Genomic DNA, 55,423 nt, shown 5'->3' with positions numbered 1-55,423 from the left:
AGACGGGACGCGAGGCCAGCGCTTACGAAACAATAGTCGAGATGCATGCGTTTTTCGGGGTTTTCGGGATGGATCCAGCTATAGCTTTCAGGCGTCAGGCGGCCGAGATGGGCGAGCGCATCGACCGGGTTCTCAAGCCGCAGGGAACGGCCGTAGAAGGCGTCGCGCGTGCCGGTCATCGTGCAGTATTCCGGCGTCTCCGGCTCCATGTTGAAATCGCCCATGACGACGAAATCCTCCGGATGCGGCGGCTCGGCCATGCCGAAACCGGCCGCCCCGGTGATCGCACCGCCTTCGAGCGGATAACCGAGCAGCCGATCCTTCAGGTAGCGGATCTGGGCGATGCGCTCGGCCGGCAGCACGTGATCGAGATGCACGGAATAGACCCGCAGCGGACCGGCAGGCGTCACGATCAGCGCTTCGGTCGCCCCGCGCTGCAGGTTCATCGGGCTGATCGTGCGGGTGCGCGGCAAGGGGATGAGCCTCGTCGCAAGGATTGGCCAGCGCGACAGGATCATGTTGCCGAACTGGAAGCGGCGGCTGACGGCGCGTCCATCCTCGATCGCCGAACCGATGTCGATGTCGCAGGGCGCATGGAAGGCGGAGAAATGGCCGGGAAACAGCTTTTCGAAGCGGGTGACGAGATCGACATGGCCGTTGCGGTGAAAGCCACGCGTCACTTCCTGAAGCGCAATGATGTCGGCGTCCCCAATCGAAGCGGCGATACGTTCGGGATCAAAGCGGCCGTCGAGGCCGATGCCGTATTGGATGTTGTAGCTGACGAACCGCACGATATTCTTTGACCTCCGAATAAACCGCCTATATCGATGGCGGCAAATTACAGCGCCGTGCATCCTTTAGGACCTGCAAAGGTCGCTGTAACACTTTCTAAGACCACGCACTTACACCGAACCAGATGGCAGCCCAATGAAATTTCTCGACGAAACGAAAGTCTATATCCGCTCCGGCGACGGTGGCGCAGGCGCCGTCTCGTTCCGGCGCGAGAAGTTCATCGAGTTCGGCGGACCGGACGGCGGCGACGGCGGCCGTGGCGGCGATGTCTGGGTGGAGGCCGTCAACGGCCTCAACACCCTCATCGACTTCCGCTACCAGCAGCACTTCAAGGCCAAGACCGGCCAGCACGGCATGGGCCGCAACCGCACAGGTGCCGGCGGCGACGACGTGACGTTGAAGGTGCCGGTCGGCACGCAGATCTTCGAGGAAGACAACGAGACGCTGATCGTCGACATGGTGGCCGAAGGCCAGCGCTACCGGCTGGCGGCCGGCGGCAATGGCGGCTTCGGCAACGCCCATTTCCGGTCTTCGACCAACCAGGCGCCGAACTGGGCCAATCCCGGCCTCGAAGGTGACGAGAAGACCCTGTGGCTGCGGCTGAAGCTGATCGCCGATGCCGGTCTCGTCGGGCTGCCGAACGCCGGCAAGTCGACCTTCCTTGCCGCCTGCACCCGCGCGCGGCCGAAGATCGCCAACTATCCGTTCACGACGCTGCATCCCAATCTCGGCGTCGCCACCATCGACGGCAACGAGTTCATCATCGCCGACATTCCGGGCCTGATCGAAGGCGCGCATGAGGGTGTGGGCATCGGCGACCGTTTCCTCGGTCATGTCGAGCGCACCCGCGTGCTGCTCCATCTCGTCTCCGCCCAGGAAGAAGATGTCGCCAAGGCCTATAAGACCGTCAGGCACGAGCTCGAAGCCTATGGCGGCGGCCTCGAAGACAAGCCGCAGATCGTCGCACTGTCGCAGATCGACGTGCTCGACGAGGACGAGCTGAAGGTAAAAGCCAAGGCGCTGGCGAAGGCCTGTGGAGAGCAGCCCCTGCTGCTGTCCGCCGCGGTCGGCAAGGGCATGACCGAAGCGCTGCGGGCATTGCGCAGCGTCATCGTCGCCGCCAAGGCTGGTGAAGGCTTCGGCGAGGAGAACCTCTGAGATGACCAAGACCCGCAAGCCGCTTTTGAAGTATCGCCGGGTCGTCATCAAGATCGGGTCGGCATTGCTGGTCGACCGCGCCACCGGGCTGAAGAAGGCCTGGCTCGACGCCATGTGCGCTGACATCGCCGGCCTCAAGGCCAAGGGCGTCGAAGTGCTGGTCGTCTCCTCGGGCGCAATCGCGCTCGGTCGCACCGTGCTCAACCTGCCGGCAGGTGCCCTGAAGCTGGAGGAGAGTCAGGCCGCCGCCGCCGTCGGCCAGATCGCGCTGGCGCGTGCCTGGTCGGAGAGCCTTTCGACCGACGCCATCGTCGCCGGTCAGGTGCTTTTGACGCTGGGCGACACGGAAGAACGCCGCCGGTATTTGAACGCCCGCGCCACCATCAACCAGTTGCTGAAGCTCGGCGCCGTGCCGATCATCAACGAGAACGATACGGTCGCCACCACCGAAATCCGCTATGGCGACAACGATCGCCTCGCCGCCCGCGTCGCCACCATGGTCGGCGCCGATTTGCTGGTGCTGCTCTCCGATATCGACGGGCTCTACACGGCCCCGCCGCATCTCGACCCCAACGCCCGGTTCCTCGAAACGATCGCCGAGATCACGCCCGAAATCGAGGCGATGGCCGGTGGTGCGGCATCCGAGCTTTCGCGCGGCGGCATGCGCACCAAGATCGATGCCGGCAAGATCGCCACGACCGCCGGCTGCGCCATGATCATCGCATCGGGCAAGCCCGATCATCCGCTTGCGGCGATCGAAGACGGTGCCCGCTCGTCCTGGTTCGCACCATCAGGGTCGCCGGTAACGGCGCGCAAGACCTGGATTGCCGGGCAATTGCTGCCGGCCGGAACGCTCCGCGTCGATGCCGGCGCCGAAGAGGCGTTGCGCTCGGGCAAGAGCCTGCTGCCGGCCGGCGTCCGTGACGTGACGGGCAGCTTCAGCCGCGGCGACACGATCGCCATTCTCGGCACTTCCGGCCGCGAGATCGCCCGTGGTCTTGCCGGCTACGATGCCGACGAGGCCCGCCAGATCGCCGGCAAGAAATCGGCCGAGATCGCCGCGATCCTCGGCTATGCCGGCCGCGCCGCCATGGTGCACCGCGACGATATGGTGATGACCGGAAAACGCGCTGAGGCCGAGGGTAGCCGGAAGGATGAAGTCCATGCTTGACGAGGTGAAGAACAGGCAAGACGTCGAAAGCGTCATGCTGGAGATCGGCCGCAACGCCAAGGCCGCCAGCCGACCGCTCGCCATCGCCAGCGCCGAACGCAAGCACGCCGCACTGATCGCCATGGCCGACGCGGTCGTCGCCCGCACGGACGCAATCCTGGCCGCCAATGCGATCGACCTTGAAAACGCCCGCGAAAGCGGCGTTGCCGCCTCTTTCATCGATCGCCTGACGCTGAGCGAAAGCCGCATCCGCGACATGGCGAGCGGCATTCGTGCGATTGCCGAGTTCAAGGATCCGGTCGGTGACGTCATTGCCGAATGGGATCGCCCGAACGGACTGCATATCGAGCGCGTGCGCACGCCGCTCGGCGTCATCGGCGTCATCTATGAAAGCCGGCCCAACGTGACGGCTGACGCCGGCGCGCTCTGCCTCAAGGCCGGCAATGCCGTGATCTTGCGCGGCGGGTCCGACAGCTTCCATTCTTCGGGCGCGATCCACGCGTGTCTGGTCGAGGGGCTGAAGGCCGCCGGTCTGCCCGAACATGCGATCCAGATGGTCCCGGTCGCCGACCGCGCCGCCGTCGGCGCCATGCTTTCGGGTCTTGGCGGCACGATCGACGTCATCGTTCCCCGCGGCGGCAAGAGCCTGGTGGCTCGCGTGCAGAACGAGGCGCGCGTGCCGGTCTTTGCCCATCTCGAAGGGCTCTGCCACATCTATGTCGACGCCTCGGCCGATCTCGCCATGGCGGAAAAAATCGTCGTCAACGCCAAGATGCGCCGCACCGGTATCTGCGGTGCTGCCGAAACGCTGCTGATCGACCGCAACGACGCCGACCGATTGGCCAAGCCGCTGCTGAACGCGCTGCTGGCAGCCGGCTGCGAAGTGCGCGTCTCCGACGAACTCGCAGGCACCGTCGACGGGTTGAAGGCCGCCAAAGACGAGGACTGGGCGACGGAATATCTCGACGCGATCATCTCGGTGAAGCTGGTCGATGGCATTTCGGGCGCCATCGACCACATCGCCACCTGGTCGTCGGCACATACGGAAGCGGTAATTGCCGAGGACCCGGAGGTCGTCGAGCGCTTCTTCTCGGAAATCGATTCCGCGATCCTCTTGCACAACGCCTCGACCCAGTTTGCCGATGGCGGCGAATTTGGCATGGGCGGCGAGATCGGCATCGCCACGGGCAAGATGCATGCGCGCGGCCCAGTCGGCGTCGAACAGTTGACCTCCTTCAAGTATCGGGTGCGTGGTGCTGGACAGGTCAGGCCCTGAGGTGACGGCGGGCAAGGTCAACGCCCGCTACCTGCGCATGCCCCATGTCGAAGACGGCATGGTGGTCGGCCTTTTCGGCGGATCCTTCAATCCGCCGCATGAAGGCCATGTGCTTGTTGCCGACACCGCGATCCAACGGCTCGGGCTCGACCAGCTCTGGTGGATGGTCACGCCCGGCAATCCGCTGAAAGACCACAATAATCTGGCGCCGCTTGCCGACCGAATCGCCATGAGCGAGGAGATCGCGCGTAACCCGCGCATCAAGGTGACCGCTTTCGAAAAGGCGCTTGGGCAGAGCTATACCGCCCGCACGCTCGAGATCGTGCAGGCGCGCAACCGCGACATTCGCTTCGTCTGGATCATGGGCGCCGACAACCTGAAAAGTTTCCACCGCTGGCAGAATTGGCAGAAGATCGCCCGCACCTTCCCGATCGCTGTCATTGATCGGCCGGGCTCGACGCTCGCCTATCTCTCCTCGCGCATGGCGAAAACCTTCGACTATGCCCGCATCGACGAGGACGATGCGCGGCGCCTCCCCTTCGACCGCGCGCCCGCCTGGACCTTCATCCATGGACCGCGCTCATCGATGAGCTCGACGGCGCTGCGCGCCGCCGGTGGAGTATGATTTCCTGGGATTCAGTTCTGCTGTCTTGAAACAGCTACGGTTTGATGCCTACATTCATGGACGGTTCGATCTTTGTTCGAATCGAAAGTGCCTGTTCTGTTCATGTGGAAAGGAAAGACCCTGACAACAGCACACGCCAAGGGATATGCGGTTACCGCATTCCCGCGCAGCACGGGATCTAGCGACGAAGCCGCTGTCCGTGCGCTTCAACTGGTCCTCGAGAGCCTAGAGGACTCGAAGGCAGAAGACATCGTCAGCATCAACATTGCCGGTAAGTCGGCGCTGGGAGACTTCATGGTCGTTGTCTCCGGGCGATCGAGCAGGCATGTGATGGCCATAGCCGATCACCTGACGACCGACCTGAAAGACGGGGGCTTTGGCAATGCCCGTGTCGAAGGTCTGGAAGGTGGTGACTGGGTGCTGATCGACACCGGTGATGTGATCGTTCACATCTTCCGGCCGGAAATCCGGGAGTTCTACAACATCGAGAAGATGTGGGCGGCTCCCGAGATCGAGGACGGCACCTTGCATTGAGACCGACCGGGTCGCCGCGCAGCTGAATGCCGGACGAGCCGAGTTGCGGTCATGCATGAATGTGAAGGGCTGGCGCCGCCTTGGGTGGCGTTGTCAGCCGGATGCTTGTTGCGACTGATCGTAACTTTCAGGCCCGTCAACCGGACAAGGCGCGCAGCGGCGCTGCAAGGCTCCAGGAACGCGGCATAAGATTCTCCTTGAATCGACCCGATTTCAGGAACTATGCAGTGCGCGTTGCAGCACTACAGCGCCGCGCGTCTTATCGGACGCGCAAAGGACGCTGTAGCACTTTGAATCGCTTCATGTTTCCTTTAATCGGCTGCGATTAAAGGAAACATGCAGTAGCGAGGACGGACAAGGTCATGCGTATTGGACTTTTCGCAGTCGGCCGCCTCAAGGCGGGGCCGGAAAAGGATCTTGCGGCCCGTTATCTCGATCGCTTCTCCAAGGCCGGTCCAGCGATCGGGCTTGAGCTTTCCCGCGTCGTCGAGGTCAACGAAAGCCGCGCTTCGAACGCCGAGACGCGCAAGCGCGAGGAAGCCGCACAGCTCGAAAAGGCGCTGGCCGAAGGCAGCCTGCTCGTGCTTCTGGACGAACGCGGCAAGGCGCTGGATTCGGAAGGCTTCGCATCGCTTCTCGGAACATTCCGCGACAGCGGCAAGCGTGACCTGATGGTCGCGATCGGTGGCGCCGATGGCCTCGATCCGAGCCTCCACGCCCGCGCCGATGCGGTGCTCAACCTTGGGAAGATGACCTGGCCGCACCAGCTCGTGCGCATCCTGATCGCCGAACAGCTCTACCGCGCCGTCACTATTCTCTCCGGTCACCCCTATCATCGGGTCTGAAGCGACTGGACTGCTTTTCGGGAAGCCCCTCCCGGTACACGCGGCGATAACGAGAATATGCTTGGTCGCGCGCGCCAAATCAGATTAGGTTTTTTCCTCATATTTTCGGATGGACGCACGCAACGGATGACGCCCCGAGGCAGGACCAGCGTTTTCGGCACGGGAAGAGACGACGCAGGACGGCTTGCCCGTAAAGCGGCGGCCTTTGCGCTTGCGCTTGCAATCGGCCTGCCGGCGAACGCCCAGGAGGCCACGCCGCCCGCCGCCGCCACGGCAGGTCAGGAACAGGGGCCACCCGACCCCGCCGCCGACCTCACGCTTCGCCGCAACAGTACGCGCAGCGAACTGGATGCGCTCTCCAAGACGATCACGCTTTCCCAGGAGCGCGCCAATGCGCTGACGGAAACCATTGCCGAGATCGACAAGACCAACGAGGCGCTGCGCGCCGCGATCGTCGAGTCCGCGAAGAAGCGCCAGGATCTCGAGCAGCAGATCGTCGACGGCGAGAAGAAGCTGAGCGACCTCAGAACCAAGGAAGATACGGTCCGCCGCTCGCTGCGCTCCCGCCGCGGTGTGCTTGCCGAGGTGCTCGCCGCCCTGCAGCGGATGGGGCGGAACCCGCCACCGGCGATCCTGGTGACGCCCGAGGATGCGCTCGGCTCCGTGCGCAGCGCCATCCTGCTTGGCGCCGTCGTGCCCGGCCTGCGCAAGGAAACCGAGAACCTGGTGGCCGACCTCAAGGCGCTCGCCGATATCCGCGCCGGCATCGACCGGCAGCGCGAAGATCTGACGGCGGCAATGACCGCCAATGTCGAAGAAGAGCGTCGCATGTCGATGCTGGTCGCCGAGAAGGAGAAGCTGCGTCAGTCGAGCGCCACCGAGCTTGCCGCCGAGCAGCGCAAGGCGCAGGAACTGGCCTCGCAGGCGACCAATCTACAGGGCCTGATCGGCTCGCTCGAGGATCAGATCTCCTCCGTTCGCGAGGCCGCCGAAGCGGCGCGCGCCCAGGAGGAGGAACGCCGGCGCATGAGCGAGGCCGAGCGCGAAGCGGCACGGGAATTGGCCCGCAACGCGGTGCCTGACAAAAACCGCATTGCGCCCGCATATGTGTTTTCGGAGCTGAGGAACAAGCTTGCCTATCCGGCTGCGGGATCGCTGTTGCGCAAATTCGGCGATGCAGACGGCACGGGGCATTCCCTGCAAGGGATCATGTTGGAAACCAATCCCGGCGCGCTGGTGACCGCGCCGTCAGATGGCTGGATCGTCTATGCAGGCAATTTCCGCAGTTATGGACAGATGATCATTCTCAACCCGGGCGACGGCTATCACGTCGTGCTTTCGGGGATGGAGAAGGTGAGCGTGCAGACTGGGCAGTTCGTCGTGGCCGGAGAACCGCTGGCGACGATGGGCGCAAAAAGAGTGGCGAGCGCTGCGGCCTTGGCGCTGGAAACGGACCGGCCGACGCTTTACATTGAATTCCGAAAAGACGGAAAACCGGTTGATTCCCGACCATGGTGGACCGCAGCAGAGGTTGGAAAGGCGCGAAATGATACGTAGGGCTTCACTTGTTCTGGTCGGGGCGCTGATGGGCGCGACCGCGATGGGCGTGGTTTATTCGGCTGTCGTTCCGGCCGTCGCTGCCAACACCTCGACCTACCGCGAACTGGCAATCTTCGGCGATGTGTTCGAACGCGTGCGGGCGCAATACGTGACGCCGCCGCAGGACGACAAGCTGATCGAGAACGCCATCAACGGCATGCTTTCCTCGCTCGACCCGCATTCGAGCTACATGAACTCGGCTGACGCCGAGGACATGCGCACCCAGACCCGCGGTGAATTCGGCGGCCTCGGCATCGAAGTGACGATGGAAGACGACCTCGTCAAGGTCACGAGCCCGATCGACGACACGCCCGCAGCGCGCGCCGGCGTGCTTGCCGGCGACTTCATTTCCAAGATCGACGGTGCGGACGTTCGCGGCCTGAAGCTCGAGGACGCGGTCGAAAAGATGCGCGGCGCCATCGGCACTCCGATCAAGCTGACGATCCTGCGCAAGGGCGCGGACAAGCCGATCGAACTGACGATCGTCCGCGACGTCATCGCCGTTCGCGCGGTCAAGTTCCGCACCGAAGGCGACGTCGGCTACCTGCGCGTTATCTCGTTTACCGAGAAGACCTACGATGACCTGAAGAAGGGCATCGAGAAGATCAAGGCGGAAGTGCCGGCCGACAAGCTGAAGGGCTACGTGCTCGACCTGCGCCTCAACCCGGGCGGTCTGCTCGACCAGGCGATCAACGTCTCCGACGCCTTCCTGGAGCGCGGCGAAGTCGTTTCGACCCGCGGCCGCAACCCGGACGAGACCCGCCGCTTCAACGCCACGCCGGGCGACCTGACCGATGGCAAGCCGGTGATCGTGCTGGTCAATGGCGGCTCGGCTTCCGCTTCGGAAATCGTCGCCGGCGCCCTGCAGGACCTGAAGCGCGCAACGGTGCTCGGCACCCGCTCCTTCGGCAAGGGTTCGGTCCAGACGATCATCCCGCTCGGCGAAGCCGGTGCACTGCGTCTGACGACCGCGCTCTACTACACGCCGTCGGGCAAATCGATCCAGGGCACGGGCATCACGCCCGACATCAAGGTCGAACAGCCGCTTCCGCCGGAACTGCTCGGCAAGGTCGAGGCTCAGGGCGAGTCCGATCTGCGCGGCCACATCCAGGGCCAGAGCGAGACCGACGAAGGCTCCGGCTCGGTCGCCTATGTTCCGCCGGAAACCAAGGACGACCTGCAGCTGAACTACGCGCTCGACCTTCTGCGCGGCAAGAAGACGGACCCGTCCTTCCCGGCGAGCCCCGAACAGGCGCAGCTGAAGAAGTAAGCCTGACAGACACGAAACAAAGCGCCGCATGTTCACCCGAACATGCGGCGCTTTGCGTTTGGCCCATGGCTGGGCCGGCCGATGCACTGGTCAAGCCTTCGCCACTAAATTATAGGGTTAGCAAGCGCTGCCGCGGCCACTGATTCTTCGAAGGCATACGGCGTGCGACGGGAGAGGATCGGCACGCGTCCTGGCGCCGGCCTCGCTCCAGCGGCAACATCCCACAGCTCGACCGAGGCTCCGTTTTGGGAACTGATCTCAATGCACCGCTCGGCCAGAACCGGCGGGCCAAGCCAGCGTCGAAGCGCAATCCCCGACGGCTGCTCGGGTTTTCTCTTGCCGGCCTTTGCATCGCCGCGGTGATTGGCCTTTCCGCCTGGAACACGCTTTCGCCGGACGGTTTGCGGCGTGATCCCGCGTCGCCGGTCGCAACCGCCGAGAAGGCGAAGAGCGCGGGCGACAAGGCATCCAACCCGGAAAGCGGGCGGACGGGCGTCGGCTCCGGAACGATGACGCCGGGAACGGCCTATTCCGGCGCCGATGTCGAGCACACGCTCACCGATGACGGCTCCACCGTCACGACGTTCTCGCCACGCAGCCGCGACGGCAAGGGCCCCGCACTGATCAATGTCGGTCCGATCCGCGGCCAGGATCCGCGCATGGCGGCGATGCCCAATGACGACCTGCTGGAAGAAAGCCCCGCCGGGCGGCTGCCGATCATCGGCCCCGACGGTCTGCGTCCGCTCGATCAATATGCACGCCCCTGGTCGGGTGCGCGCGGCACGCGCATCGCACTTGTCGTCGGCGGTCTCGGCCTCAGCCAGACGGGAACCCAGAAGGCGATCCGCGACCTGCCGGGCGAGGTGACACTCGGCTTTGCCACGGCCGGAAACAGCCTGCAGCGCTGGATGCAGGAAGCGCGCCGGAGCGGCCACGAGATCCTGCTGCAATTGCCGATGGAGCCGTTCGACTATCCGGCCAACGATCCCGGCCCCAATGCGCTGCGCGTCGGCCTCAGCGAAAAGAAGAACCTCGCGGAACTGCACCGCAACCTCGCCGAGATCACCAACTATACCGGCGTCATGAATTATCTTGGCGGCCGCTTCCTGTCCGATGCCGATGCGCTGGAGCCGGTCATGCGCGATCTCGGCAAGCGCGGCCTGCTGTTCCTCGACGACGGGACTTCGGCGCAATCGCTTTCCGGCAAGGTTGCCGGCGCCTTCGACGTGCCGCACGGCTTTGCCGACTTGACGCTCGACAGCGAACTCAGCCGCGGCGCGATCCTGCGCAAGCTCGACGAACTCGAGCGCATCGCGCGCCGTAACGGGACGGCCATCGGCGTCGCTTCCGCCTTCGACGAAAGCGTCGGCGCGATTGCCTCCTGGGTCAGCGAGGCGCAGGCCCGCGGCATCGAGATCGTCGGCGTTTCCGCGCTCGTCAAGGATCCGCAACAGAACTAGCTTAAAGCCGTCCCGATGGGACCAATCGACGTTTGCAAAGAAGAGGCAGCCGATGAGCAAGGACAAGAAACTGAAGGCGGACGACCTTCCCTATCGCCCCTGTGTCGGCGTGATGGTGCTGAACCGGTCGGGCCTTGTCTGGGCCGGCCATCGCATCGCCGTCGGCAATTCCGAATATGACGGCTCGCCGCAGCAATGGCAGATGCCGCAGGGTGGCATCGACAAGAACGAAGATCCGCTGAAGGCGGCCTATCGCGAGCTTTACGAAGAGACCGGCATGAGCACCGTCTCGCTGCTTGCGGAAGCGCCCGGTTGGATCAACTACGATCTGCCCGAACACCTGATCGGCATCGGCCTCAAGGGCAAGTATCGCGGCCAGACGCAGCGCTGGTATGCCTTCCGCTTCGAAGGCGAGGAAAACGAGATCGCCATCAACCCGCCACCGGGCGGGCACGAACCGGAATTCGACGCCTGGGAATGGAAGCCGATGCGCGACCTGCCGGAGCTAATCGTGCCGTTCAAGCGCAAGGTCTACGAGGAAGTGGTCGCGGCTTTTACGCATCTGGCGCCGTGAACCGGCGCTGCCCGCGCCTGAAACGACAAAGGCCGGCGAGATCGCCGGCCTTTGTATTACTAGGCTTTCACCAGGCTCAGTCGGCTTCGGCCTCGTTGGCAGGCGACGCATTGAGCTGGCCGTATTTCTCTTCGCCGATCTTGTCGAGCAGCTCGAGCTGGGTTTCGAGGAAGTCGATATGGCCTTCCTCGTCAGCGAGCAGCTCTTCGAAGAGCTTCATGGAGACATAGTCTCCGGCGGCATGACAGATGTCGCGGGATTTCTTGTAGGCGGTGCGGGCGTCGTATTCGCCTGCGAGGTCCGCCTTCAGCACTTCCTTGACGTTCTGGCCGATGCGCAGCGGCGCAACCGTCTGCAGGTTGGGATGGCCTTCGAGGAAGATGATGCGCGCGACGAGTTTGTCGGCATGCTGCATCTCCTCGATGGATTCGGCCCGCTCCTTCTTGGCGAGAAGCGTATAGCCCCAGTCTTCGAGGAGGCGGTAATGCAGCCAATACTGGTTGACGGCACCGAGTTCGAGATAGAGCGCTTCGTTAAGCTGCTCGATGACTTTTTTGTCGCCTTTCAAGATCCGCCCTCCGGTTGTCGTCGTGGAATTGTCTGAGGCGGGTCATGAAATCAAATATCTCTGCGTCCGTCGAGTCGCGGTGCGCGTGATATTGCTCGGTGGTGCGGATGATGATGTCGACGACATTGGGGAAACAGCCGCAGCAACGGCCACGTTTTTCCATCGCGTGGTAGACTTTCGCCGGCACGATCAGCTGCCAACAGTCCTCGTCGAGGAGACCAATGATCGTGTCCTCGATCTCTTTTTCCGTGATGAAATTGCAGCTGCAAACCAGCATGTCGTCTCGCCTGTCGTACGCAACGCCCTGTATCAGCGCATAAAGCAAAACAGGACATTTAGTGTCAACTAAAAACTCCGCGAGCGGAAGTTGCGGGTGGATTAGAACGACTCTAAACTTGACAAAAAACTTCGCCTTTTCAGAATTTTAGAGATTCCTGAGCGACTGATCTTGCAAACCCTGAATGGGTCACGAGGCGCGCAGCCTGCGACATTTTTACACACCTTCTATCACGACCGCGGGAATCCTACCCGTGACCTGCGCCGGAAGCATTCCATGGAATCCTTCCGGCGACCCGGCAGCGCTTTACCAGACAGCCCCACTCACTTGAGAGGCGGCAAAGCCTAACCGGAGCCTTTCAATGGAAATTGCGCCCCTTCGGCATCACGTCGGCCACCTCGGCTGTTGCCCGATCCGGATCGCTGGAACTGCTGCCGGAGTGGCGGGGCATCGGCAGGCGCTGGTCGCCTTGTGCCCGCTTCATGCGCGCGTCACCGGTCGGTCTCAGCGCCTCGTCGGCACGCTCGCTTGCGCCGAACCGCCGCGCTTCCTTGCGCAGCAGCCCGAGCATCGGCGTGATGTCCTCGATGTGTTCGGCGACCACATGGATGACGCTGCTTTCGCGCTGCAGCCGGCCGCGAATCTTGACCAGACGCGCACCCATGACCACCGGCCGATAGGTCGCAAACACCTTCGGCCAGACGATCGCATTGGCAACACCGGTCTCGTCCTCGATCGTCATGAAGATGACGCCCTTGGCCGAACCCGGGCGCTGGCGAACGAGCACCAGCCCGGCAACGGTCACCCGCCGCCCGACCGGGGCGGTCGCAAGCATGCGGCTCTGGACGATCCCCTGCGCGGCAAGCGTATCTCTGAGGAAGGAAACCGGATGCGCCTTCAGCGAGAAGGAGAGATAGCGATAGTCGTTGATCACCTGCTCACCCGCCAGCATCTCCGGCAGGATCATGGCCGGTTCCGGCCGCAACTCCTCTCTCGCAGCCCCCTCGAAGAGCGGCAGCCGCTCGGCAGCGCTTTTTTCATCGAGCGCCTTCACCGCCCAGAGCGCCTTGCGACGATCGAGCCCGATCGAGCGGAAGGCATCCGCGTCGGCAAGCCTTTCGAGCGCGGAGCGGGAGAGGCCGGAGCGCAGCCAGAGATCGCGCACCGTTGCGTAACCGGCGCCCCGGTTGGCGACGAGCTTATCCTCGATCTCCTCCTGCTTCAGCCCTTTGATCGAGCCGAAGCCGAGACGCATCGCCTTCTTCGTCCTGATCACATCCTGCATCTCGCGATGGCGCGGCTCGATGGCTCTCTTGTCGAAGCCCCCCTCTTCAAGGTCCGCATCCCAGACCGAGTGGTTGATGTCGACGGGCAGCACCCGGACCCCATGCTCGCGCGCATCGCGCACCAGTTGCCCCGGCGCGTAAAAGCCCATCGGCTGGGAGTTCAGGAGCGCCGCGCAGAAGACATCGGGATAATAGGTCTTGAGCCAGGAGGAGACATAAACGAGCAGCGCGAAGGACGCGGCATGGCTCTCGGGAAAACCATATTCGCCGAAGCCTTCGATCTGCTTGAAGCAGCGCTCGGCAAAATCGCGCGGATAGTTGTTGCTGACCATGCCCTCGATCATCTTTTCATGGAAGGTATGAATGGTGCCGGTGCGTTTGAAGGTCGCCATCGCCCGCCGCAACTGATCGGCCTCGCTGGGCGAGAAACCGGCAGCAGTGATGGCAATCTGCATCGCCTGCTCCTGGAACAGCGGCACGCCAAGCGTCCGCTTCAAAACGACCTCTAATTCAGGGCTCGGATACTCGATGGGAATCCTGCGATCCCGCTGCTCCCGGCGTTTCAGATAGGGATGCACCATGTTTCCCTGGATCGGTCCGGGCCGGACGATCGCCACCTCGATGACGAGGTCATAGAAGATACGCGGTTTCAGCCGCGGCAACATGCTCATCTGCGCCCGGCTTTCGATCTGGAAGACACCGATCGTATCGGCGCGGCAGATCATGTCGTAGACGGCGTCCTGATGATCCTTGAAGAGCTGATGCAGGTTCTTCTGCTCATTGTAATGCCGATCGAGCAGGCCAAATGCCCGGGCAATGCAGGTCAGCATGCCGAGCGCCAGAACATCGATCTTCAGGATCTTCAGCGTGTCGAGGTCGTCCTTGTCCCACTCGATCATGAAGCGGTCGGGCATCGCCGTGTTCATGATCGGCACCACCTCGTCGAGCCGGTCGCGGGTCATGACAAAGCCGCCGACATGCTGGGAGAGATGGCGCGGGAAACTCATCAGCTCGGTGGCGTAGTCGAGCACCTTCACCGTCGTCGGGTCTTTCGTATCGAGACCGGCAGCCTGCGCCTCGCGCTCCGAGAGATCCGCGACGGACCAGCCCCAGACAGAACCGGCGAGCGCCGATTGCACATCCTCGGAAAAGCCGAAGGCCTTGGCGGTCTCGCGACCGGCCGAGCGCGCCCGGTAGCTGATGACCGCGGCCGTCAGCCCGGCATGTTCCTTGCCGTAGGTGCGGTAGATATGCTGGATCACCTCTTCCCGCTTCTCGTGCTCGAAATCGACGTCGATGTCCGGAGGCTCGTCGCGCTCGGTCGAGAGGAAGCGATCGAAGAGCAGGGTGGTCTCACACGGGTCGACCTCGGTGATGCCCAGGCAGTAGCAGACGGTGGAATTCGCCGCCGACCCGCGGCCCTGACACAGGATATGAACGCTGCGCGCAAACTGCATGATGTTGCGCACCGTCAGGAAGTAGGGCTCGTAACGCTTGCTGGCGATCAGTTCGAGCTCGTACTCGATCTGCGTCGACACCTTCTTGGGGATCTCACCGGGATACCGCTCGCGTGCGCCTTCCATGGTCAACCGCCGCAGGGTCTGCGTCGGCGTCTCGCCCGGAATGCTCTCATCCGGATATTGATATTCGAGGTCCGACAGCGAAAACTTCAGCCGTCCGAAGAAGTGTCCGGTATTGGCGATCGCTTCCGGATAGTCGCGAAAAATGCGCGCCATTTCGGCGGGCGTCTTCAGATGCCGCTCGGCATTGGCGTGCAGCCGATAGCCTGCCGAGGCGATCGTCACATGCTCGCGGATGGCGGTGACGACATCGGCAAGCGGCCGTCGATCGGCGGCATGGAACAGCGGACTGTTGGTGGCGACGAGCTTGACGGACGCATGGCGGGCAATGTTCGCGAGCCCGGCAAAGGCAAGCTGGTCGAAGCCGTCATAACGCGGCACCAGCGCCAGATAGAGCCGGTCGCCCAAATGCGGTTTCAGCCGCTTGAGGAAATCGGCAAGCAGGGTTGCCTCCGGCGCACCGATGACAGGACCCGGCAGCACCGCGAGAAGCAAATCCTCGCCCCATTCGATGAGATCGGTCTCGTAGAGCGTACAGGTACCCTTCTTGGCGCGCAGGTTTCCAGCACTCAGCATCCTGCAGAGATTGCCCCAGCCGCGGCGGTTTAGGGGGTAGGCGAGCACGTCGGGCAGGTCTTCGGCAAAGGAGAGCCGCGCACCGGGCTGGAAGGCCGACTTCTCCACCTTGGCCTGCGCATGGGCGCGCACCACGCCGGCGACCGTGTTGCGATCGGCAATGCCAAGGCCGCCAATACCGAGGCGGCTCGCCGCAACGACCATCTCACCCGGATGGGAGGCACCTTCGAGGAAGGAGAAATTCGACCAGGCGCCGATCTCGAAATAGGGAGCAACGTCGCTCATGCGAAGACTCCATGCATGAACCAGCGCGGCGGGGCGCTCGCGCCATAATGACCCTCGCGAAACAGCCAGAACCGCCGGCCGCTATCGTCCTCCACCCGGAAATAGTCGCGTTCCAGCGCCGGCTCGCCATCGAGCCACCATTCGCCGGCGATCCGCTCCGGCCCTTCGGCCCGCGCGATGCGGTGCAGCGTGCGCCGCCAGCGAAAGCTTCTCGGCGGCCCCTCCGGCACCTCGGCCACCGCCTCCACCGGCTCGGGACTTGGAAAGAGCCGCTGCGGCCGGGCGGCAGCCGCAAGCAGGGTCACCGGAATGTTTTGCGCCGGTTCCTCAGCCCTGCCGATCAGCGCCAGGTCCGTGAGCGGCCGGAAGCTTGCCGCCCGCTCCGGCACATGGCTTTCCGAGAGCGCCGGCACCATGAGGCTTTCTGCGCCGAACCGCGCCATGACCCGATCGGCGAAGGCGGCAAGCGGACGCGCGCGATCCGGCGTGCCGGAGAAATCCTCCTGCATCACCTCGTATTTTTCGCTCTTCGGCACCGAAAGCCGGAGGATTTCAAAGCCGAAGCCGGCATCGAGATCGTCGTGCACCGCCTGCAGGCGCTCGCGGAAAAGACCGGCGACACGCCGCGGATCGTTGAGCGGCGAGGAGGTACCGGCGGCGATGCGGAAGACCGCACCGTCAACGCGGAAAAGCAGAAGCTCGAACAAGCGTCCGCCCTCGCCGCGCTTCTCCAGCTCCGGTTTCAGCCGCAGTGCCAGTTCTTCCGTCAGGCCCAATATATCGTCTTCACCCTGGACCGGCTCGCCGAGCCGCCGCTCTGCCGAAAGGGCTGCGACCGGCAGCCGTGGCGACAGCGGCTCGTCCTCGCGCCCGAGCGCCTGGTCGAGACGCAGAAGCAGGGTTGCGCCGAACCGGCGAGCAAGCGGCGCACGCGGCGCCTCGATCAGGTCGCCGATCTGCTTGAGTCCGACCCGGCCCAGTGTTTCGATCGTTTCCCGCGGCAGCCGGAGTGCTGCCATCGGCAACGGCGCCAGCGCCCGCGCCGCCTCGTCCTCGGCAAGGATAGCGTCGGAGCCGAAACGCGCCACCGCCCAGGAGAGCCCGGCGGACGAGGAGATCGCCGCCCGGGCCTCGACGCCCAGATGGAAAAGGCGGGCGAGCAGATCGTCGAGCAGCGCCTTTTCCCCGCCGAGAAGATGGGCGCAGCCGGTAATGTCGAGAAAGAGGCCGCTGTCGCCATCGAGCGCGACGAGCGGCGTGTAGCGACTGCACCAGTCCGCCAGCCCTGCAAGCAGAGCCCGATCGGCGGCGGGATCGGCCGGCAGCACGTCGATCTCGGGACACATGGCCCGCGCTTCGGCGACCCCCTGGCCGATATGAAACCCACGCTTTTCAGCAAAACCATCGAGCGCAACGAGACGCATCGCGCTCTTCACCTTGTCGGCGAAGACGACGGGCGGATGTTCAGGACGCCCGCGGGAAAGCCACGAGTTCCCCCAGCGCTTGCGCGCGACCCGATCGGCCGGAAGATGCGGAAAGGCGAGCGACAGAATGCGCTGGTTCTGGATCTGCCGCAGCAGCGGCTGGTAGGGGCTCGACGGGGTAAAGGCGGCGGTCATGGGGGTTCCACTCCAGGAAGAAGCCGAGCGGCGCAGGAGCCCTGCTCTTCTCGGCAATGACGTGAAAGACGGGATGGCCGATGCTGCCGCGAAGCATCGATCCATCCGGTAGCGGTCGCTCGCGCGCCGGCGCCGGCTCGACGAGGAAGCGGAAGAAGGCGCTGCTCGCCTCCTCGTGTCCGGATTGGCGCAAAAGCAGAAGGGGGACGTGGCCGGCGCGCGAGCGCACATGCAGGCGCCGGCTCTCGCTGAGTGCCAGGGCAGCCGGGTTGCCGCGAATTTCGAGGATGACAGCGCAGAAGCTCGGCACGGAAAGTGCGGCCTCGGCGATCCAGAGCGCATCCTTTATCGTGCGCGGCAGGCTGAAGACGAGGCCGCGGACATCGAGACCAAAGGCCTTCAGACCCAGGCCATAGGGCATGCCCGCCTCGTTGGAAGCCATCGACTGGCTGATCCAGAGAACGGGGGCGGACGGCTCGCCCTTTTCAAGCCGCGCCCGTTGGCAGAGCACGCCGAGTGCTGCGGCAAAACCGGCGGCAGCACCCGCATCGCGCGTCTCGGCATTGCGGATTTCCGTCATGCCTTCGAGCGGCAGGCCGCCTTCGAGAAGATCGTCCAGATCGGGAACGCCGAGCGCCAGCGCCTTGCGGCCGGGCTCGTCTTCTTCCCGCTGACGGAAGCCGCCGGGATCGGCCGCCTTGGCGGCGCGCACAACGCCCGGAAGCCGACGGTTTTCGATCCTGGCTATGGTTTCTCGGAGCGAAAGTACCGTCTCCCGCTGCACGGCTGTGTCGGCCATGACGGTCAACTCCCATCAGTATGTTCATGTTATGTTCTATTAGATTCCAGAGCTTCCTAAATGAGTCAACAGCCAATTCTAAGAATTTATTCCTGTCCCTGTGGTCAAGGAATTCAACACTCGAAAAACAAAGGCAAAATCGCTATATGGAGGGCAACAAGGAGTGCCTATGGCCCGCATTGACCAGACCGATGATTGGCGGGAACGCCACGCACCGACGCTTACCACTTTCGAGCAGCTTGCGCTGGAGGCCTATGGCCACCTGCCGCAGGAATTCCGCCAGCTGACGACCGACCTTGTCATCGAAGTTGCCGACTTCCCGAGCGACGACGTTTTCGAGGACATGGCGCTGGAAACGCCCTTCGACCTGCTCGGCCTCTTCGAAGGCAGCGGCATCAGCGAACGCTTCACCATGGAAACCGGCCAGTTTCCGAACCGCATCACCCTCTATCGCCGCCCGATCATCGACTACTGGGCGGAGAACGAGGAGACGCTCGGCGACATCATCACCCACGTTCTGATCCACGAGATCGGCCACCATTTCGGCCTCTCCGACGACGACATGGAACGGATCGAGGCGAGCGTCGAGCACGTCGGCGGCTAAGCAATTCCAGGAAAGTTGAAGCGGTTTTCCGTCCGGGATTGCGTGACTTAAAGAGCAGGGCTTACCGTTTCGCTTTGCCCCTCATCCGGCCTGCCGGCCACCTTCTCCCCGCAAGCGGGGCGAAGGAGACTCGCGGCACCCACTCGCCTCAACAATACGCCCCCGACATCCCGCCGACGGCAACTCCGTTCCGCGACATCGTGAGCTGGCACGTCCCCTCTCCCCGCCTGCGGGGAGAGGGCTAGGGTGAGGGGCAGCCGCCGACGGCAGCGCCACTACTGTTCCGACAGCTTGATATCCGGGGTGTAATCCTTGTCCTCGACCTCTTTGACCACCGCCTGGCCGCACTGCATGTGCTGCGTATCGGCATTGAAGGCATAGGTGGGCGAGCCGTGCAGGCTCCAGCCCTGGTTCAGCGCCGCCGTCACCTTGTGGCAGAAGGAAGCGTCGTCAGGGCCGGTCAGGAAGCGGTAGAGTTTCAAGATCTTGTCTTTCGTTGTTCGATGAGGTCCGCCTTGGCGGCAAGCGTTACGGCCTGGTCGAGATGCAGCCGCTCGACCATGCGTCCGTTGAGATTGATGACGCCCTTGCCGGCATTTTCCGAGAGCGCAAAAGCGGCGATGATCGCGCGGGCCTCGTCGACGGCGACCTGCTCGACGCCGAAGCGCTCGTTCGCCGGGCCGATCTGCGCCGGATGGATCAGCATCTTGCCGTCATAGCCCATGTCGCGGCCCTGCCGGCATTCTTCGTCGAAGGTGGCAGCGTCACGAAAATCGTTGAACACGGCATCGATGACATCGAGCCCGCCGCCACGCGCGGCAAGCAGGATCTGCATCAGCCAGGGGATGAGATAGGGCCGGCCCGGACGATCCGGAACGCCGGTCTCCTTGCGCAGGTCGTTGAGGCCGACGACGAAACAATCGAGCCTGCCGCTGAAGGTGCGGCCGGCCTCGGCGATAAGAGGCGCGTTGATGACCCCGCGCGGCGTCTCGATCATCGCCCAGAGGCGCAGCGTCTCCGGCGCATCGTTCTCGTCGAGCCAGTCGGCCGCCGCCTGGATATCCGCCGGGCTTTCGACCTTCGGCAACAGGATGGCGTCGGGATTGGCCACAAGCGCTGCAGCAAGATCGCCCTGGCCATAGTCCGAGCCGATCGCATTGATGCGGATGACGATCTCGCAATCCGGCCGGCTTGTCGTCAGATACTGCACCAGCGCCGCACGCGCTTCCACCTTGCGCTCGGGCGCTACCGCATCCTCGAGATCGAAGATCGCAGCATCCGTCGCAAGTTCCGCGACCTTGGCAAGCGCGCGGGCATTGTCGGCCGGCACGCAAAGCACCGAGCGGCGCAGGCGTACCGGGTGATGTTCGCTCGATTTGTTCATGCTTCAGTTGTGCCCGCCTTTGCCGCGTTCCGCAAGACGAGGCGAACCGCCGCACCCCTTTCGAGGGCCCGCCTCTTGCAAGTCCGAAGGCGAGCCCCCACATCGCCATCAGAAAGGTGACGATTATGCAAAGCATTCGCTCTGTTCTCTTTACGGCCGCAGCCCTGACCATCACGTTCGCGGCCTTTGTGCTTACCGCCTCGCTGGCGCTGGCCCTTGCCGGCATCGCCGCCGTTGTCGTGGTCGGCAGCGCCATTGCCACCCGGCTGAACTTCAGGCCAGCCCGCGCCACGGTGCGCCCGGCTGCCGCGGGCCCCGCCCAGGGCCAGCGCGAGATGCGCATCTGGAACGACGGTCGCGGCACGATCATCGACCTCTAATTCCCGGCGGTCGGAATCGATCCCCAGCGATTTTGGTACCCCGCAATCGGGCCGATCGACGATCGGCTCGAGCCCTGTCGGCGTCCTTTGAAAACTGTCATCCAGCCGGCTGCGATTTTTTTTCGACCCCATGTCGGATCGACCATTCCATGTCCGTCCTTGAGGCAGGCCAGCACGGTCCTGGCTCTAAAACAGGATGGAGAACGATATGGATACCCAGACGCAGCAGCCGGCACCGGTCCTCAACGGCCTTCTGCCCTATCTTCAGGTCGATGGCGCCGCCAAGGCGTCCGAGTTCTACCAGCGCGCCTTCGGCGGCAAGGAAGTCAACCGGCATCCGCTCGACGAGCAGGGCCGCACGATGCACATCCACCTCTATATCAACGGCAGCTCGCTGATGCTCGCCGATGCCTATCCGGAATACGGCCACCCCTTGGAAAAGCCGCAGGCCTTCACCCTGACGCTCACCGTCGACGACATCGATGCCTGGTGGGACCGTGCGGTTGCTGCCGGCGCCGAGGTGGTGATGCCGATCGAGGTGATGTTCTGGGGCGACCGCTACGGCCAGCTCCGCGATCCCTTCGGCGTTCTCTGGGCCATGAACAGCCCGGTGAAGGCAGGCTAAGTCCCTGCAGACAATCGAAATCCGGACGAAGCTCTCGCCGGGCGGGCATTTTCACCCACCCGGCGAAGCCTATTTGAACAGATTTTCCTTCATTTCGGCGCAAAACTCATCTAAACGCTAGCGCAACATTCTTCTGAAATCGAAGGCCTGAAGTTATGGAAAAATTCGTCAAGCTCACCGGTGTCGCCGCCCCCCTCCCCGTCGTCAACATCGACACGGACATGATCATTCCGAAGGATTACCTGAAGACGATCAAGCGCACCGGCCTTGGCAAGGGCCTCTTCGCCGAAGCCCGCTACAACGAAGACGGCTCGGTCAACCCGGATTTCGTGCTCAACAAGCCGGCCTACCAGAACGCCAGCATTCTCGTTGCCGGCGACAACTTCGGCTGCGGCTCCTCGCGCGAGCACGCTCCGTGGGCGCTGCTCGACTTCGGCATCCGCTGCGTGATCTCCACGTCCTTTGCCGACATCTTCTATAACAACTGTTTCAAGAACGGCATTCTGCCGATCGTCGTCAGCCAGGCTGACCTCGACAAGCTGATGGACGACGCTTCGCGCGGCTCCAACGCCATCCTCTCGATCGACCTGGAATCCCAGGAAATCACCGGCCCGGACGGCGGCTCGGTCAAGTTCGAGGTCGATGCCTTCAAGCGTCACTGCCTGCTGAACGGCCTCGACGACATCGGCCTGACGCTGGAAAAGGCAACCGCCATCGACAGCTTCGAAAAGACGGTCGGCGCCGCGCGCCCCTGGGCTTAAAACGAAGATATGGCGCGCAAGCTCATCTCCTCGGGTTCGCCCTTCGAAAAGACGGCAGGCTATTCGCGTGCCGTCGCAATGGGCGACTGGTGCTTCGTCTCCGGCACGACCGGCTATGACTACGCCACCATGACCATGCCCGAGACGGTGGAGGAGCAGGCGCGCAATTGCCTGAAGACGATCGAGGGCGCGCTGAAGGAAGCGGGCTTCTCGATGAAGGACGTTGTCCGCAATCATTACTACGTCACCGATGCCAGCTTCGCCGACCGGGTGTTCCCGATCTTCGGCGAAGTCTTTGGCGAGATCCGCCCGGCCGCAACCATGATTGTCTGCGACCTGATCCGCCCGGAAATGCTGATCGAGATCGAGGTCACTGCCCTTCGCGGCTGACCCCTTGATCACGCCTGCCCTCAAAACGATTCCGATTTAAGCCATTATGCGATAGTCCATAGGGCATGACTTCGCATGACTTCGCCTGACTTACGCTGAACCGGAAGACGCCCATGCAATTTCAAGGCACCGCCGACTATATCGCCGACAAGGACCTGATGATCGCCGTCAACGCCGCGATCCGACTGGAGCGGCCGCTGCTTGTCAAGGGCGAGCCCGGCACCGGCAAGACCGAACTTGCCCGCCAGATCGCCGCCGCCCTTGGCCTCGAACTGATCGAATGGAGCGTCAAGTCGACGACGAAGGCGCAGCAGGGCCTCTATGAATACGACGCCGTGTCGCGGCTTCGCGACAGCCAGCTCGGCGACGAGCGCGTCAACGAGGTCCGGAACTATATCCGCAAAGGCAAGCTCTGGCAGGCCTTCGAGGCCGATCGCCGCGTGGTGCTTCTGATCGACGAGATCGACAAGGCCGACATCGAGTTTCCGAACGACCTCTTGCAGGAACTCGACCGCATGGAATTCCATGTCTACGAGACCGGCGAGATGATCGGCGCCCGCCACCGCCCGATCGTCATCATCACCTCCAACAACGAGAAGGAACTGCCGGACGCGTTTCTGCGCCGCTGCTTCTTCCACTATATCCGCTTCCCCGATGCAGACACGCTCGCCCGCATCGTCGAGGTGCATTATCCCGGCATCCGCAAGACGCTGCTCTCGGCCGCCCTTGCCGCCTTCTACGACATCCGCCAGGTGCCGGGGTTGAAGAAGAAGCCGTCCACGTCCGAAGCGCTCGACTGGATCCGTCTGCTCGTCGCCGACGAGGTCGATCCGGCGGATCTGAGAGCCGACGCCAAGACCATGCTGCCGAAGCTGCACGGCGCACTTCTGAAGAACGAGCAGGACGTACACCTCTTCGAGCGCCTCGCCTTCATGGCCCGCCGCGATCAATGATGCCGGATGCCCACAAGGTCCTGATCTACGCCACCTGGCAGGACAGGCTGCTGGTCTTCGACGAGCCGGACTTTCCCGAGATCGAGTTGCAGGTGGCCGGCGGTACGATGGAGCCGGGCGAGAGCCCGAAGACATCGGCTCAGCGAGAATTCATCGAGGAAACCGGGCTGACGCCACCGGAAGCGCTCACCCATCTCGTCACGCAGGACTACCACTACCCGAAGGACGGCAGGACAATCTGTCATCGGCGGCATTATTTTCACGTCGCCTTTGCCGGCGAGCAGCGGCAGACCTGGATCCATCGGGAAATGACGCCGTTTGGTGGCGGTGACCCGATCCGCTTTCGTTTCTTCTGGCTGGGTATCGATGAGGCGAGGAACCGGCTCGGCTATGGGATGCGGGACGCACTACACCTGCTGCAAAGTAGCCCCTCACCCTAACCCTCTCCCCGCAGGCGGGGAGAGGGGACGCGGACGACGGCTGGCTCCAAGCCGAGACGTGCGGATAGCGAACCCGGCTACCAAGCCAAACGACCGGCTGAGCTTGACTTGTGGAACGATCGGGTGCGGCAAGGCCCCTTCTCCCCGCCAGCGGGGAGAAGGTCACGGCAGCGGGATGAGGGGCCGTCTCCGCCCCGCCCGAATCGTTTTTCTTGACCCCCGCGGCCCACTCGCGCTATCAAATTCTTCGTGGTGATTTGGCCGGCCGGCTTGCAGCCACGTTAAACAAGTCGCTAAAGGGCCGAGGAAAGTTGGATTTCCGAGGACCGGTCGCGATCAATCGCCGCCGGTTTTTTTGTATTGATCGAGTGGAAGCCCATGCCCATCAAGATTCCCGATACGCTGCCCGCCTTCGAAACCCTCGTGCATGAGGGCGTGCGGGTGATGACCGAGACCGTGGCGATCCGTCAGGATATCCGCCCGCTCCAGATCGGGCTCCTGAACCTCATGCCGAACAAGATCAAGACGGAGATCCAGATGGCGCGCCTGATCGGCGCCTCGCCGCTGCAGGTGGAATTGTCACTGGTGCGCATCGGCGCTCACCGGGCCAAGAACACCTCGGAAGATCACCTGCTCTCCTTCTACGAGACCTGGGAAGAAGTGCAGGGCCGCAAGTTCGACGGCTTTATCATCACCGGCGCGCCGGTCGAGACGCTCGAATACGAGGACGTCACCTATTGGGACGAGCTGAAGCGCATCCTCGACTGGACCGAGACCAACGTGCATTCGACGCTCAACGTCTGCTGGGGCGCGATGGCGGCGATCTATCACTTCCACGACGTGCCGAAGTATGCGCTGAAGGAAAAGGCCTTCGGCGTCTACCGCCACCAGAACCTCAATCGCTCCTCCGTCTACCTCAACGGCTTCTCCGACGATTTCGCGGTCCCGGTCTCGCGCTGGACCGAGGTCCGCCGCGCCGACATCGACAAGGTGCCGAGCCTCGAAATCCTGATGGAATCAAAGGAGATGGGCGTCTGCCTCGTGCACGAGAAAAAGGGCAACCGGCTCTACATGTTCAACCACGTGGAGTATGATTCGACCTCGCTGTCGGATGAATACTTCCGCGACGTGGATGCGGGCGTGCCGATCAAGATGCCGCACGACTACTTCCCGCACAACGATTCGACCCTGCCGCCGCAGAACCGCTGGCGCAGTCATGCGCATCTCTTCTTCGGCAACTGGATCAACGAGATGTACCAGACGACGCCGTATGATGTCGCGGAGATCGGCGCCGGGAAAAGCTGAGGTCAGATGTTCATTCCCTTCTTCCTCGAACTCAAGGCGGCGAAGATCCCGGTCACGCTCCGGGAATTCCTGTCCTTGATCGAGGGGATGGAGGCGGGCATCGCCACCTTCGACGTCGAGGCCTTCTACTATCTGGCGCGCACGGCGCTGGTGAAGGACGAGCGCCATATCGACCGCTTCGACCGCGTGTTCCAGCATTGCTTTTCCGGTCTTGAAGCGGTCAATCCGATGGAGGTGGGCGAAGAGGCCGTCATCCCTGGGGACTGGCTGCGCAAGCTCGCGGAAAAGCACCTGAGCGAGGAAGAAAAGCGCCTGATCGAGGCGCTCGGCGGCTTCGACAAGCTGATGGAGACCCTGCGCCAACGGCTACGCGAACAGCAAGGCCGTCACCAAGGCGGCTCGAAATGGATCGGCACCGCCGGCACCTCCCCCTTCGGGGCCTATGGCTACAATCCCGAAGGTGTGCGGATCGGCCAGGACCAGTCGCGCCACCGCCGCGCCGTCAAGGTTTGGGACCGGCGCGAGTTCAAGGATTACGACGACACGGTCGAACTCGGCACGCGCAACATCAAGGTGGCGCTGAAGCGCCTGAGGCGCTGGGTGCGCCAGGGTGCTGCCGACGAGCTTGATCTCGGTGGCACGATCCGCGCTACCGCAGAACACGGCTATCTCGACGTGGTGACAAGGCCCGAGCGTCGCAATGCTGTGAAGCTCCTGATGTTCTTCGACATCGGCGGCTCGATGGACGATCATATTCGTATCGTCGAGGAACTGTTTTCAGCGGCTCGTAGCGAGTTCCGCCACATGGAGCATTTCTACTTCCACAATTGCGTCTACGAGGGCCTGTGGAAGGACAATCGCCGCCGGCGCGTCGACATCACCCGGACGACAGAAGTGCTACGCACCTATGGCGGCGACTACCGCGCGATCTTCGTCGGCGACGCCTCGATGAGCCCCTATGAGATCAGCCACCCCGGCGGCTCGGTCGAGCACTGGAACGACGAGGCTGGCGCCCTCTGGCTCTCGCGTCTGACGGCGCATTTTCCGCGCTCGATCTGGATCAACCCCGTGCCCGAACAGCACTGGGGCTACACCCAGTCGATCGGCATGGTGAAGAGCCTGCTCGAGGGGCGGATGTTTCCTTTGACGCTCGCCGGCCTCCAGGAGGCCACCAAGCATCTGTCGCGCTGACATGACTGCGAGAGGTCGCTGTAGCACCTTGAATAGCTGGATGTTTTTGCTCTCAGGCCGGAGACGGCCCCAGCCGCATTTAGTATGATTTTCCGGTTGCCGTGCCTTTGGAAATGACGCAGTTTGCTGCGATCGCATCGCTGCATGTTTCTCTGGATCCCAACCGAGCCAAGGGCAAAACATGTAGCAATTCAAAAGTGTACGGCGACCTTTGCGCATCTGGGGAGACGCGCGGCGCTGTAGAGGGAGCAAGCGGTGAACATGCATCAGAACACGGAAATCTTCGGCCATCTGCCATCCGGCGAGCCGGTCCATCGTGTGGTGCTGTCCGGCGGCGGCCTCACCGCCCATGTGCTCACCTGGGGCTCGGTCATTCAGGATCTGCGCCTCGAGGGCCACGAGCCGCCGCTGGTGCTCGGCTTCAACGATCTCGAAAGCTACCTTGCCCATTCGCCCTATCTCGGCGCCACGCCCGGCCGTTGCGCCAATCGCATCGGCAACGGCCGCTTCACGCTCGATGGCGAGGCCTACCAGCTCGAATTGAACGAGAAGGGCGTCACGCATCTGCACGGTGGCAGCGACAATATCGGCAAGCGCAACTGGACGATCGTTCGGCACACGCCCGACAGCGTCACGCTCGCCATTACCGACCCGGATGGCCGCGCCGGCTATCCCGGCAATTGCAAGGTCACCTGCACCTACCAGCTGAAGCCTGGCGGCGTCCTGAGCGTCGTCTACGAGAGCGAAACCGACCGAGCGACGCTCGCCAATGTCTGCCAGCACAGCTATTTCAATCTCGACGGCAGCGCTGACGCCCTCGGCCACGACATCATGATCGCCGCCGACCACTATCTGCCGACCACCGAACGCCAGGTGCCGACGGGTGAGATCCTTGCCGTCGAAGGCACCGCCTTCGATCTCAGGGAGATGACGCGGCTCAGCCGCCAGACCGAAGGCGAGCGCGTCGCCTACGATCATAATTTCTGCCTTTCGAACGAACGCATGGCGAAACATTCGGTGGCGCTTGCCCGCAGCATTGATTCGGGCGTCACCATGGAAGTGCTGACGACCGAGCCCGGCGTGCAGCTCTATACCGGCGCAAAGCTGAACATCCCCGTCCCCGGCCTCGAAGGCCGCCGCTACGGCGCCTTTGCCGGCTTCTGCCTGGAAACCCAGATCTGGCCGGACGCGATCAACCATCCCGGCTTCCCGAACGCGGTGCTGCGCCCCGGCGAGATCCGCCGGCAGGAAACGGACTACGTGTTCATGAAGAGTTGAGCGCGCTCGCGCGCACGTGCTGACAATCTGCAATGAATGAAAGGCGGGGAAGCGGACGAAAGGACTGCCTCCCCAAATACCGGCGTTGTGTTCGGCAGAGCGCCCGTATTCGCACGGCACAGTGTCCGGTCGCGAAGCGCTGGGCGCCTGACGGAAAACGCCGTTCATTTCGAAAACAACTGTGAAATGAAATGGTTGGGAGAAATTGGAGCGGGTGAGGCGATTCGAACGCCCGACCCCAACCTTGGCAAGGTTGTGCTCTACCCCTGAGCTACACCCGCTCATCATCCAAGGTCCGGGGGTAGTCGGTGGACCGTGGCGTCGGCGCTGTCTTGCGGCGACGGGCGGTATATGGCCTAAGCGATTTTGGAATGCAACAGGGAAATGACGAGAAATCGAATATTTTTTGAGAGACCCTTCACAAAGCCCGGAAATGCCGCGTTTTCGGCTGGCCCCGCCGCCTGTGAGATTGCGTCCTGACAGGCTTCTCCCCTAAAGCTGAGACGAAACGAGTGCCCAAGGAATGAGAATCATGCGTGAATCACAGCCGAAAACCGCCGAAGACCTCTTCAATTTTCTCGATGGACTTGGAATCGAGCATAAGACGAAGACCCACGCGCCGGTTTTCACCGTGGCCGAATCGGTCGCGCTTCGCGACGAGATGCCCGGCGGCCACACGAAAAACCTCTTCGTGAAGGACAAGAAGGACAACTATTTCCTGCTCACCGTCGAGGAGCACGCGACGGTGGACCTGAAGACCGTGCACCAGGTGATCGGCGCGGCCAGCAAGGTGTCCTTCGGCAAGCCGGAGAAGCTGATGGAATATCTCGGCGTCATTCCAGGTGCGGTGACCGCCTTCGGCGCGATCAACGACACCGGGGGCAACGTCAAGGTCATCCTCGACGAGGCGCTGATGACGTTCGATATCGTCAACTGCCATCCGCTTTCCAACGACGCCACGACCGCGATCGCTTCGAAGGATCTTCTGCGCTTCATGGAAGCGACCGGACACGAACCGCTTGTCTTGAAAGTCACGGCCTGACATACGATCTTTGGCGCGAATGCAGTAAGCTGGCGGACGAGCCGGCGAGGAGAGAAGAATGACGGGCAGCGACAATCCCTATGCAGGGTCTTTCGGCACTCAGATGACGGCCTCGGCCTCCTTCGGCCAGCCGGCGCCGGCGGCCGCGTCGGGCGGCGACCTGATCAAGGAAACCACCACTGCCAACTTCACCAAGGACGTGCTCGAAGCCTCCAGGCAGCAGCCGGTTCTCGTCGATTTCTGGGCGCCCTGGTGCGGTCCCTGCAAGCAGCTGACCCCCGTCATCGAAAAGGTGGTCACGGAAGCCGCAGGCCGCGTCAAGCTCGTCAAGATGAACATCGACGATCATCCTTCGATCGCCGGCCAGCTCGGCATCCAGTCGATCCCGGCCGTCATCGCCTTCGTCGGCGGCCGCCCGGTCGACGGCTTCATGGGCGCGGTACCGGAAAGCCAGATCAAGCAGTTCATCGAAAAGATCGCCGGCCCCGCCGTTGACGACAGCAAGGCCGAGATCGAAGCGGTTCTCGTCGATGCCAAGGCGCTGATCGATGCGGGCGATGCCGAGAACGCCGCCGGCCTCTATGGCGCCGTGCTGCAGGCCGATCCCGAAAACGTCGTTGCGATTGCCGGCATGGTCGATTGCATGATCGCGCTCGGCCAGCTCGCCGAGGCCCGCGAGGCGCTGTCCAGCCTGCCGGAAGACCTTGCCAAGGACGCCGGCATTGCCGCCCTCGGCAAGAAGCTCGACCAGATCGAGGAAGCCCGCAAGCTCGGCGATCCGAACGAATTCGAACGGCGCCTCGCCGCAAACCCCGATGATCACGAGGCGCGCGTGCTGCTCGCCAAGATCCGCAACGTCGAGGGCGACCGGATGGCTGCGGCCGACCATCTGCTCACGATCATGAAGCGCGACCGGGCTTACGACGACGACGGCGCGCGGCGCGAGCTGCTTTCCTTCTTCGAGGTCTGGGGCCCGAAGGATCCGGCAACCATCGCTGCCCGGCGCAAGCTTTCGTCGATCCTGTTCTCCTGAGCCGACGGACATGTTTTTTTGAAAGGGGCGCGTCGGCGCCCCTTTTCGTAAGCGGATCCGATCACGATCCATCTTCACCTGTGAAGATCGACAGGCTCGTCCCTTGAGATTTTCAAGCAGCGCACCATCTTTTGATCTGGTTGACCGCGCTTCCTTGGCGGGGCAAAGCGAATACCGGCAGGGTCTATCGGAAATGCACGTCGGAAATGCACGTTATCTCGGTCCGAAGGACTTGCCGGAGATCATTCCGGTGTTTCCGCTGACCGGTGCATTGCTGCTTCCCGGCGCCCAGCTTCCCCTCAACATCTTCGAGCCGCGCTACCTCGCCATGCTCGATGACGCCCTTTCCGGCAACCGCCTGATCGGCATCGTGCAACCGTCCTTCTGTGAAGGTCGCAACGACACCGCCACCGGCCCGATGCAGGCGCTCTGCGAGGTCGGCTGCATCGGCCGCATCACCTCCTTTGCCGAGACCGGCGACGGCCGCTACATCACCTCGCTCACCGGCGTGTGCCGCTACCGGTTGTTTTCGGAAGTCGGCGCCACCCGCGGCTACCGCCGCTTCCGCATCGGCCCCTTTGCCGCCGATCTCGAAAACCGCGACGACGAGACCCTCGTCGACCGTGCGGCGCTGCTGGCCGCCTTCAAGGCCTATCTCGAAGCCAACAAACTGAAGGCCGACTGGGAAAGCGTCGAGCGGGCGAGCAACCGTACGCTGGTCAATTCCATGGCGATGATGTCGCCCTATGGCCCGGCAGAGAAACAGGCGCTGCTCGAAGCGCCCGATCTCAAGACCCGTGCCGAAACCCTGATCGCCATCACCGAGATCGTGCTCGCGCGCGACTTCGGCGATATGGACAGCATTTTGCAGTGAGCGACGGACAATGGATATCAATGCCAGCAAGGTCGACCCGAAACTGCTCGAACTGCTCGTCTGCCCGCTGACCAAGGGACGCCTCAGCTATCACGCCGAAGCCAATGAACTGATCTCGGAAAAGGCGCGCCTCGCCTATCCGATCCGCGACGGCGTGCCGATCATGCTGATCTCCGAGGCGCGCAAGATCGAGGATTGAGGCCGGCAGCGATTTCAATCGGCGCATGGCCCCTCATCCGCCTGCCGGCACCTTCTCCCCGCAGGCGGGGAGAAGGACATGTGCGGCTCTGCTCGCACGTCAGCAGCCAAGGTTGTTTTATCCGCTTGTTCCGCGATGGCCTACACCAAGCGATGGTGTGTCAGTAGCTCTCGTCCCCTCGCCCCGCCTGCGGGGAGAGGGTTAGGGTGAGGGGCGAATTTCTTGCGGGACGTAGTGGACCCTCAGATCGGTTGCCCCGACAGCAGCCGCGGATCGGTCTCGCCGGCGATGCCGGCCGCCTGGCGGATGAAGAAACTCTTCAGCGACGGCATGCGGTCGACGAGGCCGAGGCCGAAATCGCGGGCGATCCTGACCGGAGTGATGTCGTTGGAAAACAGTCGGTTGAGCACGTCCGTCGTCACACCCATGCGGAACGTGTCGAAGCGCCGCCAGCTCTGGTAGCGCTCAAGCACCGCGAGCGAGCCGATGTCGAGCCCGAGACGATCCGCCTCGACGATGGTCTCGGCCAACGCGGCCACGTCCTTGAAGCCGAGATTGAGCCCCTGCCCCGAGATCGGGTGGATGCCATGGGCCGCGTCGCCGGCAAGCGCGAAGCGCGGCTTGACGAAATCACGGGCAAGCGTCAGCCCGAGCGGGAATGCCCGCCTGCCGCCGACCACCTTCAGGTGGCCGAGCTTGTGGCCGAACCGGCGCTCCAGTTCTTCCTCAAACAGGAAATCGTCGCCCTTGACCAGGCGTTCGGCGTCCTCGGTGCGCTCGGTCCAGACGAGCGACGAACGGTTGTTCTTGAGCGGCAGGGTGGCAAACGGCCCTGCCGGCAGGAAATGCTCCTCCGCCGTGCCCTCGTGCGGCCGCTCATGCTCGACCGTGGTGACGATGCCGGATTGGCCATAATCGAACTCGACGGTCTTGATGCCTGCGGCATCGCGCAGCTTCGAGCGCACGCCGTCGCAGGCGACCAGAAGACGGGCCTGCAACTCTTCACCACCGGCAAGCGTCACGGCCACCGCATGGTCGCCGCTCTTGAAGCTCTCGACCATGGTCGACTGGCGATTGACGACGCCGAGCGCCTCGCAGGCGCGGCGCAGCGCGCCGACCATCGCCGTGTTCGGCACCATATGGGCGAAGGGACGTCCCTCGCCACCGTCGCCGTCGAAGGTCAGGAACACGGGGCGCACCGGATCGGCCGCCTTCGAATCGGTGATCACCATGCGGCGGATCGGCTCGGCCTCCGGCGCGATCTCATCCCAGACGCCGAGCACGTCGAGCATGCGCTCGGCCGCGGACGCAACGGCGGAAGCGCGCTGGTCCTTTTTCCAGGCATCTTCCGGCGCGCCGTCGATCACCATCACGTCGAGATGCGGCGCCGCCTTCTTCAAGGACACCGCAAGCGAAAGGCCGACATAGCCGCCACCGGCAATCAAGACATCGAGCATCGGCTTTCTCCGTCGCACTTGAGCATCGTTTTATGTCTATATAGATCAATGCCATCGACGTTCCTACCATCGGAGAAAGCCGAAATGTCGCGCCCCACCGAGACCGCCACCCCCATGGATGCGCTGCTGGCCATTCTCGATCTCGAAAAACTCGAGGAAAATCTGTTCCGGGGCTTGAGCCCACAGGTCGGCTGGCAGCGGGTCTTCGGCGGCCAGGTGATCGGCCAGGCGCTGGTCGCCGCCCAGCGCACCGTGGATGCGGACCGCTTCGTCCACTCGCTGCACGCCTATTTCATGCGGCCAGGCGATCCGTCGGTGCCGATCATCTACGAGGTCGATCGCATCCGCGACGGTACGAGCTTCGCCACGCGCCGGGTCGTCGCCATCCAGCATGGCAAGGCGATCTTCTCGATGTCCGCCTCCTTCCAGTACGACGAGGACGGTTTCGACCACCAGATCGACATGCCTGATCTCGCCATGCCCGAGACGCTGCCGGGCGAGCAGGAGCTGAAGGAAAAGTTCCTCGTGCATGCGCCCGAAGCGATCCGGCGCTACTGGGAACGGCCACGGCCGATCGAGATCCGCCCGGCTTCGTTTCACCACTATTTCACCCGCGACGACGGCAAACCGATCCAGGATGTCTGGGTCAAGGCGGTGGGCACCGTTCCGGACGAGCGCCATATCCAGGCGGCGATCCTTGCCTATCTCTCCGACATGACGTTGCTCGACACCTCGCTTTATGCCCACGGCACTTCGGTCTTCGACCGCAACCTGCAGGTCGCAAGCCTCGACCATGCCATGTGGTTCCACCGCCCCTGCAAGATGGACGACTGGCTGCTCTATACCCAGGACAGTCCGAGTGCACATGGTGCCCGCGGGATGACCAGAGGCAGCCTTTTTACGCGTTCCGGCGTGCTGATCGCCTCCGTCGCCCAGGAAGGGCTGATCCGGAAAAAGGCATCTGAATAGGAAATAAGCAGAAGCTTCATTCTGCCTATTTTTTAATCTTCTAAAGTGCCGATTTTTTGATGCGCCGCAGCATTCGTGCTGCGGCTTTCTTTTTTTCTATTTGTTTTCATCCACTTAAGACAGCCATTCGAATCTGGCACGCCCCTTGAATGTCATGGTTCGGTTGCACGGCGCTTGGGGCGCTCCGCAGCAAGGAGAGACGGCCTCCGCCGGAGGCGAACAAGGATGAAACCAGATGAAAATTGTGATGGCCATTATCAAGCCGTTCAAGCTCGATGAGGTTCGCGAAGCCCTCACTGCTGTCGGCATCCAGGGCCTGACCGTGACCGAAGTCAAAGGCTACGGCCGCCAGAAGGGACATACCGAAATCTACCGCGGCACCGAATATGCCGTGAGCTTCCTGCCGAAACTGAAGGTCGAGATCGCCGTCCCTTCGGAGCTCGTCGACAAGGCCGTTGAAGCGATCGCCGCAGCCGCCAAGACCGGCCAGATCGGCGACGGCAAGATCTTCGTCTACGCCATTGACCATGCCGTGCGCATCCGCACCGGCGAAACCGATTCAGAAGCGTTGTAAATCACGCCGTTCAGGGAGCACTTCTCGATGTCATCCAGCAAACTTACCACCTCTCTTGGACGCCTCGGCGCACTCGGCGCCGCCTTGCTTGCGCCGGCCATCGCCTTCGCACAGGAAGCAGCTCCGGCTGCAGCAGCCGCAGCGCCCGTCCCGGACAAGGCCGATACCGCCTTCATGTTCTTCTCGACGCTTCTCGTCTTCTTCATGCTGATCCCCGGCCTCGCACTCTTCTACGGCGGCCTCGTACGCGCCAAGAACATGCTGTCGGTGCTGATGCAGTGCACCGTGATCGGCGCGGCGATGATGATCGTCTGGGTCGTCTACGGCTACTCCTTCGCCTTCGGCGGCTCGACCAGCCCCTATTTCGGCGGCTTCGCCAAGATGTTCCTTGCCGGCGTCACCGGTGAGAGCACGGCGGCAACCTTCTCGGAAGGCGTCGTCATTCCGGAATACATCTTCATGCTGTTCCAGATGACCTTCGCGGCGCTGACGCCGGCGCTCATCGTCGGCGCGTTTGCCGAGCGCATCAAGTTCTCGGCCGCGGTGCTCTTCTCCATCCTCTGGGCCACCTTCGTCTACTTCCCGATCGCCCACATGGTCTGGGACAGCAACGGCCTGCTCTTCGGCATGGGTGCCCTCGACTTTGCCGGCGGCACCGTCGTTCACATCAATGCCGGCGTTGCGGGCCTGATCGGCGCGATCATGGTCGGCAAGCGCACCGGCTACGGCCGTGACATGATGGCACCGCACTCGATGACGCTGACGCTGGTCGGTGCTGCCATGCTCTGGTTCGGCTGGTTCGGCTTCAACGCCGGCTCCAACCTCGAAGCCTCGGGCGGCGCGGTTCTCGCAACCGTCAACACCTTCCTCGCAACCGCAGCCGCAGTCCTCTCCTGGTCGGTTGTCGAAACCATCACCCGCGGCAAGGCCTCGATGCTGGGTGCAGCCTCAGGCATGATCGCCGGCCTCGTCGCCATCACGCCGGCCGCCGGCATTGCCGGCCCGATGGGCGCGATCGTCATGGGCGTGCTCGTCTCGCCGCTTTGCTACTTCTTCGTCTCGGTCGTGAAAAACAAGTTCCACTATGACGACACCGCAGACGTCTTCGGCGTCCACGGCGTCGGCGGCTTCTTCGGTGCGCTTGCGACCGGCATCTTCGCCTCCTCGTCGCTCGGCGGCATCGGTTATGCCGACGGCGTCACCATGGGTGGCCAGTTCATGACCCAGCTGACCGCGGTTGCCATCACCATCGTCTGGTGCGGCGTCGTCTCGGTCATCCTCTACAAGCTGGTGGACTCGATCGTCGGCCTGCGCGTCTCCGTCGAAGCCGAACGCGAGGGCCTCGACCTCTCGTCGCACGGCGAAGCCGCATACCACAGCTAAGCGGATCGCGGCGCCGGCAGTCCGGCGCCGTCTACAGTCCCGTCGCGATCCGCCCCACGCGGATCGCTCTTGGCCCGGATCGGAAGCTCCGGGCCTTTTTCGTGCCGATCGATCCGGCTGCGACTGCTATTTTAGCGCCAACTACGCATGGTTAATGTCGCATTAACCGTGCACCGCTTAGGTTGATTCCATGGCGCGCAATGCGCCGTGAAGATCGAGACGGGCAGCAGGCAACATGAGCAGAAGCAATCCGGCAGCGCTTGACAGCCGTTCCAACCGGTTCGTGCTAACCACCTTCGTTTGGCGACAGATCGCGTCGCTGGCGGGCTTTGCGCTGTTCGGCGCATTGGCGCTGGCCGTCGCAGCGCTCTCAACGTGGAATGTCGCCGATCCAAGCTTCTCCTACGCCACCTCACAAGCGCCGACCAACGTGCTTGGTTACACCGGTGCTGCCTTTGCCGACATCTTCATGCAGTTCTTCGGGCTGGCCAGCGTCGTCGCCCTCCTGCCGGCCGTCGCCTGGGCCCTGGTGCTGATCGGCGGCAAACGTTTCGACAAGGTCTTCAAGCGCCTCGGTCTCTGGTTCGTCGGTTCCGTGCTTGCCGGCGCAGCACTCAGCTGCGTTCCCGCCCCCATCACCTGGCCGCTGCCCAACGGCCTCGGCGGCGTCTTCGGCGACATGATCCTGCGTTTCCCGGCGCTCTTTACCGGCGCCTTCCCGACCGGCACGCTTGCGACCATTCTTGCCTGTATCTTCGCCGTCCCCGCCGCCTGGTGCCTGGTCTATAGCGCCGGCCTGATCGGTGTCAGCGACGAGGAGGAGGAAGAGGAAATCGCCGAGCCGACGCCGAGCAAGGCGCGCACCGTGCGCGACGAACTGGACGAGGACGACAGCGAAGGCCCCTTCACCCTGCTGATGGGCTCCTTTGCCCATATGCGCTACACCATGCACGCGCGCATGCGCCGCATCTTCGGCATGAGCGGCACCCGCGCCACGCCCAAGCGCCAGTACGACGAGCCCTACGATTTCAACAACGACGAGTTCGGCACGCTGAACGAGCCCGCCCGGCCGAAGCCGATGGCCGCCGGCGACCGCATCGAGCCCTCGCTCGACCGCTCCGAGCGCCGCATCCTCACCCCGCCGCCGATCATGGCCGACGACGAGGATGACGACATGCCCTTCGACATCGACGAGCGCCGCCCCGCCGGCATTCTGCCCGACGACGAAGACTACGATCCGGCTGCCGACTGGGCGCCGAAGGCGGCACCGCCGAAGCAGGGCCTGCCCAAAGGCGGCTCGCGCGTCGTCACGCCGGGTCCTCGCCCGAAGACCGGCCAGCGGATCGAACGCGAAGCCCAGCGCTCCTTCGTCGAAGACAACGACGGCAACTTCACGCTGCCGCCGATGCATTTCCTCGCCGAGCCGAAGAACGTCAGCCGCGACGCCTCGCTCTCGCCCGATGCGCTGGAGCAGAACGCCCGCATGCTCGAAGGCGTGCTCGAAGACTTCGGCGTCAAGGGCGAGATCATCCATGTTCGCCCCGGCCCGGTCGTTACGCTTTACGAACTGGAACCGGCGCCCGGCATTAAGTCCTCCCGCGTCATCGGCCTTGCCGACGATATCGCCCGCTCGATGAGCGCGATCGCGGCCCGCGTCGCCGTCGTCCCCGGCCGCAATGCCATTGGCATCGAACTGCCGAACCAGAGGCGCGAAACCGTCTATCTGCGCGAACTCATCGGCTCGCGCGACTTCGAAACCTCCAAGGCCCGTCTTGCCATGGCGCTCGGCAAGACGATCGGCGGCGAGCCCGTCGTTGCCGATCTCGCCAAGATGCCGCATCTGCTCGTCGCCGGTACCACCGGCTCGGGCAAATCGGTCGCGATCAACACCATGATCCTGTCGCTGCTCTATCGGCTGAGCCCGGATCAGTGCCGCCTGATCATGATCGACCCGAAGATGCTCGAACTCTCCGTCTATGACGGCATCCCGCACCTGCTTTCGCCTGTCGTGACCGACCCCAAGAAGGCGGTCGTCGCACTGAAGTGGACGGTGCGCGAGATGGAAGAGCGCTACAAGAAGATGTCGAAGATCGGCGTGCGCAACATCGACGGCTTCAACAGCCGCGTCGAGCAGGCGCTTGCCAAGGGCGAACAGATCACCCGCACGGTGCAGACAGGCTTCGACCGCCAGACCGGCGAAGCCATGTACGAGACGGAAGAATTCGATCTGGCGCCGATGCCCTACATCGTCGTCATCATCGACGAAATGGCCGACCTGATGATGGTCGCCGGCAAGGACATCGAAGGCGCCGTGCAGCGACTCGCGCAGATGGCTCGCGCCGCCGGCATCCACGTCATCATGGCGACCCAGCGCCCCTCGGTCGACGTCATCACCGGCACGATCAAGGCGAACTTCCCGACGCGCATCTCGTTCCAGGTGACCTCGAAGATCGACAGCCGCACGATCCTCGGCGAACAGGGTGCCGAACAGCTGCTCGGCATGGGCGACATGCTCTACATGGCCGGTGGCGGCCGCATCCAGCGCGTCCACGGCCCCTTCGTCTCCGACACCGAGGTCGAAGAGGTTGTCGCCTATCTGAAGACGCAAGGCGTGCCGCAATATCTCGATGCCATCACCGAGGATGACGACGAGGATGGCGAGGGCGGCGGCCCCGCCGGCACCTCCAATCTCGCCGATTCCGACGATCCCTACGACCAGGCGGTCGCCGTCGTTCTGCGCGACGGCAAGGCCTCCACGTCCTACGTGCAGCGTCGCCTCGGAATCGGTTACAATCGTGCCGCATCGCTGATCGAGCGCATGGAGCAGGAAGGCATCATCGGCCCGGCGAACCACGCCGGCAAGCGCGAGATCCTCGTTCCGACCGAAGAGTAAACCAGCCGACGGCAAGGCGATTCCAGCAGATTCGCGTCAAGCGAAGGCATTGAAAGAAAAGACGCCCGGCGGACGCGGGCAGAGGCCCCACACAAACGGCCAAACCGGTAACAGTCATGTGAGAGCGCGAGCGAAAAAGCTCGAAAATGGCGCCTTGAAGGCGCCGCACTTGCGCTCCAGATGATTCGTAAATGAAGGAGACCGAGATGACAGAGACTAAGACTGGCGAGCGCAACCACCCGGTGATGTCGCGCCGCCTCTTCGTGTGCGGGCTTGCAGCACTTGGCGGCATCGGCGGCACCGGTCTCAATCTCGGCCAGGCCTTCGCGCAGGCCCCGAGCGCAGCCCAGAAGATCGCCGACCATTTTTCCTCGGTGAAGACCATGGCTGGCGAATTCGTGCAGTTCGGCCCGCGCGGCGAGCAAACCGGCGGCAAGTTCTATATCCGCCGTCCCGGCCGCATCCGCTTCAACTATGAGGCCCCCTCGCCGATGCGCGTCATCGCCGACGGCAAGTCCGTCGTCATCGGCAACATGAAGCTGAAGACCTGGGACATCTATCCGCTGTCGAAGACACCGCTGAACCTGCTGCTGAGCGAAAGGATCGACCTGACCGGCAAGATGGTGCGTGGCGTCAAGGAAGAGTCCGATCTCATCACCATCGTGCTCGGCGACCGCTCGATCTTCGGCGATTCGACCATCACCATGATGTTCGACCCGAAGACCTACGACCTGCGCCAGTGGACAATCACCGACGCGCAGAAGAAGGACACCTCGGTGATGATCTTCAACGTCCAGACCGGCATGGCGCTGGACGACAAGGTCTTCCAGATCCCCTATGACGAGGTCCGCAACAAGAAGGGCGGCTGAGCAACCTCAATCGCTGGATTTGTCGAGATGAGGCCGCCCTCCAGTGGTGCGGCCTTTTTTCATGCCTTGCCTCCCCTCCATTCCTTGTCCCGGCGCGCCGGACCTGCTTAAAGCTCGGGTCAAACATCCATCCCGAGCCGGCCTTCCCTTCACAAGCGTCCGGCCCCAGCCGATCAGGGAATGACGCATGGCCCTTTCCGTCGCCACTTGGAACATCAACTCCGTTCGCCTGCGCATGCCGCTGGTCGAGCATCTCTTGAAGACCTGGCAGCCCGATATCCTCTGCCTGCAGGAAACCAAGTGCCCGAACGACCAGTTTCCCTCCAAACCTTTGAAGGCGCTCGGCTACAATCATATCGAGATGCACGGCCAGAAGGGCTATCACGGCGTGGCGACGATCTCGCGCCTGCCGCTGCATGAGCTTAGCGACCGGCGCGACTATTGCGGCGTCGGCGACGCCCGCCACCTCTCGGTCGTCTTCGAGGCCGGCGGCAAGAAGATCCGGCTGCATAATTTCTACGTGCCGGCCGGCGGCGACGAGCCGGACCGCAGCATCAACCCGAAATTCGGCCACAAGCTCGATTTCGTCGAGGAGATGAAGCTGCTGCACGCGGAAGCCGAAGCCGGCATTTCCTCGATCCTCGTCGGTGACCTCAATATCGCGCCGCTGGAACACGACGTCTGGTCGCACAAGCAGCTCCTGAAGATCGTCAGCCATACGCCGATCGAGACCGAAGGCCTGACCACGGTCATGAACGGCGGCGGCTGGGTCGACCTGATGCGCCAGCACGCGCCATCCCCAACCAAGCTCTACACCTGGTGGAGCTACCGGGCGAAGGACTGGGAAGCTGCCGACCGTGGCCGCCGGCTCGACCATATCTGGTCGTCCGCCGACCTCGCACCGGCGCTCAAGAACGTCGATATCCTGCGCGAAGCCCGCGGCTGGGAGCGCCCCTCCGACCACGTGCCCGTCATCGCGCACTTCGACATCTAGGACATCATTTTCCGGGCGGCGGCACGCGCCTCCGGCGGCCACCGCTCCATCAAGAAAAACATGACTAAAAGAATCATATTTTTCTTGATGCGCATTTCCAAACGGACTATCCCTCTTGTCGGGCGGCGGGGACACCGCCTCCGGCAGCCACTTGGCTGCCATTTTCACTGATATTCGGGTGCTTTGCTCTGGCTTTTGCCGGAAGGTTTTCGTGCGCCCGCAAGAGGGCCAGACATGTCGAAGACCTTGCCGATCACCTTCCTGCGCGCCTCGCGCCGCACGCTCTCCGCAACCACAGTTCTGACCGTAGGCGTCGTCGCCGTGATCCTTTCGCCGACAGCGACCCATGCGCAATCGGCCGAAAGCCAGAAGACCACCCGGCTGGAAAAGATCGAAGCGACGGCCGGCAAGGCGGCTGCGACGATCGCCGAGGACAACGACACGATCGTGCCGACACGCAACGTCTCGGCGCTGAAGACCGACACGCCGCTGATCGAAACGCCCCGCTCCGTCTCGGTCGTCACGCGCAAGGAGCTTGAAGAGCGCGGCGTGCAGGACATGATCCAGGCAACGCGCTATGCCGCCGGCGTCACCACCGGCGCTTTCGGCTTCGATCCGCGCTTCGACCAGATCTATATCCGCGGTTTCGAGACGACGACGACCGGCGATTTCCGTGACGGCCTGCGCCAGCCCTACATGAATTACGGCACCTTCCCGACGGAGGTCTACGGCCTCGAGCGGATCGAGATCCTGAAAGGTCCGGTCTCGGTCATGTATGGTGCTGCCGGCGTCGGTGGTATCGTCAACCGCATCTCGAAGATGCCTGAAGAGGAGACCCACCGCGAGGTCGAGCTGCAATACGGCACGATCGGCCGCGCCCAGGCCGCCTTCGATGTCGGTGGGCCGGTAACGGCCGAGGGCGACGTCCTCTACCGCATCGTCGGGCTTCTGCGAAACGGCGAGACCAATTACGATGTTGCCGACGACCGTTACCTGCTGCAGCCCTCCTTCACCTGGAAGCCGGACGAAGGCACGTCGCTGACCGTCTACGGCCTCGGGCAGAAGGGCGAAAGCGACGCCAGCCCGCGCGTGCTCGAGCATGACGGCCGGTTGCTGCGCTACAGTGACCCGGACTACGACTACCAGAAGGTCGGCCAGGTCCAGATGGGTTACAAGTTCGAGCACGAATTCGACAACGGCCTGACCTTTCGCCAGCACGGCCGCGTCAGCGATCTGGATTTGAAGGCCCGTTACCTACAATTCGGGACAGAGGTGGCGCCCGGCGTGTTCGACCGTTCGCCCGTCGCCATCAAGGACGACCAGCGCGCCTACCAGATCGACAACCAGCTCGAAGCCGCCTTCGACACCGGTGCGGTCTCGCACACACTGCTGACCGGCCTCGATTACACCTGGATCACCTCCGACTTCGGCCTCGGCTTCGGCGCCGTCGATCCGGCCTATCGCTTCGATCTCAACAACCCGACCTTCGGCGTCGGCGGTCCGACGCCAGCCCTGACCAGCTTCAGCGGGCGGGATCTGCGTCAGACCGGCATCTATGTCCAGGATCAGCTGGAATTCGGCAACTGGCGCGCCGTCGGCGGTCTTCGCTACGACTGGATCGACCAGACCAGCACCGACAAGAACACCGGCGCTGTCGATCGCAAGGACGATGGCGAACTCACCGGACAGGCGGGCCTGCTCTACCTCTTCGACAACGGCATTGCGCCCTATGCCAGCTACAGCACCTCCTTCGTGCCGCGTACCGAGCTTTCAGCCGACGGCCGCGTGCTCGATCCGACGACCGGCGAGCAGGTCGAACTGGGCGTGAAGTACCAGCCGGAAGGCGAGGCCTATTCGCTGAGCGCGGCCTATTACCGGATCGTCGAAAGCGGCGCGCCGCAATATGTGTCCGACCCGTCCCTTCCCGTCGGCTACTACTACAAGTCGGCCGGCGAGGTGACGACCAACGGTTTCGAGGTGGAAGGGCGCCGGGAGTTCGACAACGGCCTGAGCTTCATCGCCGCCTATAACTATAACGACGCCGAAATCACCGGAAACGTCGATCCGTCGCTGATCGGCAACCTGCCGTCGACGAAGCCGCGCCATGTCGCATCGCTGTGGGTGAACTATCTCCTGCCCGAAGACACGCAGCTTGCGGGCCTGAGCCTCGGCGGCGGCGTGCGGCTGGCGTCAAGCTCCTACACATCCGATGCCAACACCGCCAAGAACGGTGGCGCCGTCTATTTCGACGCCTCGATCGCCTATGACTTCGGCGTCAACAACCCCGAACTCGACGGATTGTCGCTCGCCGTCAGCGCCACCAATCTCGGCGACCGCCGCGAAGAGGTCTGCACCGATGGCTATTGCTATTTCGGCCAGGGCCGCACGGTGCTCGGTTCGCTGAAGTATCGGTGGTAACGGGAAACCGGAGCGCGGTTCAGGCAAAACGGCCGGCGAGCGCGCCGGCCCGGCGGATCATCGCCTGCAGGTTTTCGCGGATGCGCGCTTCGACGAGCTCGGCCACTTCGGGATATTCCTCCAGCATGCGGCGGAAGAGCGGCCGATTGATGCGAATGACTTCGCTGTCTTCCTCGGCCGTCGCCGTGAACTTGCGCTCGACCATCGAGATCAGCGCCAGCTCCGACAGAAGCGCCCCGCGGCTGACCGTCGACACCGCCGTCTCGGCACCGTCGACACCGACCTTCGACAGGGACAGGCTGCCGCTGGCGATCGCATAGGCGCAATCGGCCGGCGCGCCCTCTCGAAACAGCTCCTGTCCCTTGAAGATGCGGCGTCGTTCCGCGCCGAAGGCGATCAGCCTCAGCTTGTCCTCGCTGATATCGGCAAACAGCGGCACGTTGGACAGAAGCACGATATCGTCGTTGAGCGCCAAGCGGCTAACCTCCCACAGTCACGTTGGTGCCGGCCTAGACCGGATCGCGCACGCAACCCATGCAAACAGCAGTCTACGGAGAACGCGCGAGAAGCGGTTTTCCACCCTGCGCACCCCGGCTACGGAACGATCTTGTAGCCGCCGTTCTCTGTCACCAAAATCTCGGCATTGGAAGGGTCCCGCTCGATTTTCTGGCGCAGACGATAGACGTGGGTTTCGAGCGTGTGGGTGGTCACGCCGGAATTGTAGCCCCAGACTTCTTCCAAGAGCACGTCGCGCGTCACTACCTTCTGGTCGGCGCGGTAGAGATAGCGGATGATCGCCGCTTCCTTCTCGGTCAGCCGGATCTTCTGGCCGTTTTCGAGCGTCAGCAGCTTCTGGCTGGGCTTGAACGTATAGGGCCCGACGCTGAAGGTCGCGTCCTCGCTCTGCTCGTGCTGGCGCAGCTGCGCGCGGATGCGGGCGAGCAGCACGGCGAAACGGAATGGCTTCGTCACATAATCGTTGGCGCCGGCCTCAAGCCCGAGGATCGTATCGGAATCGGTATCGTGGCCGGTCAGCATGATGATCGGCGCCTTGAAGCCGCCCTTGCGCAGCAGCTTCACCGCTTCGCGGCCGTCCATATCCGGCAGGCCGACATCCATGATCAACAGATCCACCTGCTGCGCCCGCGCCGTCTGGATGCCCTTGCCGGCAGTCGCTTCCTGGATGAGGTCGAATTCCTCGTAGAGCGACAGCTGCTCGACCAGGGTCTCGCGCAGGTCATTGTCGTCATCGACAAGAAGAATGGTACGGGTCGCCATGGGACAATTCCTGTTTGCTTCCGTTTTCAAACTAGCTCAAATGCCTGTGTTGGCAAGCGAACCAGCGTTGCCACGTCTTTATATCCGTAACCGTGCTTATGGTGCCCCCCAAATCACGGGCAAAGCAAAAATCCGTGAGAATGATGCGCAAGAAAACGTCGGGAAGAAGACCAGCCAAATCTGTCATCACCGTGCGCGCCGCACCGCGCGATCGCAAGCGGGCGCTCGTTTCGTTCGACGGCCGCGTCGAGCACGCCGCCATCGGGCGAAGCGGCATCACCAGCCTGAAGCGTGAGGGCGACGGCGCCACGCCACGCGCCGCGATGAAGCTGATCGGCGGCTATGTCAGGCGCGACCGGCTCCTCCTGCCGCCGACGCCGCTGCCGACCCGGGCGACGCGCACGGGCATGCTGTGGTGCGACGCGGCGCGCCACGCGCTCTACAATCGCCCGGTCAAGGCGCCCTTCACGCCGAGCCATGAGGAACTGATGCGAGACGACGGGCTCTACGACATCTGCCTGGTGATGGACTGGAACCTTCTCGCGCGCCGGCGAAATGCCGGTTCGGCGATCTTCTTTCACCTGATCCGGCCGGGCTACGAGCCGACGCAGGGCTGCGTCGCCGTCAGCCTGCCGGCGATGCGCCGGCTGATCCCGCATATGCGCCGCGGCACCGTCGTGAAGGTAATCTGACCTCGACGTCCGGTCGGCTCAATCGAGCGAACGCGGCGTCACGAAGCGCGCGAGCGTGGCGCCGCCGGACAAAAGTTCGCGCCAACCCGCCGCTTCGAATTCAAGGACGGCAAGGGCGGCCGTCGGAAACTTGTCCGCCATGCGCATGCGCAGATCCGCATCGCCGGAGCCGACGAGCTCGTGCGCCAGGTCCTCCATGCCGGGATTGTGGCCGACGATCAGCAGCGTCCTGATGGCCGGGTCGGTTGCACGAAGGACACTGAGGATCTGGGCGGCGTCCACCTCGTAGATCGCCCGGGTGTTTTCGACCGAGATGCCGGGCGGGAGGGCGGCAGATACCAGCTTCCAGGTCTCCTGCGCCCGTTTCGCCGTCGAGACGAGGGCGAGATCCGGCACGAGCGCATGCCGCGCCATGTAGCCCCCCATCAGTGGCGCCGCCTTGCGGCCGCGCTCGCCGAGCGGCCGGTTGATGTCGGCGACGCCATCCGGCCAAGCGGACTTGGCGTGGCGCAACAGCAGCAGACGGTAGCGCTGAACAGGCAGATCGTCGCTCATCCCATCCTTCTCCCAAGATGCCTCCGCCAGATAGCTTAGCGCATTTCCGGCGCACGGGTGGGAAGAGCGCCAAATAAAAAAGGCCGCCCCGAAGGGCGGCCATCAACGCCGGACAAGCTCAAGTCCGGCTTATTTCCATTCGCGGATATCGACGAAATGACCGGCGACCGCAGCCGCTGCCGCCATGGCCGGCGAGACCAGATGCGTGCGACCCTTGAAGCCCTGACGGCCTTCGAAGTTGCGGTTCGAGGTGGAGGCGCAGCGCTCGCCCGGCTTCAGCCGGTCGTCGTTCATCGCCAGGCACATGGAGCAGCCCGGCTCACGCCAGTCGAAACCGGCTTCCTTGAATATCTTGTCGAGACCTTCGGCCTCGGCCTGTTCCTTCACGAGGCCGGAGCCCGGAACGATCATCGCCGAAACGGTCGAGGCGACCTTGCGGCCTTCGACGACCTCGGCCACGGCCCGGAGATCCTCGATGCGGCCGTTGGTGCACGAGCCGATGAAGACGCGATCGACGGCAATGTCGGTGATCTTCGTGCCCGGCTTCAGGCCCATGTAGTCGAGCGCGCGCCACTTGGAGGCCCGCTTGTTCTCTTCCTGGATCTCGTCCGGATTGGGAACGATGCCCTGAACCGAGATGACGTCTTCCGGCGACGAGCCCCAGGAGACGATCGGCGGCAGGTTGGCGGCATCGAGCACGACGACGCGATCGTAGTGCGCGCCCTCGTCCGTGTGCAGCGTCTTCCAGTAGTCGAGCGCCATGTCCCAGGCCTTGCCCTTCGGAGCGCGCGGCTTGTCCTTGATGTAGTCGAACGTCGTTTCGTCAGGCGCGATCAGGCCGGCGCGGGCGCCACCTTCGATCGTCATGTTGCAGATGGTCATGCGGCCTTCCATCGACAGCGAGCGGATGGCTTCGCCGGCAAATTCGATGACGTGGCCGGTGCCGCCGGCAGTGCCGATCTCGCCGATGATGGCAAGAATGATGTCCTTGGCGGTAACGCCCGGCGGCAGCTGGCCGTCGACGCGCACCAGCATGTTCTTCGCCTTCTTCTGGATCAGCGTCTGGGTGGCGAGCACGTGCTCGACTTCCGACGTGCCGATGCCGTGGGCCAGCGAACCGAAGGCGCCGTGCGTCGAGGTGTGGCTGTCGCCGCAGACGATCGTCATGCCCGGCAGGGTGAAGCCCTGCTCCGGGCCGACGATGTGCACGATGCCCTGGCGCTTGTCGTTTTCTGAGTAGTACTCGACGCCGAAGTCGGCAGCGTTCCTGGCGAGCGCCTCGACCTGGATGCGGCTTTCCTCGTTCTTGATGCCGAGGTGGCGGTCGGCCGAGGTCGGAACGTTATGGTCGACGACAGCGAGCGTCTTTTCCGGCGCGCGGACCTGGCGGCCGGCCATGCGCAGACCTTCGAAGGCCTGCGGACTCGTCACTTCGTGAACGAGGTGACGGTCGATGTAGAGAAGACAGGTGCCGTCGTCCTGTTCGTTGACCAGGTGATCGTCCCAGATCTTGTCATAGAGGGTACGCGGTGCGCTCATGGCGGTATATCCATCGAGTTTTCAAAAAAGGTAGGAAAGCCGGCGGCAAGGCGGCCGGAAGCACTGATCGGGAGATCAGGATAGGCGGCTTGTAAGCGCCCCGTGGACGCGCGCAAAGAAGCGTGCCGGCAGACGCTTGTGGTCCTGCAGCACGACGATTTTCTGCTCGCTACATCCGAATTTGGATTCCATGGCCGTGTTCATATCAATTTTCTGACAGCTCGGCAATTGCTGGAAACGGACTCAGCGTTGCTCCGCGCGCCTCAGCCGCCGCTCCAGCCCCCGCAATCCCAGCGACAGACCGATGGTCAGCACGAGATAGACATAGGCAACGATCGAATAGGTCTCGAAGAAGCGGAAGGAGCCGGAGGCATAGACCTTGCCCATCTGCGTGATGTCGGCAACGCCGAGCACCGAGACGAGCGATGAATCCTTGACCATGGCGATAAAGTCGTTGCCGAGCGGCGGCAGGATCACGCGGATCGCCTGCGGAAAGACGACGAGGCGAAAGCGCTGGTAGCGCGAAAGCCCGAGCGCCTTGGCGGCTTCGACCTGCCCCTTGTCGACCGAGAGGATGCCGGCACGGAACACTTCGGCGATGAAGGCCGAATAGCCGATCATCAGCGCCAGGATCGCCCTCCACATCAAGGAGATGTCACGCACGACCACCGGCTCCATCCAGCCGGCGCTGATCAGCGGTGCTGAGATGAAATTGGCCGCGACGACGAGCCCCGGCGCGCCGACGAAGGCGATATAGAACAGAAGCACCAGGATCGGCACGCCGCGGATGACTTCCGTATAGAAGCGGGCGATCTGCCGAAGCGACGAATGCTCTGAGAGCGCCATCAGCGCGATGCCGAGGCCGAGCGTCGTCGCCAGCACGAAGCCCATGAGGGTCACGAAGACGGTGACGCCAAGGCCCTTGAAGACGACGGTGAAAACTTCCGAGAAGATGTCATTGCTGATGATCACGGCGGCGAGCGACACAGCGATCACAACAAGGGCGACCAACCACCAGGGATAGTCGCCCTTGCCGGACATGTCTGAAGATTGTGGAGCGGCCATAGCCTGCTATCAGCCGCCCATCTTGTATTCGAGGAACCACTTCTTATCGAGGGCGTCGAAGGTACCGTCTTCCTTCAGCGCCTTGATCGCGGCGTTGACCGGAGCCACGAGATCCGAGCCCTTCGGGAAGATGAAGCCGAAATCCTCGGTGCCGAGCGGCCCACCGACGACCTTGAGCTTGCCCTCGGAGGAATCGACATAGCCCTTGGCGGCGACGCTATCGGTCAGGACCACGTCGACGTCGCCGGCCTTCAGAGCCTGAACGGTCGCGCCGAAGGTCTCGAACAGCTTGATGCGCGGGTTCTGCTCGTTGCCGTCAAGCATTTCGTAGACGGCGGTGTAGAACGGCGAGGTGCCCGGCTGCGCGCCGACGAGGCCGTCGGCAAAGGCGCCGAAGCTCTTACCATCGTTGAAGCGGGTCTCGTCGCTGCGCACCAGCATGAACTGCTGCGAACGCATATAGGGATCCGAGAAGTCGACCTTTTCCTTGCGGTCGTCCTTGATGGTGATGCCGGTCATGCCGATCTGGTACTGGCCGTCATGCACCGCCTGGATCATCGCGTCCCAGCTGGTGTTCTGGTATTCGACCTTGAAATTCAACCGCTTGGCGATCTCGTTCATGGCGTCGTATTCCCAGCCCTTGGCTTCGCCCGACTTCGGATCGACGAACTGCAGCGGCGGGTAGGCGTTCTCCGTGACGACGACAACCGTCTTGCCGCCGAGGTCGGGCAGCTCGCTGGCAACAGCCGGTGCAGAGAATGCGAAAGGAACGGCAAGTGCAGCTGCGATGCCCGCAAGCACGTGGCGACGGATTGTCATTGGAGGGCTCCCGAAAATTGTGGCAGCGGAAAATGTCACAAATTCAGACGGAAAGACAAGCGGATAGTACCAAAAAAGAAAGGCGGCCGAGGCCGCCTTTCCAACAATCCGAAAGGATTGAAAACTTATTCTGCTGCGGCTTCCGCTGCTGCCTTTGCTTCGGCGGCTTCGGCTGCGGCCTTCTCGGCGGCGAGCGCCTGAGCTGCTGCAACCTTTTCAGCCTCGATGCGTGCCTTTTCCTCGGCAATCGCCTGACGCTCGGCTTCGTTCAGCTTGCGGGCGCGCGTGCCGGTGTTCTCGACGATACGAGCCGACTTGCCGCGACGGTCGCGCAGGTAGTAGAGCTTGGCGCGACGGACCTTACCGCGGCGAACCACTTCAACGCTCTCGACGAGCGGCGAGTAAACCGGGAATACGCGCTCGACGCCTTCGCCGTAGGAGATCTTGCGAACGGTGAAGCTTTCGTTGATGCCGCCGCCCGAACGAGCGATGCAAACGCCTTCATAGGCCTGAACGCGGGTACGGTTGCCTTCGACAACGCGGACGTTGACGCGCAGCGTGTCGCCTGCGGAGAATTCCGGGAGCGTGCGCTTGGCGGCAATCTTGGCGGCCTGTTCGGCTTCCAGCTGCTGGATGATGTTCATCGGTCTAACCTTTCAAGTTCTTCTGAAACAGCCAGAGCGCTCTCGATGAACCTGTCGGACCAGCCTTCAGGTCTTGCCGGTTACGGCAGGAGCGGATTCGCCATTCTTTGTTTTGGTCGACGGGCATGAAACCCGAACCGGGGCGGCACATACACCAATCACACTGCCTTGTCATCCCTGAAGGCCGTAATTTCTAAGGCATCCGCGCCTGGAAAGCCGAATTTATCAGAAAATGCGCAAACACACCCGGTGCGATTGTCCGATGCAACGGACTTGCGGCCGTAACAACCACCGGCTATCCCGAGCATGAGGGGTCGGGGGAGACCATGAACATCTTCGAAATACTCATGCTGTTTGCGGCCGGCTTCCTGTCCGGCGTCGTCAATGCCATCGCCGGCGGCGGAACGTTCCTGACCTTCGGAGCGATGACGCTTGGCGGGCTCTCGCCGATCGTCGCCAACGCGACCTCGTCGATCATCCAGTTTCCAGGCTACATCACCTCGGCACTCGCCTATGCCAAGGAGATCCGCGCCGACAGGCGCTATGCGATCCTGCTCGGCGTCATCTCCGCACTTGGCGGTCTGGGCGGCGCGCTGCTGCTCATCTCGCTCTCCAATGCCTCCTTCCGCGCGCTTGTGCCCTGGCTGCTGCTGGCGGCAACGGCGGTCTTCGCTGCCGGGCCGCTCCTGAAGCCCAAGGCCCGCGTCGACGAGCATGCGATCAATCCGGTCGGCATCGGCGCCCAGTTCGTCACCTCCATTTATGGCGGCTTCTTCGGCGCCGGCATGGGCATCATGATGCTGGCGGTGCTGGGGCTGGCGACCGGCGGCGGCTATCACAGGCTGAATGCGCTGAAGAACTTCATCTCGATCGTGATTGCCGCGATTGCCATCGTCGTCTTTGCCGCCGGTGGGGTCGTCTCCTGGCTGCATGCGGCGATCATGGTGCCGGGAGCCGCCCTTGGCGGCTATAGCGGCGTCTGGGCGGCAAGACGCGTGCCGCAGGCGGTCATCCGCGCGCTGGTCGTCGCCGTCGGCCTGCTGCTGGCCGCCTATTATTTCTTCACGGGCTGATCAAGAAGATCGGGCCGGCGCTCGGCGGTCAGCCGACGCGCCTCCGCTTCACGCCATTTGGCAATGGCGCCGTGATTGCCCGAGGTCAGCACCGCCGGGATTTCGCGGCCTTCGAAGACCTGCGGCCGGGTATAATGCGGGTGCTCCAGCAGCCCGCCTTCGAAGCTCTCGTGCACGCCGGAAAGCTCGTTGCCCATGACACCCGGCAGGATGCGCACAACGGCATCGAGCACCGTCAGAGCCGCCGGTTCGCCGCCCGAAAGAATATAGTCGCCTATGGAAACTTCCTCGAGGCGGCGGGCATCGATCACCCGCTGGTCGACGCCTTCGAAGCGGCCGCAGACGATGACGACGCCGGGGCCGGCGGCGAGTTCACGCACTCGCGCCTGTGTCAGCGGTTGGCCGCGCGGGCTCATCAGCAATCGCGGCCGGTCGTCATTCTCCGACACGCGATCGATCGCGCGCGCGAGCACATCGGCTTTGAGCACCATGCCGGCGCCACCGCCGGCCGGCGTGTCGTCGACGGTGCGGTGTTTGTCCTCGGCGAAATCGCGGATCTGCACCGGCTCGATCGACCATTGGCCACGCTCCAGCGCCTTGCCGGAAAGCGAGGCGCCGAGATGGCCCGGAAACATTTCAGGATAGAGCGTCAGGATGGTGGCACGAAACGTCATTGCCGCAGTGCTCACTTGCGCTTTGCGGAAAACGGGCTGCCCGGATCCTGGTCCTTGTCGTCCGAAAGGCCGGCAGCCACCGGATCGACCAACAGGCGCCCGGCTTCCAGGTCGATCTCCAGCACCGACCATTCGGTAAAGGGGATCAGCACCGGACGTCGGCCCGGCCCCTTCAGCTCGAGCAGGTCGCCAGCGCCGAAATCGAAGACGCCACTGACCTTGCCGTAGCTCGTGCCATTGCCGTCGATCGCTTCCAGACCTTCGAGATCGGCATAGAAGAACTCGTCCTCGTCGAGATCGTCATCGTGCAGGTTGTCGCGCTCGATGAACAGATCGAGGCCGTTGAGCGCCTCGGCAGCGTTGCGATCGTTGACGCCGCGAAAACGCACGATAACGACGTTCTTCGCCTCGCGGATTTCCAACACCTCGAACACACGGCCGTCGGCGCTGTGCAGATTGCCATACTCTCCGAGCGCGGTCGGATCATCGGTAAAGGACTTGACCCTGACCTCGCCGCGCAGGCCCTGCGCCGCGCCGATCGTCGCCATCAGAACCGGGTTTTCGAGTTTGCTCATCGTCCGCGTCCGTTTCGGTATATCTCGGTGCACATAACGGAAAACGGGCGGCATGGAAATGCCACCCGTTTCCTTAAGTCACGGCCAGCCGGAAAGGTGCGTCGGCAGATGTCCGCCGATCACTCTCCAGACCGTTCGCAGGCTCTTATTCAGCAGCAGCAGCAGCGGCGTCTTCAGCCTTCTGCTTGGCTTCAGCAGCGCGCTCCTGGGCCTTCTTGCCCGGGACGCCCTTGGTCGGGTTGCTGCGAGCCGGACGCTTTGCGAGGCCAGCCTGGTCGAGGAAGCGCAGAACGCGGTCGGTCGGCTGGGCGCCCTGGGCGATCCAGTGGTTGACGCGCTCGGCGTCGAGCTCGACGCGCTTTTCGTCGTCCTTGCCGAGCATCGGGTTCCACGAGCCGATCTTCTCGAGGAAGCGGCCGTCACGCGGGCTGCGGGCGTCGGCAACGACGATCTGGTAGTAAGGACGCTTCTTGGAACCGCCACGGGCGAGACGAATTTTCAGTGCCATTTGAGTAACTCCTTGCAGGCTTTCTTGACCGCTTCGTTCAAGCGGAATGGTTTGTGCCGGCGGTGCCCGCGGAATGCGAGCGATCGGCGGCGATGGCTTCATGATGCCGGATGACTTCCTTGATGATGAAGTTCAGGAACTTCTCGGCGAAATCCGGATCCAGATTGGCATCCTTGGCCAGACGGCGCAGGCGTTCGATCTGGTATTCTTCGCGCGCCGGGTCGGCCGGCGGCAGTTCGTGCTTGGCTTTCAGCACGCCGACTGCCTGGGTGCAGCGGAAGCGTTCAGCCAGCATGTGGACGAGCGCGGCATCGATGTTGTCGATCGACTGCCGGTAACCCGCCAATTCCTTTTTGATTTCGGGATCAATCATGTCTTAGCGATCCTCACTTCTTCTTCGGCAGGCCGGGAAGGCCGGGGAAGCCGCCACCGAGACCCGGAAGCTTGGCGCCGCCGAGGCCAGGCAAACCACCACCGCCAAGGCCAGGCATGCCGCCCGGCTTCAGACCGGCCGCTTCCGCCTGCTTCTGCAGGGCTTCGAGCTGCTTCGGGTCGAGCTTCGACAGATCGGGCATGCCGCCGCCACCGAGGCCGCCAAGGCCCATCTTGTTGGCAAGGCCGCCCATCATCTGCTTCATCATGCCGCCTTTGCCCTTGCCGCCCATCATCTTCATCATGTCCGCCATCTGGCGGTGCATCTTCAGAAGCTTGTTGATGTCGGCGGCATCCGTGCCGGAACCGGCGGCGATGCGCTTCTTGCGCGAATGCTTGAGCAGGTCCGGGTTGGCGCGCTCGGCCTTGGTCATCGACGAGATGATGGCGAGCTGGCGCTTGAACAGGCTGTCGTCGAGGCCGGCGGCGGCCATCTTGTCCTTCATGCCGGCCATGCCGGGCATCAGGCCCATGATACCGCCCATGCCACCCATCTTCTGCATCTGGCCGAGCTGGTCGGCGAGGTCGTTCAGGTCGAACTTGCCCTTGGCCATCTTGGCGGCCATGGCGGCCGCCTTCTCGGCGTCAATGTTCTCGGCCGCCTTCTCGACGAGCGAGACAATATCGCCCATGCCGAGAATACGGTCGGCGACGCGGCGGGGATGGAACTCTTCGAGTTCGCCCATCTTTTCGCCGACACCGATGAGCTTGATCGGCTTGCCGGTGACCGCGCGCATCGACAGCGCCGCACCGCCACGGCCATCGCCGTCCATACGGGTAAGCACCAGGCCGGTGATGCCGACGCGTTCGTCGAAGTTGCGAGCGAGGTTGACGGCGTCCTGACCGGTCAGCGCGTCGGCGACGAGCAGGATTTCATGCGGATTGGACTTCCGCTTGATCTCCGCCATCTCGATCATCAGCGGCTCGTCGATATGGGTACGGCCGGCGGTGTCGAGGATAACGACGTCGTGACCGCCGAGCTTGGCAGCCTGGACGGCGCGCGCGGCGATATCGGTCGGCGACTGGCCGGCGATAACAGGCAGCGTGTCGACGCCGGTCTGTACGCCGAGCTGGCGAAGCTGTTCCTGGGCTGCCGGACGACGCGTGTCGAGCGAAGCCATCAGGACCTTCTTCTTGTCCCGTGTCTTCATCCGGCTGGCGATCTTGCCGGTGGTCGTCGTCTTACCCGAGCCCTGCAGACCGACCATCATGATGACGACGGGCGCCGGCGCATTGAGGTCGATGGTGACGCCCTCGGACCCGAGCATCTCGACGAGCTGGTCATGGACGATCTTGACGACCATCTGGCCGGGCTTGATCGACTTCAGGATCTCGGCGCCGACGGCCTTTTCACGAACCTTTTCGGTGAAGGAGCGCACGACGTCGAGCGCGACGTCGGCTTCGAGCAGCGCACGGCGAACCTCGCGGAGCGCAGCGGAAACATCGGCTTCCGACAATGCGCCGCGGCCGGTCAGTCCATTCAATATGGAACCAAGGCGGTCCTGGAGGCTCTCGAACATTCTCACTTCCTTCTGGTTTCCGGTGGCGATCAACTCGCCGGAAACGTGGGTTCCTTCGCGCAGAAAACAAGGCGCAAAGCCAAAAACCACCCGAGGGCGCCACGCGCTGTCGGGTGTTGACCTCCGGGTTCTCTTTATACCTTTACGGGACCCGGTCGGTGGCTTCGAAGACTTGAGCTTGCGAAGGAATTGGCGCGGATAAACAGGAAAGCGCGGCAAAAGTCAAGGACGGCAGGCAAATGAGGCACTTTCGCCTCAGAGCGCCTCGTCCTCGTCGGCCTCGTCCAGTTCGCCGGCCAGATGCTCGAAGGCGGTCGACACCCGCGTCATCACCCGAAGCGCGGCCACCACTTCGGTCTGGTTGATATCGCCGAGCAGGGCATGCAGCAACTCCACCTCGCGGCGATGGATCTCCTCGAACAGGTCGCGCCCGGCCGCCGTCGGCGCGCAGATATAGGCGCGGCGGTGTTCCGGATTCGGCCGTCTTTCCAGCAACGCCTTCTCCGTCAGCCCATTGACGACCCTAAGCACGAACTGCCGCTTCATCGACAGGCGACGCGCCGCTTCCGGCACCGTCAGCGGCGTTTCATAAAAAAGTTCGAGAACCGCCCGCTCCGCCACTGATATGCCGGCACCATCGAGCATATGTTCTGCCGAGCGCTGCATATTGAGATGGATGGAGCGGACCAGCTTCAGGGTCTTGTAGAGACGTTCTTGCGGGTCGAATCGAACGAGCATGGAAACACGATAGCAATCCAGTTGCTGTCTTCAAGAATTTATTAAACCTTGACCTTTCAACCAAGACGAACCGCCCGGATGAAGACACGCAATCCTTATTACCAAGGTCCCGTCTCCGATCATTTCGACGGCACCCACTTCTTCAACCCCGGCGGCAAGCCGCCCAAAGGCGCCGCCGACCTATTGCGCTGGCAGTTCGGCGGCGGCAAGGTCCGCTGGCCGGCACACAATCCGAGCCCGTTTGCGCAAGTGAAGCCCGAGGCGAGCGTCGAAGGCGAGCGCATGCGCGTGACGATGGTCGGCCATGCGACGCTGCTCATCCAGGTGCATGGGTTCAACATCCTCACCGACCCCGTCTGGTCGCGTCGCGCCAGCCCCCTCACCTTCGCCGGCCCACAGCGCCACAATGCGCCCGGCATCGACCTCGACGACCTGCCGCCGATCGACATCGTGCTCGTCACCCACAATCACTACGATCACCTCGACGTCGAGACGCTGGCAGCCCTTCACGAGGAACATGCTCCCCGCATCATCACCCCGCTCGGCAACGACACGATCATCCGCCGCGCCGTTCCCGAGGCCGAAATCGACGTGGTCGACTGGGGCGACCGGCTGGAGTGCGGCGACGACATCATCATGCATGCCGAGCCCTGCCATCACTGGTCGGCCCGCGGCTCGCGCGACCGGCGCATGGCGCTGTGGGCCGCCTTCGTGCTGGAGACGCCGGCCGGCAAGATCTACCATGTCGGCGACACCGGCTTTCACGACGGCATCAACTATCGCGCCGCCCGCGAGAAACACGGCGCCTTCCGTCTCGCCAACCTGCCTTTCGGCGCCTACGAGCCGCGCTGGTTCATGCAGGATCAGCACCAGAACCCGGAGGAAGCGGTGCGTGGCATGCTCGACTGTGCCGCCGCCCATGTCGCCGGCCATCATTGGGGTACGTTTCGCCTGACCGACGAGGGCGTCGAGGAGCCGCGACAGGCGCTGGAGCGGGCGCT

56 protein-coding genes, 1 tRNA gene and 1 riboswitch (2 of these 58 only partly in view) are annotated in these 55,423 nt (G+C 63.3%); of the genes, 34 read left to right on the top strand and 23 right to left on the bottom strand.

The annotated features are described in order from the left end of the window. Nucleotides 1-791: the 5' portion of an endonuclease/exonuclease/phosphatase family protein gene (locus tag M2267_RS21925; RefSeq protein ID WP_429117094.1), read on the bottom strand. 70 nt of this gene lie to the left of the window's left edge; 791 of the gene's 861 nt are visible here — the first part of the coding sequence; its start codon is at nt 789-791; its stop codon lies off the left edge, out of view. A gap of 136 nt (nt 792-927) precedes the next feature. Between M2267_RS21925 and obgE the strand changes: the two genes are divergently transcribed. The 10 genes from obgE to M2267_RS21875 all read left to right on the top strand — a co-directional run bounded on the left by obgE (nt 928) and on the right by M2267_RS21875 (nt 11,304). Next, complete coding sequence (obgE, locus tag M2267_RS21920; protein WP_043619985.1) at nt 928-1,950, top strand: GTPase ObgE; 1,023 nt, start codon at nt 928-930, stop codon at nt 1,948-1,950. A gap of 1 nt (nt 1,951) precedes the next feature. After that, nucleotides 1,952-3,121, top strand: coding sequence for a glutamate 5-kinase (proB, locus tag M2267_RS21915; RefSeq protein WP_429117091.1), 1,170 nt, complete (start codon nt 1,952-1,954; stop codon nt 3,119-3,121). After that, nucleotides 3,114-4,397: a glutamate-5-semialdehyde dehydrogenase gene (locus tag M2267_RS21910; protein ID WP_429117090.1), complete on the top strand. Its 1,284-nt coding sequence runs from the start codon at nt 3,114-3,116 to the stop codon at nt 4,395-4,397. The genes proB and M2267_RS21910 overlap by 8 nt, the downstream gene beginning before the upstream one ends. 37 nt (nt 4,398-4,434) lie before the next feature. Further along, nucleotides 4,435-5,022, top strand: coding sequence for a nicotinate-nucleotide adenylyltransferase (locus M2267_RS21905; protein ID WP_429117306.1), 588 nt, complete (start codon nt 4,435-4,437; stop codon nt 5,020-5,022). Nucleotides 5,023-5,124: 102 nt separating this feature from the next. Beyond that, a complete protein-coding gene (gene rsfS / locus M2267_RS21900; protein WP_192451114.1) occupies nt 5,125-5,556 on the top strand; it encodes a ribosome silencing factor in 432 nt (143 codons plus the stop codon). Nucleotides 5,557-5,918: 362 nt separating this feature from the next. Then, complete coding sequence (gene rlmH, locus M2267_RS21895) at nt 5,919-6,401, top strand: 23S rRNA (pseudouridine(1915)-N(3))-methyltransferase RlmH (RefSeq protein WP_043619993.1); 483 nt, start codon at nt 5,919-5,921, stop codon at nt 6,399-6,401. Between the two features lie 126 nt (nt 6,402-6,527). After that, on the top strand, nt 6,528-7,958 hold the full coding sequence (locus M2267_RS21890) for a murein hydrolase activator EnvC family protein (protein ID WP_429117088.1): 1,431 nt from the start codon (nt 6,528-6,530) through the stop codon (nt 7,956-7,958). Beyond that, the gene (locus tag M2267_RS21885) at nt 7,948-9,270 is read left to right on the top strand and encodes a S41 family peptidase (RefSeq protein ID WP_043619997.1); all 1,323 of its coding nucleotides are present in this window, start codon (nt 7,948-7,950) and stop codon (nt 9,268-9,270) included. Before M2267_RS21890 ends, M2267_RS21885 begins: the two co-directional genes overlap by 11 nt. Nucleotides 9,271-9,515: 245 nt before the next feature. Then, nucleotides 9,516-10,730 carry a divergent polysaccharide deacetylase family protein gene (locus tag M2267_RS21880; RefSeq protein WP_429117085.1) on the top strand — a complete coding sequence of 405 codons (1,215 nt, stop codon included), beginning with the start codon at nt 9,516-9,518 and terminating at the stop codon, nt 10,728-10,730. Between the two features lie 52 nt (nt 10,731-10,782). Next, the gene (locus M2267_RS21875) at nt 10,783-11,304 is read left to right on the top strand and encodes an RNA pyrophosphohydrolase (RefSeq protein ID WP_043620001.1); all 522 of its coding nucleotides are present in this window, start codon (nt 10,783-10,785) and stop codon (nt 11,302-11,304) included. Between the two features lie 76 nt (nt 11,305-11,380). On the opposite strand, the gene bfr is transcribed toward M2267_RS21875, so the two are convergent. From bfr to M2267_RS21850, 5 genes are all read right to left on the bottom strand, one after another. Further along, complete coding sequence (gene bfr, locus M2267_RS21870; protein ID WP_043620003.1) at nt 11,381-11,872, bottom strand: bacterioferritin; 492 nt, start codon at nt 11,870-11,872, stop codon at nt 11,381-11,383. Continuing rightward, a complete protein-coding gene (locus M2267_RS21865; RefSeq protein WP_034803108.1) occupies nt 11,838-12,149 on the bottom strand; it encodes a (2Fe-2S)-binding protein in 312 nt (103 codons plus the stop codon). The genes bfr and M2267_RS21865 overlap by 35 nt, the downstream gene beginning before the upstream one ends. A gap of 358 nt (nt 12,150-12,507) precedes the next feature. Further along, on the bottom strand, nt 12,508-15,876 hold the full coding sequence (locus M2267_RS21860) for an error-prone DNA polymerase (RefSeq protein WP_429117081.1): 3,369 nt from the start codon (nt 15,874-15,876) through the stop codon (nt 12,508-12,510). Beyond that, entirely contained in the window at nt 15,873-17,426 is a 1,554-nt protein-coding gene (locus M2267_RS21855) for a DNA polymerase Y family protein (RefSeq protein WP_429117304.1), read from the bottom strand. The genes M2267_RS21860 and M2267_RS21855 overlap by 4 nt, the downstream gene beginning before the upstream one ends. Further along, nucleotides 17,341-18,294, bottom strand: coding sequence for an ImuA family protein (locus tag M2267_RS21850; RefSeq protein ID WP_429117078.1), 954 nt, complete (start codon nt 18,292-18,294; stop codon nt 17,341-17,343). The genes M2267_RS21855 and M2267_RS21850 overlap by 86 nt, the downstream gene beginning before the upstream one ends. A gap of 169 nt (nt 18,295-18,463) precedes the next feature. Here M2267_RS21850 and M2267_RS21845 point away from each other — a divergent pair, with 169 nt between their 5' ends. Continuing rightward, a complete protein-coding gene (locus M2267_RS21845; protein WP_043620007.1) occupies nt 18,464-18,898 on the top strand; it encodes a metallopeptidase family protein in 435 nt (144 codons plus the stop codon). A gap of 275 nt (nt 18,899-19,173) precedes the next feature. Here M2267_RS21845 and M2267_RS21840 read toward each other — a convergent pair whose 3' ends face one another. Then, nucleotides 19,174-19,380, bottom strand: coding sequence for a DUF1737 domain-containing protein (locus M2267_RS21840; RefSeq protein WP_429117075.1), 207 nt, complete (start codon nt 19,378-19,380; stop codon nt 19,174-19,176). Next, on the bottom strand, nt 19,377-20,282 hold the full coding sequence (locus tag M2267_RS21835) for an HpcH/HpaI aldolase/citrate lyase family protein (protein ID WP_429117074.1): 906 nt from the start codon (nt 20,280-20,282) through the stop codon (nt 19,377-19,379). Before M2267_RS21835 ends, M2267_RS21840 begins: the two co-directional genes overlap by 4 nt. A gap of 125 nt (nt 20,283-20,407) precedes the next feature. On the opposite strand from M2267_RS21835, the gene M2267_RS21830 reads away from it, so the two are divergent. From M2267_RS21830 to M2267_RS21790, 9 genes are all read left to right on the top strand, one after another. Then, complete coding sequence (locus M2267_RS21830; protein ID WP_043620010.1) at nt 20,408-20,662, top strand: hypothetical protein; 255 nt, start codon at nt 20,408-20,410, stop codon at nt 20,660-20,662. A 208-nt stretch (nt 20,663-20,870) separates the two neighbouring features. Then, the gene (locus M2267_RS21825) at nt 20,871-21,287 is read left to right on the top strand and encodes a VOC family protein (RefSeq protein ID WP_429117073.1); all 417 of its coding nucleotides are present in this window, start codon (nt 20,871-20,873) and stop codon (nt 21,285-21,287) included. A 155-nt stretch (nt 21,288-21,442) separates the two neighbouring features. Beyond that, entirely contained in the window at nt 21,443-22,048 is a 606-nt protein-coding gene (gene leuD / locus M2267_RS21820) for a 3-isopropylmalate dehydratase small subunit (protein WP_291160301.1), read from the top strand. Between the two features lie 9 nt (nt 22,049-22,057). Continuing rightward, nucleotides 22,058-22,438: a RidA family protein gene (locus M2267_RS21815; RefSeq protein WP_034802728.1), complete on the top strand. Its 381-nt coding sequence runs from the start codon at nt 22,058-22,060 to the stop codon at nt 22,436-22,438. A gap of 113 nt (nt 22,439-22,551) precedes the next feature. Then, the gene (locus tag M2267_RS21810; RefSeq protein ID WP_043620012.1) at nt 22,552-23,391 is read left to right on the top strand and encodes an AAA family ATPase; all 840 of its coding nucleotides are present in this window, start codon (nt 22,552-22,554) and stop codon (nt 23,389-23,391) included. Further along, nucleotides 23,388-23,831 carry an NUDIX hydrolase gene (locus M2267_RS21805; protein ID WP_429117069.1) on the top strand — a complete coding sequence of 148 codons (444 nt, stop codon included), beginning with the start codon at nt 23,388-23,390 and terminating at the stop codon, nt 23,829-23,831. The genes M2267_RS21810 and M2267_RS21805 overlap by 4 nt, the downstream gene beginning before the upstream one ends. A gap of 239 nt (nt 23,832-24,070) precedes the next feature. Then, nucleotides 24,071-24,148: riboswitch (SAM riboswitch) on the top strand. 61 nt (nt 24,149-24,209) lie between these two features. After that, the gene (gene metA, locus M2267_RS21800; RefSeq protein ID WP_043626110.1) at nt 24,210-25,136 is read left to right on the top strand and encodes a homoserine O-acetyltransferase MetA; all 927 of its coding nucleotides are present in this window, start codon (nt 24,210-24,212) and stop codon (nt 25,134-25,136) included. 6 nt (nt 25,137-25,142) lie between these two features. Next, entirely contained in the window at nt 25,143-26,327 is a 1,185-nt protein-coding gene (locus tag M2267_RS21795) for a vWA domain-containing protein (protein WP_429117067.1), read from the top strand. Between the two features lie 261 nt (nt 26,328-26,588). Continuing rightward, the gene (locus tag M2267_RS21790) at nt 26,589-27,605 is read left to right on the top strand and encodes an aldose epimerase family protein (protein ID WP_429117303.1); all 1,017 of its coding nucleotides are present in this window, start codon (nt 26,589-26,591) and stop codon (nt 27,603-27,605) included. Nucleotides 27,606-27,811: 206 nt separating this feature from the next. On the opposite strand, the gene M2267_RS21785 is transcribed toward M2267_RS21790, so the two are convergent. Beyond that, nucleotides 27,812-27,886, bottom strand: a tRNA-Gly gene (locus M2267_RS21785). 251 nt (nt 27,887-28,137) lie between these two features. Between M2267_RS21785 and M2267_RS21780 the strand changes: the two genes are divergently transcribed. The 4 genes from M2267_RS21780 to M2267_RS21765 all read left to right on the top strand — a co-directional run bounded on the left by M2267_RS21780 (nt 28,138) and on the right by M2267_RS21765 (nt 30,753). Continuing rightward, entirely contained in the window at nt 28,138-28,647 is a 510-nt protein-coding gene (locus M2267_RS21780; protein ID WP_082006222.1) for a prolyl-tRNA synthetase associated domain-containing protein, read from the top strand. 58 nt (nt 28,648-28,705) lie between these two features. Continuing rightward, nucleotides 28,706-29,680 carry a thioredoxin gene (trxA, locus tag M2267_RS21775; protein WP_429117064.1) on the top strand — a complete coding sequence of 325 codons (975 nt, stop codon included), beginning with the start codon at nt 28,706-28,708 and terminating at the stop codon, nt 29,678-29,680. A 193-nt stretch (nt 29,681-29,873) separates the two neighbouring features. After that, a complete protein-coding gene (locus tag M2267_RS21770) occupies nt 29,874-30,554 on the top strand; it encodes an LON peptidase substrate-binding domain-containing protein (protein ID WP_043626121.1) in 681 nt (226 codons plus the stop codon). 10 nt (nt 30,555-30,564) lie between these two features. After that, nucleotides 30,565-30,753, top strand: coding sequence for a Trm112 family protein (locus M2267_RS21765; protein ID WP_034802755.1), 189 nt, complete (start codon nt 30,565-30,567; stop codon nt 30,751-30,753). A gap of 242 nt (nt 30,754-30,995) precedes the next feature. Here the strand turns inward: M2267_RS21765 and M2267_RS21760 are convergent, their stop codons facing one another. After that, nucleotides 30,996-32,210: a ubiquinone biosynthesis hydroxylase gene (locus tag M2267_RS21760; RefSeq protein ID WP_429117061.1), complete on the bottom strand. Its 1,215-nt coding sequence runs from the start codon at nt 32,208-32,210 to the stop codon at nt 30,996-30,998. Nucleotides 32,211-32,294: 84 nt separating this feature from the next. On the opposite strand from M2267_RS21760, the gene tesB reads away from it, so the two are divergent. The 7 genes from tesB (at nt 32,295) to M2267_RS21725 (ending at nt 42,310) form a co-directional block, all read left to right on the top strand. Next, nucleotides 32,295-33,179 (top strand): acyl-CoA thioesterase II, encoded by an 885-nt coding sequence (gene tesB / locus M2267_RS21755; protein WP_043624878.1) that lies wholly within the window; start codon nt 32,295-32,297, stop codon nt 33,177-33,179. Nucleotides 33,180-33,414: 235 nt separating this feature from the next. Further along, entirely contained in the window at nt 33,415-33,753 is a 339-nt protein-coding gene (locus tag M2267_RS21750; RefSeq protein ID WP_034802765.1) for a P-II family nitrogen regulator, read from the top strand. 27 nt (nt 33,754-33,780) lie between these two features. Continuing rightward, the gene (locus M2267_RS21745; RefSeq protein WP_043624874.1) at nt 33,781-35,136 is read left to right on the top strand and encodes an ammonium transporter; all 1,356 of its coding nucleotides are present in this window, start codon (nt 33,781-33,783) and stop codon (nt 35,134-35,136) included. Nucleotides 35,137-35,371: 235 nt separating this feature from the next. After that, the gene (locus M2267_RS21740; RefSeq protein ID WP_429117056.1) at nt 35,372-38,029 is read left to right on the top strand and encodes a DNA translocase FtsK 4TM domain-containing protein; all 2,658 of its coding nucleotides are present in this window, start codon (nt 35,372-35,374) and stop codon (nt 38,027-38,029) included. A 206-nt stretch (nt 38,030-38,235) separates the two neighbouring features. Further along, on the top strand, nt 38,236-38,898 hold the full coding sequence (locus M2267_RS21735; protein WP_043625657.1) for an outer membrane lipoprotein carrier protein LolA: 663 nt from the start codon (nt 38,236-38,238) through the stop codon (nt 38,896-38,898). Nucleotides 38,899-39,085: 187 nt separating this feature from the next. After that, the gene (locus M2267_RS21730) at nt 39,086-39,892 is read left to right on the top strand and encodes an exodeoxyribonuclease III (protein ID WP_043625649.1); all 807 of its coding nucleotides are present in this window, start codon (nt 39,086-39,088) and stop codon (nt 39,890-39,892) included. Between the two features lie 234 nt (nt 39,893-40,126). After that, a complete protein-coding gene (locus M2267_RS21725; RefSeq protein ID WP_429117052.1) occupies nt 40,127-42,310 on the top strand; it encodes a TonB-dependent siderophore receptor in 2,184 nt (727 codons plus the stop codon). A 19-nt stretch (nt 42,311-42,329) separates the two neighbouring features. Here the strand turns inward: M2267_RS21725 and M2267_RS21720 are convergent, their stop codons facing one another. Continuing rightward, nucleotides 42,330-42,785, bottom strand: coding sequence for a cyclic nucleotide-binding domain-containing protein (locus M2267_RS21720; protein WP_043625643.1), 456 nt, complete (start codon nt 42,783-42,785; stop codon nt 42,330-42,332). A 119-nt stretch (nt 42,786-42,904) separates the two neighbouring features. Continuing rightward, a complete protein-coding gene (locus M2267_RS21715; protein ID WP_034802783.1) occupies nt 42,905-43,588 on the bottom strand; it encodes a response regulator transcription factor in 684 nt (227 codons plus the stop codon). A 143-nt stretch (nt 43,589-43,731) separates the two neighbouring features. Here M2267_RS21715 and M2267_RS21710 point away from each other — a divergent pair, with 143 nt between their 5' ends. Then, a complete protein-coding gene (locus tag M2267_RS21710) occupies nt 43,732-44,280 on the top strand; it encodes a L,D-transpeptidase family protein (protein WP_429117049.1) in 549 nt (182 codons plus the stop codon). Nucleotides 44,281-44,298: 18 nt separating this feature from the next. Here the strand turns inward: M2267_RS21710 and M2267_RS21705 are convergent, their stop codons facing one another. The 5 genes from M2267_RS21705 to rplS all read right to left on the bottom strand — a co-directional run bounded on the left by M2267_RS21705 (nt 44,299) and on the right by rplS (nt 48,902). Then, nucleotides 44,299-44,835 (bottom strand): SixA phosphatase family protein, encoded by a 537-nt coding sequence (locus tag M2267_RS21705; protein WP_429117045.1) that lies wholly within the window; start codon nt 44,833-44,835, stop codon nt 44,299-44,301. Nucleotides 44,836-44,964: 129 nt separating this feature from the next. After that, nucleotides 44,965-46,374, bottom strand: a complete 1,410-nt coding sequence (gene leuC, locus M2267_RS21700) for a 3-isopropylmalate dehydratase large subunit (protein ID WP_043625634.1) — start codon at nt 46,372-46,374, stop codon at nt 44,965-44,967. Nucleotides 46,375-46,617: 243 nt separating this feature from the next. Then, nucleotides 46,618-47,439, bottom strand: coding sequence for an amino acid ABC transporter permease (locus tag M2267_RS21695; RefSeq protein WP_429117042.1), 822 nt, complete (start codon nt 47,437-47,439; stop codon nt 46,618-46,620). A gap of 9 nt (nt 47,440-47,448) precedes the next feature. Continuing rightward, nucleotides 47,449-48,258, bottom strand: coding sequence for a basic amino acid ABC transporter substrate-binding protein (locus M2267_RS21690; RefSeq protein WP_327513308.1), 810 nt, complete (start codon nt 48,256-48,258; stop codon nt 47,449-47,451). 125 nt (nt 48,259-48,383) lie between these two features. Further along, nucleotides 48,384-48,902 carry a 50S ribosomal protein L19 gene (rplS, locus tag M2267_RS21685; protein WP_043625625.1) on the bottom strand — a complete coding sequence of 173 codons (519 nt, stop codon included), beginning with the start codon at nt 48,900-48,902 and terminating at the stop codon, nt 48,384-48,386. A gap of 326 nt (nt 48,903-49,228) precedes the next feature. On the opposite strand from rplS, the gene M2267_RS21680 reads away from it, so the two are divergent. Continuing rightward, nucleotides 49,229-49,975, top strand: a complete 747-nt coding sequence (locus tag M2267_RS21680; protein ID WP_113553591.1) for a sulfite exporter TauE/SafE family protein — start codon at nt 49,229-49,231, stop codon at nt 49,973-49,975. On the opposite strand, the gene trmD is transcribed toward M2267_RS21680, so the two are convergent. The 6 genes from trmD to M2267_RS21650 all read right to left on the bottom strand — a co-directional run bounded on the left by trmD (nt 49,957) and on the right by M2267_RS21650 (nt 54,422). Continuing rightward, nucleotides 49,957-50,649, bottom strand: a complete 693-nt coding sequence (gene trmD, locus M2267_RS21675; protein WP_429117037.1) for a tRNA (guanosine(37)-N1)-methyltransferase TrmD — start codon at nt 50,647-50,649, stop codon at nt 49,957-49,959. The genes M2267_RS21680 and trmD overlap by 19 nt on opposite strands. 11 nt (nt 50,650-50,660) lie before the next feature. Beyond that, nucleotides 50,661-51,224 carry a ribosome maturation factor RimM gene (rimM, locus tag M2267_RS21670; RefSeq protein WP_043625617.1) on the bottom strand — a complete coding sequence of 188 codons (564 nt, stop codon included), beginning with the start codon at nt 51,222-51,224 and terminating at the stop codon, nt 50,661-50,663. 145 nt (nt 51,225-51,369) lie between these two features. After that, entirely contained in the window at nt 51,370-51,732 is a 363-nt protein-coding gene (gene rpsP / locus M2267_RS21665) for a 30S ribosomal protein S16 (protein ID WP_043625614.1), read from the bottom strand. A gap of 37 nt (nt 51,733-51,769) precedes the next feature. Beyond that, the gene (locus M2267_RS21660; RefSeq protein WP_192451027.1) at nt 51,770-52,105 is read right to left on the bottom strand and encodes a chorismate mutase; all 336 of its coding nucleotides are present in this window, start codon (nt 52,103-52,105) and stop codon (nt 51,770-51,772) included. Nucleotides 52,106-52,118: 13 nt separating this feature from the next. Next, entirely contained in the window at nt 52,119-53,684 is a 1,566-nt protein-coding gene (gene ffh / locus M2267_RS21655) for a signal recognition particle protein (RefSeq protein ID WP_034803123.1), read from the bottom strand. Nucleotides 53,685-53,939: 255 nt separating this feature from the next. Then, nucleotides 53,940-54,422, bottom strand: a complete 483-nt coding sequence (locus M2267_RS21650; protein WP_043625608.1) for a MarR family winged helix-turn-helix transcriptional regulator — start codon at nt 54,420-54,422, stop codon at nt 53,940-53,942. Between the two features lie 78 nt (nt 54,423-54,500). Between M2267_RS21650 and M2267_RS21645 the strand changes: the two genes are divergently transcribed. Then, nucleotides 54,501-55,423, top strand: the 5' portion of a protein-coding gene (locus M2267_RS21645) for an MBL fold metallo-hydrolase (protein ID WP_429117032.1). It continues 91 nt past the right edge of the window; 923 of the gene's 1,014 nt are visible here — the first part of the coding sequence; it begins with the start codon at nt 54,501-54,503; its stop codon lies beyond the right edge, outside the window.

The organism is Ensifer sp. KUDG1, from assembly GCF_050434285.1.
Classification (GTDB): domain Bacteria; phylum Pseudomonadota; class Alphaproteobacteria; order Rhizobiales; family Rhizobiaceae; genus Ensifer.
Note: the sequence above shows the minus strand (reverse complement) of the source record. Positions and strands in the feature narration are given on the sequence as shown.

Excerpts from the sequence above, each read along its gene's own strand:
- M2267_RS21780 (WP_082006222.1), top strand. The coding sequence starts at position 28,138 with ATGCGTGAATCACAGCCGAAAACCGCCGAAGACCTCTTCAATTTTCTC.
- leuC (WP_043625634.1), bottom strand. The coding sequence starts at position 46,374 with ATGAGCGCACCGCGTACCCTCTATGACAAGATCTGGGACGATCACCTG.
- rimM (WP_043625617.1), bottom strand. The coding sequence starts at position 51,224 with ATGAGCAAACTCGAAAACCCGGTTCTGATGGCGACGATCGGCGCGGCG.
- trxA (WP_429117064.1), top strand. The coding sequence starts at position 28,706 with ATGACGGGCAGCGACAATCCCTATGCAGGGTCTTTCGGCACTCAGATG.
- M2267_RS21690 (WP_327513308.1), bottom strand. The coding sequence starts at position 48,258 with ATGACAATCCGTCGCCACGTGCTTGCGGGCATCGCAGCTGCACTTGCC.
- M2267_RS21835 (WP_429117074.1), bottom strand. The coding sequence starts at position 20,282 with ATGAACAAATCGAGCGAACATCACCCGGTACGCCTGCGCCGCTCGGTG.
- M2267_RS21910 (WP_429117090.1), top strand. The coding sequence starts at position 3,114 with ATGCTTGACGAGGTGAAGAACAGGCAAGACGTCGAAAGCGTCATGCTG.
- rlmH (WP_043619993.1), top strand. The coding sequence starts at position 5,919 with ATGCGTATTGGACTTTTCGCAGTCGGCCGCCTCAAGGCGGGGCCGGAA.
- rsfS (WP_192451114.1), top strand. The coding sequence starts at position 5,125 with ATGTGGAAAGGAAAGACCCTGACAACAGCACACGCCAAGGGATATGCG.
- M2267_RS21825 (WP_429117073.1), top strand. The coding sequence starts at position 20,871 with ATGGATACCCAGACGCAGCAGCCGGCACCGGTCCTCAACGGCCTTCTG.
- M2267_RS21765 (WP_034802755.1), top strand. The coding sequence starts at position 30,565 with ATGGATATCAATGCCAGCAAGGTCGACCCGAAACTGCTCGAACTGCTC.
- M2267_RS21865 (WP_034803108.1), bottom strand. The coding sequence starts at position 12,149 with ATGCTGGTTTGCAGCTGCAATTTCATCACGGAAAAAGAGATCGAGGAC.
- M2267_RS21725 (WP_429117052.1), top strand. The coding sequence starts at position 40,127 with ATGTCGAAGACCTTGCCGATCACCTTCCTGCGCGCCTCGCGCCGCACG.
- M2267_RS21735 (WP_043625657.1), top strand. The coding sequence starts at position 38,236 with ATGACAGAGACTAAGACTGGCGAGCGCAACCACCCGGTGATGTCGCGC.
- M2267_RS21845 (WP_043620007.1), top strand. The coding sequence starts at position 18,464 with ATGGCCCGCATTGACCAGACCGATGATTGGCGGGAACGCCACGCACCG.
- ffh (WP_034803123.1), bottom strand. The coding sequence starts at position 53,684 with ATGTTCGAGAGCCTCCAGGACCGCCTTGGTTCCATATTGAATGGACTG.
- M2267_RS21875 (WP_043620001.1), top strand. The coding sequence starts at position 10,783 with ATGAGCAAGGACAAGAAACTGAAGGCGGACGACCTTCCCTATCGCCCC.
- M2267_RS21850 (WP_429117078.1), bottom strand. The coding sequence starts at position 18,294 with ATGGCCGACACAGCCGTGCAGCGGGAGACGGTACTTTCGCTCCGAGAA.
- leuD (WP_291160301.1), top strand. The coding sequence starts at position 21,443 with ATGGAAAAATTCGTCAAGCTCACCGGTGTCGCCGCCCCCCTCCCCGTC.
- M2267_RS21860 (WP_429117081.1), bottom strand. The coding sequence starts at position 15,876 with ATGAGCGACGTTGCTCCCTATTTCGAGATCGGCGCCTGGTCGAATTTC.
- M2267_RS21745 (WP_043624874.1), top strand. The coding sequence starts at position 33,781 with ATGTCATCCAGCAAACTTACCACCTCTCTTGGACGCCTCGGCGCACTC.
- proB (WP_429117091.1), top strand. The coding sequence starts at position 1,952 with ATGACCAAGACCCGCAAGCCGCTTTTGAAGTATCGCCGGGTCGTCATC.
- M2267_RS21715 (WP_034802783.1), bottom strand. The coding sequence starts at position 43,588 with ATGGCGACCCGTACCATTCTTCTTGTCGATGACGACAATGACCTGCGC.
- M2267_RS21710 (WP_429117049.1), top strand. The coding sequence starts at position 43,732 with ATGCGCAAGAAAACGTCGGGAAGAAGACCAGCCAAATCTGTCATCACC.
- M2267_RS21660 (WP_192451027.1), bottom strand. The coding sequence starts at position 52,105 with ATGATTGATCCCGAAATCAAAAAGGAATTGGCGGGTTACCGGCAGTCG.
- metA (WP_043626110.1), top strand. The coding sequence starts at position 24,210 with ATGCCCATCAAGATTCCCGATACGCTGCCCGCCTTCGAAACCCTCGTG.
- rpsP (WP_043625614.1), bottom strand. The coding sequence starts at position 51,732 with ATGGCACTGAAAATTCGTCTCGCCCGTGGCGGTTCCAAGAAGCGTCCT.
- M2267_RS21770 (WP_043626121.1), top strand. The coding sequence starts at position 29,874 with ATGCACGTCGGAAATGCACGTTATCTCGGTCCGAAGGACTTGCCGGAG.
- M2267_RS21905 (WP_429117306.1), top strand. The coding sequence starts at position 4,435 with ATGCCCCATGTCGAAGACGGCATGGTGGTCGGCCTTTTCGGCGGATCC.
- M2267_RS21830 (WP_043620010.1), top strand. The coding sequence starts at position 20,408 with ATGCAAAGCATTCGCTCTGTTCTCTTTACGGCCGCAGCCCTGACCATC.
- rplS (WP_043625625.1), bottom strand. The coding sequence starts at position 48,902 with ATGAACATCATCCAGCAGCTGGAAGCCGAACAGGCCGCCAAGATTGCC.
- M2267_RS21740 (WP_429117056.1), top strand. The coding sequence starts at position 35,372 with ATGAGCAGAAGCAATCCGGCAGCGCTTGACAGCCGTTCCAACCGGTTC.
- M2267_RS21885 (WP_043619997.1), top strand. The coding sequence starts at position 7,948 with ATGATACGTAGGGCTTCACTTGTTCTGGTCGGGGCGCTGATGGGCGCG.
- M2267_RS21695 (WP_429117042.1), bottom strand. The coding sequence starts at position 47,439 with ATGGCCGCTCCACAATCTTCAGACATGTCCGGCAAGGGCGACTATCCC.
- M2267_RS21810 (WP_043620012.1), top strand. The coding sequence starts at position 22,552 with ATGCAATTTCAAGGCACCGCCGACTATATCGCCGACAAGGACCTGATG.
- M2267_RS21705 (WP_429117045.1), bottom strand. The coding sequence starts at position 44,835 with ATGAGCGACGATCTGCCTGTTCAGCGCTACCGTCTGCTGCTGTTGCGC.
- M2267_RS21680 (WP_113553591.1), top strand. The coding sequence starts at position 49,229 with ATGAACATCTTCGAAATACTCATGCTGTTTGCGGCCGGCTTCCTGTCC.
- tesB (WP_043624878.1), top strand. The coding sequence starts at position 32,295 with ATGTCGCGCCCCACCGAGACCGCCACCCCCATGGATGCGCTGCTGGCC.
- M2267_RS21760 (WP_429117061.1), bottom strand. The coding sequence starts at position 32,210 with ATGCTCGATGTCTTGATTGCCGGTGGCGGCTATGTCGGCCTTTCGCTT.
- M2267_RS21890 (WP_429117088.1), top strand. The coding sequence starts at position 6,528 with ATGACGCCCCGAGGCAGGACCAGCGTTTTCGGCACGGGAAGAGACGAC.
- M2267_RS21650 (WP_043625608.1), bottom strand. The coding sequence starts at position 54,422 with ATGCTCGTTCGATTCGACCCGCAAGAACGTCTCTACAAGACCCTGAAG.
- M2267_RS21750 (WP_034802765.1), top strand. The coding sequence starts at position 33,415 with ATGAAAATTGTGATGGCCATTATCAAGCCGTTCAAGCTCGATGAGGTT.
- M2267_RS21815 (WP_034802728.1), top strand. The coding sequence starts at position 22,058 with ATGGCGCGCAAGCTCATCTCCTCGGGTTCGCCCTTCGAAAAGACGGCA.
- obgE (WP_043619985.1), top strand. The coding sequence starts at position 928 with ATGAAATTTCTCGACGAAACGAAAGTCTATATCCGCTCCGGCGACGGT.
- M2267_RS21805 (WP_429117069.1), top strand. The coding sequence starts at position 23,388 with ATGATGCCGGATGCCCACAAGGTCCTGATCTACGCCACCTGGCAGGAC.
- M2267_RS21795 (WP_429117067.1), top strand. The coding sequence starts at position 25,143 with ATGTTCATTCCCTTCTTCCTCGAACTCAAGGCGGCGAAGATCCCGGTC.
- trmD (WP_429117037.1), bottom strand. The coding sequence starts at position 50,649 with ATGACGTTTCGTGCCACCATCCTGACGCTCTATCCTGAAATGTTTCCG.
- M2267_RS21730 (WP_043625649.1), top strand. The coding sequence starts at position 39,086 with ATGGCCCTTTCCGTCGCCACTTGGAACATCAACTCCGTTCGCCTGCGC.
- M2267_RS21790 (WP_429117303.1), top strand. The coding sequence starts at position 26,589 with ATGCATCAGAACACGGAAATCTTCGGCCATCTGCCATCCGGCGAGCCG.